The organism is Streptomyces sp. NPDC001532 (assembly GCF_040298625.1).
Lineage (GTDB): Bacteria > Actinomycetota > Actinomycetes > Streptomycetales > Streptomycetaceae > Streptomyces.
Genome location: NZ_JBEPAL010000027.1, coordinates 57,089 through 111,953 on the forward strand (window position 1 = coordinate 57,089; position 54,865 = coordinate 111,953).

The 54,865-nt window shown below is 73.2% G+C and carries 54 protein-coding genes and 1 pseudogene (2 of these 55 cut by a window edge); 29 read left to right on the forward strand and 26 right to left on the reverse strand.

What is annotated here, in order from left to right:
- From ABT232_RS23845 to ABT232_RS23855, 3 genes are all read left to right on the forward strand, one after another.
- On the forward strand, window positions 1-142 hold the final stretch of the coding sequence (locus tag ABT232_RS23845) for a sigma-70 family RNA polymerase sigma factor (protein ID WP_351843236.1). Its footprint begins 449 nt before the window's first position; 142 of the gene's 591 nt are visible here — the last part of the coding sequence; the start codon falls outside the window, past its left edge; its stop codon occupies window positions 140-142.
- Window positions 139-945: an anti-sigma factor gene (locus ABT232_RS23850; protein ID WP_351843127.1), complete on the forward strand. Its 807-nt coding sequence runs from the start codon at window positions 139-141 to the stop codon at window positions 943-945. The genes ABT232_RS23845 and ABT232_RS23850 overlap by 4 nt, the downstream gene beginning before the upstream one ends.
- Window positions 946-1,071: 126 nt before the next feature.
- A complete protein-coding gene (locus ABT232_RS23855) occupies window positions 1,072-1,341 on the forward strand; it encodes a hypothetical protein (protein WP_351843129.1) in 270 nt (89 codons plus the stop codon).
- A 41-nt stretch (window positions 1,342-1,382) separates the two neighbouring features.
- Here the strand turns inward: ABT232_RS23855 and ABT232_RS23860 are convergent, their stop codons facing one another.
- The 6 genes and pseudogenes from ABT232_RS23860 to hmgA all read right to left on the reverse strand — a co-directional run bounded on the left by ABT232_RS23860 (window position 1,383) and on the right by hmgA (window position 8,479).
- Entirely contained in the window at window positions 1,383-2,579 is a 1,197-nt protein-coding gene (locus ABT232_RS23860) for a CaiB/BaiF CoA transferase family protein (RefSeq protein WP_351843131.1), read from the reverse strand.
- A 33-nt stretch (window positions 2,580-2,612) separates the two neighbouring features.
- A pseudogene (locus tag ABT232_RS23865) lies at window positions 2,613-3,365 on the reverse strand (cellulose-binding protein); the annotation flags it as partial.
- Window positions 3,366-3,521: 156 nt separating this feature from the next.
- Entirely contained in the window at window positions 3,522-4,910 is a 1,389-nt protein-coding gene (locus ABT232_RS23870; protein WP_351843133.1) for a cellulase family glycosylhydrolase, read from the reverse strand.
- A 247-nt stretch (window positions 4,911-5,157) separates the two neighbouring features.
- Window positions 5,158-6,318 carry a type ISP restriction/modification enzyme gene (locus ABT232_RS23875; RefSeq protein ID WP_351843135.1) on the reverse strand — a complete coding sequence of 387 codons (1,161 nt, stop codon included), beginning with the start codon at window positions 6,316-6,318 and terminating at the stop codon, window positions 5,158-5,160.
- Between the two features lie 57 nt (window positions 6,319-6,375).
- Entirely contained in the window at window positions 6,376-7,125 is a 750-nt protein-coding gene (locus ABT232_RS23880; protein WP_351843137.1) for a GntR family transcriptional regulator, read from the reverse strand.
- 28 nt (window positions 7,126-7,153) lie between these two features.
- Window positions 7,154-8,479, reverse strand: a complete 1,326-nt coding sequence (gene hmgA, locus ABT232_RS23885) for a homogentisate 1,2-dioxygenase (RefSeq protein ID WP_351843139.1) — start codon at window positions 8,477-8,479, stop codon at window positions 7,154-7,156.
- 206 nt (window positions 8,480-8,685) lie between these two features.
- On the opposite strand from hmgA, the gene ABT232_RS23890 reads away from it, so the two are divergent.
- From ABT232_RS23890 to ABT232_RS23920, 7 genes are all read left to right on the forward strand, one after another.
- Window positions 8,686-9,237, forward strand: coding sequence for a hypothetical protein (locus tag ABT232_RS23890; RefSeq protein WP_351843141.1), 552 nt, complete (start codon window positions 8,686-8,688; stop codon window positions 9,235-9,237).
- 29 nt (window positions 9,238-9,266) lie between these two features.
- Window positions 9,267-9,884: a TetR/AcrR family transcriptional regulator gene (locus ABT232_RS23895; RefSeq protein WP_351843143.1), complete on the forward strand. Its 618-nt coding sequence runs from the start codon at window positions 9,267-9,269 to the stop codon at window positions 9,882-9,884.
- 106 nt (window positions 9,885-9,990) lie between these two features.
- A complete protein-coding gene (locus tag ABT232_RS23900; protein ID WP_351843145.1) occupies window positions 9,991-12,222 on the forward strand; it encodes a molybdopterin oxidoreductase family protein in 2,232 nt (743 codons plus the stop codon).
- Window positions 12,223-12,378: 156 nt separating this feature from the next.
- Window positions 12,379-13,794, forward strand: a complete 1,416-nt coding sequence (locus ABT232_RS23905) for a CitMHS family transporter (RefSeq protein ID WP_351843147.1) — start codon at window positions 12,379-12,381, stop codon at window positions 13,792-13,794.
- 82 nt (window positions 13,795-13,876) lie between these two features.
- The gene (locus tag ABT232_RS23910; RefSeq protein ID WP_351843149.1) at window positions 13,877-15,106 is read left to right on the forward strand and encodes an MFS transporter; all 1,230 of its coding nucleotides are present in this window, start codon (window positions 13,877-13,879) and stop codon (window positions 15,104-15,106) included.
- A gap of 202 nt (window positions 15,107-15,308) precedes the next feature.
- Window positions 15,309-16,697: an aldehyde dehydrogenase family protein gene (locus tag ABT232_RS23915; protein WP_351843151.1), complete on the forward strand. Its 1,389-nt coding sequence runs from the start codon at window positions 15,309-15,311 to the stop codon at window positions 16,695-16,697.
- A 14-nt stretch (window positions 16,698-16,711) separates the two neighbouring features.
- Window positions 16,712-17,797 carry a Zn-dependent alcohol dehydrogenase gene (locus tag ABT232_RS23920; RefSeq protein WP_351843153.1) on the forward strand — a complete coding sequence of 362 codons (1,086 nt, stop codon included), beginning with the start codon at window positions 16,712-16,714 and terminating at the stop codon, window positions 17,795-17,797.
- Between the two features lie 88 nt (window positions 17,798-17,885).
- On the opposite strand, the gene ABT232_RS23925 is transcribed toward ABT232_RS23920, so the two are convergent.
- The 3 genes from ABT232_RS23925 to ABT232_RS23935 form a co-directional block, all read right to left on the reverse strand.
- Entirely contained in the window at window positions 17,886-18,830 is a 945-nt protein-coding gene (locus ABT232_RS23925) for a DMT family transporter (protein WP_351843238.1), read from the reverse strand.
- 77 nt (window positions 18,831-18,907) lie between these two features.
- Complete coding sequence (locus tag ABT232_RS23930; protein WP_351843155.1) at window positions 18,908-19,618, reverse strand: ArsR/SmtB family transcription factor; 711 nt, start codon at window positions 19,616-19,618, stop codon at window positions 18,908-18,910.
- 19 nt (window positions 19,619-19,637) lie between these two features.
- Window positions 19,638-20,306 carry a TetR/AcrR family transcriptional regulator gene (locus ABT232_RS23935; RefSeq protein ID WP_351843157.1) on the reverse strand — a complete coding sequence of 223 codons (669 nt, stop codon included), beginning with the start codon at window positions 20,304-20,306 and terminating at the stop codon, window positions 19,638-19,640.
- A gap of 120 nt (window positions 20,307-20,426) precedes the next feature.
- Between ABT232_RS23935 and ABT232_RS23940 the strand changes: the two genes are divergently transcribed.
- The 3 genes from ABT232_RS23940 (at window position 20,427) to ABT232_RS23950 (ending at window position 22,572) form a co-directional block, all read left to right on the forward strand.
- Window positions 20,427-21,578, forward strand: a complete 1,152-nt coding sequence (locus tag ABT232_RS23940; RefSeq protein ID WP_351843159.1) for an acyl-CoA dehydrogenase family protein — start codon at window positions 20,427-20,429, stop codon at window positions 21,576-21,578.
- Window positions 21,579-21,651: 73 nt separating this feature from the next.
- Window positions 21,652-21,888 (forward strand): YiaA/YiaB family inner membrane protein, encoded by a 237-nt coding sequence (locus ABT232_RS23945; RefSeq protein WP_351843161.1) that lies wholly within the window; start codon window positions 21,652-21,654, stop codon window positions 21,886-21,888.
- A gap of 60 nt (window positions 21,889-21,948) precedes the next feature.
- Window positions 21,949-22,572 (forward strand): TetR-type transcription factor C-terminal domain-containing protein, encoded by a 624-nt coding sequence (locus ABT232_RS23950; RefSeq protein WP_351843163.1) that lies wholly within the window; start codon window positions 21,949-21,951, stop codon window positions 22,570-22,572.
- Between the two features lie 10 nt (window positions 22,573-22,582).
- On the opposite strand, the gene ABT232_RS23955 is transcribed toward ABT232_RS23950, so the two are convergent.
- Window positions 22,583-23,044 carry a MaoC family dehydratase gene (locus ABT232_RS23955; RefSeq protein ID WP_351843165.1) on the reverse strand — a complete coding sequence of 154 codons (462 nt, stop codon included), beginning with the start codon at window positions 23,042-23,044 and terminating at the stop codon, window positions 22,583-22,585.
- A gap of 130 nt (window positions 23,045-23,174) precedes the next feature.
- On the opposite strand from ABT232_RS23955, the gene soxR reads away from it, so the two are divergent.
- Entirely contained in the window at window positions 23,175-23,702 is a 528-nt protein-coding gene (soxR, locus tag ABT232_RS23960; protein WP_351843167.1) for a redox-sensitive transcriptional activator SoxR, read from the forward strand.
- Window positions 23,703-23,709: 7 nt separating this feature from the next.
- Here the strand turns inward: soxR and ABT232_RS23965 are convergent, their stop codons facing one another.
- Together ABT232_RS23965 and ABT232_RS23970 are read right to left on the reverse strand one after the other, a co-directional pair.
- Window positions 23,710-24,447: a 3-keto-5-aminohexanoate cleavage protein gene (locus ABT232_RS23965; protein ID WP_351843169.1), complete on the reverse strand. Its 738-nt coding sequence runs from the start codon at window positions 24,445-24,447 to the stop codon at window positions 23,710-23,712.
- Between the two features lie 137 nt (window positions 24,448-24,584).
- Window positions 24,585-25,187, reverse strand: a complete 603-nt coding sequence (locus ABT232_RS23970) for a hypothetical protein (RefSeq protein WP_351843171.1) — start codon at window positions 25,185-25,187, stop codon at window positions 24,585-24,587.
- 231 nt (window positions 25,188-25,418) lie between these two features.
- Here ABT232_RS23970 and ABT232_RS23975 point away from each other — a divergent pair, with 231 nt between their 5' ends.
- Window positions 25,419-28,214: a penicillin acylase family protein gene (locus tag ABT232_RS23975; protein WP_351843173.1), complete on the forward strand. Its 2,796-nt coding sequence runs from the start codon at window positions 25,419-25,421 to the stop codon at window positions 28,212-28,214.
- A gap of 20 nt (window positions 28,215-28,234) precedes the next feature.
- Here the strand turns inward: ABT232_RS23975 and ABT232_RS23980 are convergent, their stop codons facing one another.
- Together ABT232_RS23980 and ABT232_RS23985 are read right to left on the reverse strand one after the other, a co-directional pair.
- Entirely contained in the window at window positions 28,235-29,545 is a 1,311-nt protein-coding gene (locus ABT232_RS23980; RefSeq protein ID WP_351843175.1) for a serine-threonine protein kinase, read from the reverse strand.
- Between the two features lie 85 nt (window positions 29,546-29,630).
- Window positions 29,631-30,869: an exo-beta-N-acetylmuramidase NamZ family protein gene (locus tag ABT232_RS23985; RefSeq protein ID WP_351843177.1), complete on the reverse strand. Its 1,239-nt coding sequence runs from the start codon at window positions 30,867-30,869 to the stop codon at window positions 29,631-29,633.
- 132 nt (window positions 30,870-31,001) lie between these two features.
- Between ABT232_RS23985 and ABT232_RS23990 the strand changes: the two genes are divergently transcribed.
- The 3 genes from ABT232_RS23990 to ABT232_RS24000 are packed head-to-tail and all read left to right on the forward strand — an operon-like array spanning window position 31,002 to window position 34,050.
- The gene (locus ABT232_RS23990; protein ID WP_351843179.1) at window positions 31,002-31,766 is read left to right on the forward strand and encodes an SDR family oxidoreductase; all 765 of its coding nucleotides are present in this window, start codon (window positions 31,002-31,004) and stop codon (window positions 31,764-31,766) included.
- Entirely contained in the window at window positions 31,763-33,430 is a 1,668-nt protein-coding gene (locus tag ABT232_RS23995) for a class I adenylate-forming enzyme family protein (protein WP_351843181.1), read from the forward strand. Before ABT232_RS23990 ends, ABT232_RS23995 begins: the two co-directional genes overlap by 4 nt.
- A gap of 26 nt (window positions 33,431-33,456) precedes the next feature.
- Complete coding sequence (locus ABT232_RS24000) at window positions 33,457-34,050, forward strand: TetR/AcrR family transcriptional regulator (RefSeq protein WP_351843183.1); 594 nt, start codon at window positions 33,457-33,459, stop codon at window positions 34,048-34,050.
- A 60-nt stretch (window positions 34,051-34,110) separates the two neighbouring features.
- Here ABT232_RS24000 and ABT232_RS24005 read toward each other — a convergent pair whose 3' ends face one another.
- The 3 genes from ABT232_RS24005 to ABT232_RS24015 form a co-directional block, all read right to left on the reverse strand.
- Complete coding sequence (locus tag ABT232_RS24005; protein ID WP_351843185.1) at window positions 34,111-35,325, reverse strand: acyl-CoA dehydrogenase family protein; 1,215 nt, start codon at window positions 35,323-35,325, stop codon at window positions 34,111-34,113.
- Between the two features lie 6 nt (window positions 35,326-35,331).
- Window positions 35,332-36,354 (reverse strand): phosphotransferase family protein, encoded by a 1,023-nt coding sequence (locus tag ABT232_RS24010; protein WP_351843187.1) that lies wholly within the window; start codon window positions 36,352-36,354, stop codon window positions 35,332-35,334.
- Between the two features lie 160 nt (window positions 36,355-36,514).
- Window positions 36,515-36,811 (reverse strand): hypothetical protein, encoded by a 297-nt coding sequence (locus ABT232_RS24015; RefSeq protein WP_351843188.1) that lies wholly within the window; start codon window positions 36,809-36,811, stop codon window positions 36,515-36,517.
- A 146-nt stretch (window positions 36,812-36,957) separates the two neighbouring features.
- Here ABT232_RS24015 and ABT232_RS24020 point away from each other — a divergent pair, with 146 nt between their 5' ends.
- Both ABT232_RS24020 and ABT232_RS24025 read left to right on the forward strand, forming a co-directional pair.
- On the forward strand, window positions 36,958-37,884 hold the full coding sequence (locus ABT232_RS24020) for an NADP-dependent oxidoreductase (protein ID WP_351843190.1): 927 nt from the start codon (window positions 36,958-36,960) through the stop codon (window positions 37,882-37,884).
- Window positions 37,885-37,991: 107 nt separating this feature from the next.
- A complete protein-coding gene (locus ABT232_RS24025; protein ID WP_351843192.1) occupies window positions 37,992-38,360 on the forward strand; it encodes a VOC family protein in 369 nt (122 codons plus the stop codon).
- A 142-nt stretch (window positions 38,361-38,502) separates the two neighbouring features.
- On the opposite strand, the gene ABT232_RS24030 is transcribed toward ABT232_RS24025, so the two are convergent.
- From ABT232_RS24030 to ABT232_RS24045, 4 genes are read right to left on the reverse strand one after another with little or no spacing between them, the layout of a single operon-like run.
- Entirely contained in the window at window positions 38,503-38,826 is a 324-nt protein-coding gene (locus ABT232_RS24030) for a DUF202 domain-containing protein (protein WP_351843194.1), read from the reverse strand.
- The gene (locus tag ABT232_RS24035; protein ID WP_351843196.1) at window positions 38,823-39,215 is read right to left on the reverse strand and encodes a YidH family protein; all 393 of its coding nucleotides are present in this window, start codon (window positions 39,213-39,215) and stop codon (window positions 38,823-38,825) included. The genes ABT232_RS24030 and ABT232_RS24035 overlap by 4 nt, the downstream gene beginning before the upstream one ends.
- Window positions 39,216-39,252: 37 nt before the next feature.
- Entirely contained in the window at window positions 39,253-39,768 is a 516-nt protein-coding gene (locus tag ABT232_RS24040; protein WP_351843198.1) for an NUDIX hydrolase, read from the reverse strand.
- 26 nt (window positions 39,769-39,794) lie between these two features.
- Window positions 39,795-40,697 (reverse strand): DMT family transporter, encoded by a 903-nt coding sequence (locus ABT232_RS24045; RefSeq protein ID WP_351843200.1) that lies wholly within the window; start codon window positions 40,695-40,697, stop codon window positions 39,795-39,797.
- A 305-nt stretch (window positions 40,698-41,002) separates the two neighbouring features.
- Here ABT232_RS24045 and ABT232_RS24050 point away from each other — a divergent pair, with 305 nt between their 5' ends.
- The 4 genes from ABT232_RS24050 to ABT232_RS24065 all read left to right on the forward strand — a co-directional run bounded on the left by ABT232_RS24050 (window position 41,003) and on the right by ABT232_RS24065 (window position 45,610).
- Complete coding sequence (locus ABT232_RS24050; RefSeq protein WP_351843202.1) at window positions 41,003-41,953, forward strand: hypothetical protein; 951 nt, start codon at window positions 41,003-41,005, stop codon at window positions 41,951-41,953.
- Between the two features lie 108 nt (window positions 41,954-42,061).
- On the forward strand, window positions 42,062-43,615 hold the full coding sequence (locus tag ABT232_RS24055; RefSeq protein ID WP_351843204.1) for an APC family permease: 1,554 nt from the start codon (window positions 42,062-42,064) through the stop codon (window positions 43,613-43,615).
- Between the two features lie 665 nt (window positions 43,616-44,280).
- The gene (locus tag ABT232_RS24060; protein WP_351843206.1) at window positions 44,281-45,006 is read left to right on the forward strand and encodes a molybdopterin-dependent oxidoreductase; all 726 of its coding nucleotides are present in this window, start codon (window positions 44,281-44,283) and stop codon (window positions 45,004-45,006) included.
- Window positions 44,990-45,610, forward strand: coding sequence for a cytochrome b/b6 domain-containing protein (locus ABT232_RS24065; protein WP_351843208.1), 621 nt, complete (start codon window positions 44,990-44,992; stop codon window positions 45,608-45,610). Before ABT232_RS24060 ends, ABT232_RS24065 begins: the two co-directional genes overlap by 17 nt.
- Window positions 45,611-45,722: 112 nt before the next feature.
- Here the strand turns inward: ABT232_RS24065 and ABT232_RS24070 are convergent, their stop codons facing one another.
- The gene (locus tag ABT232_RS24070; protein ID WP_351843210.1) at window positions 45,723-47,120 is read right to left on the reverse strand and encodes a GntP family permease; all 1,398 of its coding nucleotides are present in this window, start codon (window positions 47,118-47,120) and stop codon (window positions 45,723-45,725) included.
- A 150-nt stretch (window positions 47,121-47,270) separates the two neighbouring features.
- Window positions 47,271-47,789 carry a gluconokinase gene (locus tag ABT232_RS24075; RefSeq protein WP_351843212.1) on the reverse strand — a complete coding sequence of 173 codons (519 nt, stop codon included), beginning with the start codon at window positions 47,787-47,789 and terminating at the stop codon, window positions 47,271-47,273.
- 130 nt (window positions 47,790-47,919) lie between these two features.
- Between ABT232_RS24075 and ABT232_RS24080 the strand changes: the two genes are divergently transcribed.
- Entirely contained in the window at window positions 47,920-48,621 is a 702-nt protein-coding gene (locus ABT232_RS24080; protein ID WP_351843214.1) for a FadR/GntR family transcriptional regulator, read from the forward strand.
- 21 nt (window positions 48,622-48,642) lie between these two features.
- Here the strand turns inward: ABT232_RS24080 and ABT232_RS24085 are convergent, their stop codons facing one another.
- Entirely contained in the window at window positions 48,643-49,071 is a 429-nt protein-coding gene (locus ABT232_RS24085) for a YchJ family protein (protein WP_351843216.1), read from the reverse strand.
- A gap of 220 nt (window positions 49,072-49,291) precedes the next feature.
- Here ABT232_RS24085 and ABT232_RS24090 point away from each other — a divergent pair, with 220 nt between their 5' ends.
- Window positions 49,292-50,173, forward strand: coding sequence for a peptidoglycan-binding protein (locus tag ABT232_RS24090; RefSeq protein ID WP_351843218.1), 882 nt, complete (start codon window positions 49,292-49,294; stop codon window positions 50,171-50,173).
- Between the two features lie 58 nt (window positions 50,174-50,231).
- Here the strand turns inward: ABT232_RS24090 and ABT232_RS24095 are convergent, their stop codons facing one another.
- Both ABT232_RS24095 and ABT232_RS24100 read right to left on the reverse strand, forming a co-directional pair.
- Window positions 50,232-51,782: an MFS transporter gene (locus ABT232_RS24095; protein WP_351843220.1), complete on the reverse strand. Its 1,551-nt coding sequence runs from the start codon at window positions 51,780-51,782 to the stop codon at window positions 50,232-50,234.
- Complete coding sequence (locus ABT232_RS24100; RefSeq protein WP_351843222.1) at window positions 51,779-52,186, reverse strand: DUF3291 domain-containing protein; 408 nt, start codon at window positions 52,184-52,186, stop codon at window positions 51,779-51,781. The genes ABT232_RS24095 and ABT232_RS24100 overlap by 4 nt, the downstream gene beginning before the upstream one ends.
- Window positions 52,187-52,734: 548 nt before the next feature.
- Between ABT232_RS24100 and ABT232_RS24105 the strand changes: the two genes are divergently transcribed.
- The 3 genes in view from ABT232_RS24105 to ABT232_RS24115 are tightly spaced (at most 16 nt apart) and all read left to right on the forward strand, a layout consistent with a single transcriptional unit that may run on beyond the window.
- Complete coding sequence (locus tag ABT232_RS24105; protein WP_351843224.1) at window positions 52,735-54,063, forward strand: NAD(P)/FAD-dependent oxidoreductase; 1,329 nt, start codon at window positions 52,735-52,737, stop codon at window positions 54,061-54,063.
- Window positions 54,064-54,079: 16 nt separating this feature from the next.
- On the forward strand, window positions 54,080-54,343 hold the full coding sequence (locus ABT232_RS24110; RefSeq protein ID WP_351843226.1) for an acyl carrier protein: 264 nt from the start codon (window positions 54,080-54,082) through the stop codon (window positions 54,341-54,343).
- On the forward strand, window positions 54,330-54,865 hold the 5' portion of the coding sequence (locus tag ABT232_RS24115; protein ID WP_351843228.1) for a thioesterase domain-containing protein. It continues 379 nt past the right edge of the window; 536 of the gene's 915 nt are visible here — the first part of the coding sequence; its start codon is at window positions 54,330-54,332; the stop codon falls past the right edge of the window. The genes ABT232_RS24110 and ABT232_RS24115 overlap by 14 nt, the downstream gene beginning before the upstream one ends.

The following is a 54,865-nucleotide window of genomic DNA, read 5'->3' on the forward strand; positions in this document are numbered from 1 at the left end:
CCAGTCCGTCACCCTCGCCTACTACGACGGCTACACCTACCGTGAGGTCGCCGAACGCCTGTCGCTGCCGCTCGGCACGGTGAAGACCCGGATGCGGGACGGGCTGACCCGGCTGCGCGACTGCCTGGGGGGTGCGGCATGACCGTCCTCGACCGACTCCTGCGCCGCACCGACCCGCACTCCCTGGCCGCCCCGTACGCGCTGGACGCCCTCGGGCCCGAGGAGCGGCGCCGGTTCGAGCGGCATCTGGCGGGCTGCGGGCGGTGCGACGCCGAGGTGCGGGCGCTGTCCGAGGACGCGGTGCGGCTGGCCTGGTCGGCGGCCGAACCGGCGCCGCCCGGGCTGCGCGAGCGGGTGCTGGCCGCCGTACGGACCACCCCGCAGGAGACCGCCGCGGGGCACACGCCGCGGCTGCCACCGCATGTCTGGGGCACGCGGCCGCCACCGTCCCGCACCCGTACGCCCCGCACGCGCCCCCTGCTGGTGCCGTTCGCGACCGCGACCGCCGCCGCGGCGCTCGTCGTCGCCGCGCTCTTCGCCGTCCAGGCCGACCGCACCCGTGGCGAACTCGCCGCGGAGCGCGACCGGTCACGTGAGATCGCCCACGTCCTGGCGGCCGAGGACGCCCGCGCCACGACCGGGCGGGACGCGCGGGGCCGGACGATCTCGGTGATCGCCTCCGTCTCCGAGGGGCGCGCGGTGGTCACATTGGGCGGGTACGGCGAACCGCCCGGCGAACGCGTGCACCAGCTGTGGCTCATGCGCCCCCATGCGCAACCGCGCTCCCTGGGCCTGTTCGACGGCGACACGCCCTTGGTCGCAGCGGGCCTGGAGAGCACCGCGACCTCACTCGCAGTGACCGTCGAGCCCGACGGCGGATCAGCCCAGCCCACGACCAGGCCAGTTGTCCAACTCGCCCTGGATTCGGTTGGATTCGGAGAGTAATCGAGAAAGGGTTGTCAACACCCTTGCAGGGAAGGTGAATCCTGTGACCTCGATACACGAGTGCCCCGAGGGGGCGATAGGGTTACCCTGCCCGGGCCGGGTGGACTCGTACGGGTGGGGAGTGACATGGAACAGATAACTGTGCGCAGCAGGGCGAGGGTCCCTGCGATCACCTGCGGTAGCAGCGCGACCAGTACGCGCCTCGACCGCCATCTCGCGGTACTGGCGGGTCCCGCCGTGCCGCAGCAGAAGACGGCCGAAGCGACCTCGCTGATGCGTGAGCTGACCGCGCGCGAACCCGCACACACCCCCAGCGCCACGAACGTCCGAGTGAGCCGCGTCTCGCTCTTCGCTCCGCTGCGCCGGCTCCGCCGCACCCTGTTCGGCGGTCGCTGACCGCACCGGCGTCGCCGGGGGGTTGCTCCCAGAACCCGCGCTCAGGCCACCACACCGTCCCGGCGCAAGGCTGCGATCTCGTCGTCCGTCATCCCCACGGCACGAAGCAGCGCCCCGGTGTGCTGGCCGAGCGCGGGTACGTCACCCATCCGAGCGGTCTCCCCACCCGGCATCGTGATCGGCGGCAGCAGCGCCCGCAACGGCCCCACCGGCGACCCCACCTCCCGCCACCGCTCCCGCGCCGCCAGCTGCGGATGCCCGGCCACCTCCCGTACGTCCCGCAGCCGGGCGCACGCGATCCCCGCCTCCTCCAGCCGCGCCAGCGCCTCGTCGGCCGGAAGCAGCCCCAGCGCCTTCGCCACCAGCTCGTCGGTGCGCTCCCGGTTCGCCACCCGTGCCGCGTTCGTGGCGTACGCCGGATCCGTCCCCAGCTCCGGGCGCTCGATGACCCGCTCGGCCAGCCGCCGCCACTCCCGGTCGTTCTGCACCGACAGCAGCACCCGCCCGCCGTCCGCCGTGCCGTAGGCGTCGTACGGCGCGATCACCGCGTGCGCCAGACCGGTGCGCGCCGGGGCGGTGCCGTCGTGCATCACGTGATGCAGCGGATGCCCCATCCACTCCGCCAGCGCCTCCAGCATCGAGACCTCCACCGGCCCGCCGCGCCCGGTCGTGCCCCGCCGCACCAGCGCCGCGAGCACCCCGGAGAAGGCGTACATGGCCGCCGCGATGTCCGCCGCCGGGATCCCGGCCTTCACCGGCTGCTCCGGCGTCCCGGTCACCGACACCAGTCCGGCCTCGCACTGCACCAGCATGTCGTAGGCCCGCTTGCCGGCGTACGGCCCCGTCGCGCCGTAGCCCGAGATGTCGACGGCGATCAGCCGCGGGTGCGCCGCGCACAGGGTCGCCGCGTCGAGTCCCAGCCGGGCCGCCGCCCCGTGCGCGAGGTTCTGCACGAACACGTCCGCGTCCGCGATCAGACGCCGTACGACATCGAGTCCGCGCGGGTCCTTCAGATCCAGCGCGAGGGACTCCTTGCCGCGGTTGCACCACACGAAGTGCGAGGCCAGACCGCGGGCGGCGGTGTCGTAGCCGCGGGCGAAGTCACCGCCGTCCACCCGCTCGACCTTGATCACCCGGGCGCCGAGGTCGGCGAGCTGGCGGGTGGCGAACGGGGCGGCGACGGCCTGTTCGACGGCCACGACGGTGATGCCCTCCAGGGGCAGGGGGAGACGGTCCATGGGGTGGATCATCACCCCTGCCCCGGGGCCTTGTCAGCAGCCGATGGGCGCGGAGCCGACGGCCACGTCGTCGAACCACAGCGTGTCGTCACCCGTGCCGTAGCTCTCCCAGCCCAGGCGCAGGGCGGTCGGGCGGGGCGGGGTGGTGCGGGCGAGCCACTGCTGGTCGACGTCCTGGGTGGGGACGCCGTCGGCGTGCAGGCCCGGGATCTGCTCGGCGCCGAGCCAGGTGTCCAGCTTCGGGGCGCTCGTGTCGATCGCGAACCGCAGGCACTGCCAGCTTCCGGTCGGCAGCGGCCGGCTCAGCGCCACCCCGGCCGGGCTCTGCGCGGGCAGGGTGGCGTCGTCGCTCTCCCGGTTCCACTGCAGGGCGCCGTTCTGGCCCCCGACGCGCAGCGCGCGCCCGCCCTGGGAGGTGTCGGCCAGGGCGACGAAGGTGACGTGGGCGGCGGGCAGCGCGGTGGTGTGGCGGACCCACAGGCGCACGTGCAGCACCGGGCCGACCGAGGACAGGTCGGCGGTGGCGGCGACGAAGGCGTGGTTGCAGTAGCCCGCCTTGCCGTCGATCCGCAGCGACGTGCCGCCGCTGTGCGCGACCGCGGTGTCGACGGCGGCCGTGCCGGTGCCCTGGCAGTCGGGCGCGGTGAACCGCCAGGCGCCGGACGGGGCGGGGCCGCTCTGGTCCTCGAAGTCGGAGCAGAGCACGGCGGTGCCGCAGTCGGCGCTCGGCGGCGGCGTGGTGGGCGGTGGCGTGGTCGGGGGCGGCGTGGTGCCGGTTCCGCCACAGGAGGCGGCGAGGACCACCGCCCAGGGGCGGCGGGGTAACCGCGGGGAAGGGAGGTGCATGGGGGGCCTCCGAGACGTGTCGGAAGGTGAGGGGAGGAGAGATTGGGAGCGCTCCCAAAGCCGGGAGCGCTCCCCGTGTGCCCAGGAGTGGGCGGATCAGCTGGTCGGGAAGGAGTCGGCGGTGCTGATACGGCTCTTCAGCAGCGCCCCCGACTCGGTCAGCACGCCGCTGCTGCTGTAGTCGGTGCCGTTGCAGGTGCCCGGCTTGAAGGCGGCGCTGCTCTCGTCGGCGTCGGAGTAGGTCCAGTTCGCGTAGCTGATCTTCAGCTGGTCGAGCAGGTCCAGCCAGGCCACGCTGCTCGCGCGGTCCATCGCCCCGCCGCCGGTGGCGCTCACCGTGCCGAACTCGGTGACGAAGAGCGGCAGCTTGGCGGCCGCGCTGCTCACCGTGGCGCGGTAGTTGTCCTTGTGGCTCGCGGCGTAGAAGTGGAAGGCGTACATGATGTTGGTCGCGTTGACCGGGTTGTTGACGACCTCTGTCTCGTTGGAGCCGTCCGAGACGCCCAGCGAGGACCAGCCGCGGGTGCCGACGATGACGACGGCGTCCGGGTCGGCGGCGCGGATCACCGGGATGACCTGCTCGGCGTAGTTCTTGATGGCCGTCCAGCTCACGCCGTTGGGCTCGTTGGCGATCTCGTAGATCACGTTCTTCTTGGCGGCGTTGCGGGCGGCGACGGAGGCGAAGAAGGTCTTCGCCCGGTCGAGGTTGAAGTTCGGGTCGCCCGGGGTCAGGGTGTGGAAGTCGATCAGCGCGTACATGCCGCGGGCCTCGGCCATGTCGACCAGGCTGTTCACCCGGCTGGTGAAGCCGGCCGGGTCGGTCTCGTAGCCGCTCTCCTGGACGTACATCGCGATGCGCAGCAGGTCCGACTTCCAGTCCTTCGCCAACGCGTCCACGGAGGCGCTGTTGTAGCACTTGGCGAACCACTGGATGCCGTGGGTGCTCATGCCGCGCAGCTGGATCGGGCGGTTGTACTGGTTGCACAGGTTGACGCCGCAGACGCGGAGCTGTCCGTTGACGTCGACCGGGGTGCCGGTACCGGGGCCCGGGTCCGGGTCGGGCGGCGGCTCCTCCCCGCCGACGGAGCCCGTGCAGGTCACGCCGTTGAGCGTGAAGGCCGTGGGCTTGGGGTTGGCGCCGGTGAAGGAGCCCGTGAAGCCCAGGTCGGTGGCGGCGCCGGTGGCCAGGGTGCGGTTCCAGTCGACGTTGGTGACGCTGACCGCGGAGCCGGACTGCGACCAGGTGGCGTTCCAGCCCTGGACGACCTTCTGGCCGGCGTCGGGCAGGGTGAACCTGAGCGTCCAGCCGCTGACGGGGTCACCCAGGTTGGTGATCCTCACCCCGGCCTGGAAGCCGCCCTGCCACTGGTTGGTGACCGTGTAGTCGACCTTGCAGCCGGTGGCGGCGGCCGCCGGGGGCCCGGCCAGCGCCGTGAGACCCAGGGCCGTCGCGCAGGTCGCCAGCAGGGCGAGAAAGCGTCTCACCACGTTCCTCCTCATCGTCGTCGTGCGAACTGTCGTCGTCGTGCGAACTGTCGTCGTCGTGCGAACTGTCGTCGTCGTGCGAACTGTCGTCGTCGTGCGAACCGTCGTAGCCGTGCGAACTGTCGTCGTCGTGCGAAGCGGAGCGGGAACATCTGAATGGGAGCGCTCCCAAAGTCCATCGGGCCGAGACCGTACACCGGTGCGTGGGCGGCGTACAGACATCCGACCGCGGAACTCGCGGCCGGCCCTAGAGAAGCGCGAACTGGCCCTCCGGGCCCTCCTCCTGGTGGTCCAGGACCGAGGCGGGGCGGCGGGCCGGCTCCGGGGCGGGGAGGATGCCCGCCTCGGTCAGCTCCGTCGCCGTGAGCGGGGCGGTGAGGGCCAGCTCCCGTCTGCGGGGGAGCAGTTCGGCGATCAGTGTCAGGACCGTGACGAGTTCCAGCAGTTCCGAGGTCCACCGCTGCGGCCAGCCGGCCGGGCGGATCGCGGCGAGGGTGCCCGGCTCGGGGGCGGCGGTGCGGGTGGCGAACCACTGCTCCAGGACGCGCGTCCCGCCCGTCTCGAAGTCCCACGCCTCGGGCGGCACCGGCGAGATGCGGCCCTCGTCCAGCAGGAGGGTCTCCTCCTCGCGGTCGTAGCGCAGGACCGTGGGGCGGGCGGGGAGCGGGGCGCGGACGTAGGGCCGGCGGCCGCCGGGCAGCTTGGGGCGCTCGCCGTCGCGGCGCAGCAGCCACAGCAGCCGGCGGCCCAGCGCGACGCCCGTGGACCAGAGGTCTGTGTCGGTGGTGAGGGGGACGGCGTGGTCGGGGCGGGCCGTCGCCAGGGTCCAGGCGAGGACGTCCACCGGGGTGACCGGCCGGCCGCCGAGCCGGTCGGCCAGGTGCTCCAGCAGACCGGGGGCCAGGTTGGGTTCGGTGCCGCCGGGACGGCGGTACAGCGGACGGACCGGGCCGGGGCGCAGCAGGGGCAGCAGGGAGGTCGCGAGCAGCGGCAGCGCCGGCTCCTCCGGCACCTCCACGGCGAAGACCTGGTGTGCGTCGGCGACCCGCCACAGTTCCGGGCGGGCGGTGTCGATGAGGCGGTGGTCGGGGATGAGCCACTGCTCGTCGAAGGGCGCGGCCAGCACGCGGACGGGCTCCGGGCAGGGGCCGGTGGCGCGCAGCAGCCGCTGGGTGCCGGTGGACTGGCCGGGCAGCTGGCCGACCGCGCTGCGCAGGGTGCGGGCCCGGGTCGGTTCGAACAGGGCCTCCCGGTCCGGGCCGTCCGCCGTGACCAGGGCGTTCCAACGGGCTTTCAGGGACGCGGGGTCGGGGGCCGCCGGCCAGCCGCGGCCGAGCCGCGGTGGTGCGACGGACCACGGCATGAGGTCCGCCAGCAGCGGAGCGTCGTCGAACGTCACGCCCGGCATCGTACGACGGGCCGGTGCCGGCCCTGGGCGGCGTCGGGACTCGGGTGGCGTCGGGTCTCAGGTGGCGTCGAGGGTGACCGTGAAGGAGAAGCGGTCGCCGCGGTAGTGGATGACGGCCACGTCCAGCGCCCGGCCGTCCGCGTCGTAGGTGACGCCGGTGTAGTGCAGGATCGGGCTGAGCAGCGGGACCTGGAGCAGCCGGGCCGTCTCCGGGTCGGCGAGGCGGGCCTCGACGGTGTCCGTGATCCGGCTGATGTCCGCCCCGAGGACATCGCGCAGCACCTTCGTCATCGGCCAGCGGACCAGGTCGTCGAGGTCGATGCGGTCGGCGAGTTCGGGCCGGACCCAGTTGCGGGCGTGGTTGGTCGGCTCGCCGGTCTTGGCGTCGCTGCGCAGCCGGTGGTAGGCCCCGGCCTCGGCGAGGTCCGGGAAGTGCTCGGCGACCTCGGCCGGCGGGGCGGCGCGGCCGTGGTCCAGCAGTTCGGTCGTCATGCCGGACTGCTGGGCCACGATCGCGTCCACCGAGCCGAGCAGCCGCACCGGCGCGCCCCGGCGGGCGTGCGGCTCGATGAACGTGCCGCGCCGCCGGTGGCGGGTGATCAGCCCCTCGTCCTCCAGCTCCTTCAGCGCCTGCCGCATGGTCAGCACGCTCACGCCGTAGTGCCCGGCCAGCTGCTCCTCGGTGGGCAGGCGCAGCGGGTCCCGGGGCGAGCGGCCGAGTATCGAGGCGCGCAGCGACTGGGACACCTGGTACCAGAGCGGCAGCTTGCGGTTCAGGACGATGGAGTCCGGGGCGAAGGAGGTCACGGGGCCATCCGTACCGGTTGCGGATTCGTCAGTGCAAGGGGCGGAAGTGCCGCTCCAGGCCCTGCCAGACGTCGTCGTACCCCTGCTGGAGGTGGTCCGCGCGGGCCGCCTGCGGCGTGAGGGTCAGCGGCCAGCGGGTCTCGAACATGAACGCCAGCCCGTCGTCGATCTTCTGCGGGCGCAGCTCGGCCGCGCTCGCCCGGTCGAAGGTCTCCCGGTCCGGGCCGTGCGCCGACATCATGTTGTGCAGCGAGCCGCCGCCCGGCACGAAACCGCCCTCTCCGGCCGTCTTGGCGTCGTAGGCGCCCTCGATCAGGCCCATGTACTCGCTCATCACGTTCCGGTGGAAGTACGGCGGCCGGAAGGTGTCCTCGCCGACCAGCCAGCGCGGCGCGAAGACCACGAAGTCGACGCCGGCCAGCCCCGGGGTGTCCGAGGGCGAGGTCAGCACGGTGAAGATCGACGGGTCCGGGTGGTCGTAGGAGATGGTGCCGATGACGTTGAAGCGGTGCAGGTCGTAGACGTACGGCACGTAGTTGCCGTGCCAGGCGACCACGTCGAGCGGCGAGTGGTCGTAGGTGGCAGTCCAGAGGTTGCCGCAGAACTTGTTCACCACCTCCACCGGCCCCTCCACGTCCTCGTACGCGGCGACCGGCGCGCGGAAGTCGCGGGCGTTGGCCAGGCCGTTGGCGCCGATCGGGCCGAGGTCGGGGAGGCGGAACGGGGCGCCGTAGTTCTCGCAGACGTAGCCGCGGGCGGTGGCGTCCAGCAGCTCCACCCGGAAGCGGACCCCGCGCGGGATCAGCGCCACATGGCCCGGCTCCGCGTGCAGCAGCCCGAACTCGGTGCGCAGCAGCAGTCCGCCGCGCTCCGGGACGATCAGCAGCTCGCCGTCGGCGTCGCTGAAGACGCGGTCCATGGAGGTGTCCGCGTGGTACAGGTGCACGGCCATGCCGGTGCGCTGGGTGACGTCGCCGTTGCCGCCGAGGGTCCACAGGCCGGCCAGGAAGTCGGTCCCGGCGGCCGGGTCGGGCAGCGGGTCCCAGCGCAGCCGGTTGGGGTCCGGGACGGTCTGGGTGAAGGGCGCGGTGCGCAGGGCGCCGTTGCCGGCCCGGGTGAACGCCGGGTGGGCGGCCGAGGGGCGGATCCGGTACAGCCAGGAGCGGCGGTTGTGCGCCCTGGGCTCGGTGAACGCCGTACCGCTCAACTGCTCCGCGTACAGCCCCAGCGGGGCCCGCTGGGGCGAGTTGCGGCCCTCCGGCAGGGCGCCCGGCACCGCCTCCGAGCTGTGCTCGTTGCCGAATCCGGAGAGATACGTCAGCCCCTCGGCGGTCTTTCGCGCGTCCCCGCTCATTGATCACTGCTCCCTGTGCCGTCGATCTGTGGACCGCTCATTCCTATGCATCACCGTAGGATTGCGGTTTCGTGTGCGCAAGAGGCCCGCGCACAGTCCCGGTGAGTTCGTTCTCCCCTCCTCCTCTCGGGGGACTACCACGGGACCACCGGAACCAGACTCCAGGGGGATTCGAGGTGTCGTACCGGTGTTCTAGGCTCGCCGGCATGTCGTGGACGCGCGGATCAGTCGCCGCGCTCGCGGTCTGTGTCCTTCTGCTGGCCGGATCCGCGGGCTGCGGCACCAGTGGCACCGGTGAGGCGGGCGATGTGACGCCCGCGCCGGTGGGCAAGGTGCTCGAGGACAGGGACGAGGAGGGCCGGTCCTACCGGCAGGTCGACGAGGAGGACGCCCCCGAGGTCGGCATCGAGGTGCAGCCCGACCCGGCCGCGACCAGCTGGCGGGTGCGGCTGACCCTGGACGGCTTCCGCTTCTCGGTGCGAGGGGCGCCCGAGGAGCCGGTGGCCGGGCGCGGCACCGCCCGGCTCTTCGTGGACGGCCGGTTCGTCGCCGAGCTGCGCGGCCCCGAGTACCGGCTGCCCGGCCGTCTCGTCCCGCGCGGCACCCACCACGTCACCGCCCGGCTCTACGCCGACGACGGCACGGTCTGGGCGGTGGACGGCGAGCCGGTCGAGAGCACCGCCGACATCACCGCCTCGGACCCCGGACCGACCGCCGCGATGAGTGCCGAGGCCACCGGTACGCGTACTGGGGGGTGAGGTTCACCGGACCGCTCCGGAAAGGCATCATGAAGCCCGTGCCCCACGCGACCACGCTCCGCCGCGCGCCCGTCCAGCGCCGCAGTGCCGAACGGCTGACCAGGATCCTCGACGCCTGTGCCGACCTGCTCGACGAGGCTGGGTACGACGCGCTGAGCACCCGCGCCGTCGCCGAGCGGGCCGGCGTCCCGATCGGCTCGGTCTACCGCTTCTTCGGCAACAAGCGGCAGATGGCGGACGCGCTCGCCCAGCGCAACCTGGAGCGGTACGCCGAGCGGATCGCCGGCCGGCTGGGCGGCGCGCGACCCGGCGACTGGCGGGCGGCCATGGACGCCGTGATCGACGAGTACCTGGCGATGAAGCGCACCGCGCCCGGCTTCTCCCTGGTGGACTTCGGCAACCAGATCCCCGTCGGCGCCCGCCAGGCGGAGCCCAACCACCGGGTCGCCGACCGGCTGACCGAGCTGCTCGCCGGTCATCTCGATCGCACCCCCGACAGCGATCTGCGCCGGATGTTCCTGATCGCCGTGGAGACCGCCGACACACTGGTCCAGCTGGCCTTCCGGATGGATCCGCAGGGCGACGAGCGGATCATCGCGGAGATGCGGGAGCTGCTGCGGTCGTATCTGGCGCGGGCGCTGGACTGAACCGGAGCCTTTGGGGAGAGGCGCGCAGACCCTCCCCAACATGCCTACCGGTCGGTATGCTCGGCGGCGTCCGCGCGTCATCGCCGTCGCCTGCCCGGGAGGACCCGTGTCCCGCACCGCCCTGCGTATCTGCCCCCTGTGCGAGGCCACCTGCGGGCTGACCCTCACCATCGAGGGCACCACCGTCACCGGCGCCCGCGGCGACCGCGACGATGTCTTCAGCCAGGGCTTCATCTGCCCCAAGGGCGCCTCCTTCGGCGCCGTGGACGGCGACCCCGACCGGCTGCGCACCCCGCTGGTGCGCCGGGACGGCGAACTGTGCGAGGCCACCTGGGCGGAGGCCTTCGACGCGGTCGCCGCCGGACTGCGCCCGGTCGTCGAACGGCACGGACCGAACGCCGTCGGCGTCGTCCTCGGCAACCCCAACGTGCACACCATGGCCGGCGCGCTCTACCCGCCGCTGCTCATCGGCGCGCTCGGCACCCGCAGCCTGTTCACCGCCTCCACGGTCGACCAGATGCCCAAGCACGTCTCCAGCGGCCTGCTCTACGGAGACGCCAACGCCATCCCGGTGCCCGACCTCGACCGCACCGACCACCTGCTGCTGATCGGCGCCAACCCGCTGGAGTCCAACGGCAGCCTGTGCACGGCCCCCGACTTCCCGGGCCGCCTCAAGGCGCTCAAGGCCCGCGGCGGCACCCTCACCGTCATCGACCCGCGCCGCACCCGCACCGCCCGGCTCGCCGACCGGCACATCGCGATCCGCCCCGGCACGGACGCGCTCCTCCTCGCGGCGATGGCGCACGTGCTGTTCGAGGAGGACCTGGTCGACGTCGGCGAGCTGGCCCCGCACCTCGAAGGCCTCGACGAACTGCGCGAAGCCGTACGCGACTTCACCCCCGAGGCCGCCGCCGCGGCCTGTGACGTCGACGCCGATGTGCCGCGCACCCTCGCCCGCGAACTGGCCGCCGCCCCCACCGCCGCCGTCTACGGCCGCATCGGCAGCTGCACCGTCCCGCACGGCACGCTCGCCAGCTGGCTCGTCGACGTGCTCGCCGTCCTCACCGGCAACCTGGACCGGCCCGGCGGCTCCCTCTTCCCGCAGGCCGCCACCGACCGGACACCGCGCCCCGCCGGCCCCGGCAAGGGCTTCGCGCTCGGCCGCTGGCACTCCCGGGTGAGCCGGCACCCCGAGGCCAAGGGCGAACTGCCCATCTCCGCGCTCGCCGAGGAGATCGACACCGCCACCGAGGACGGCGAGCCGATCTGCGCGCTGGTCTCCATCGCCGCCAACCCGGTGCTCTCCACACCCGACGGCGACCGTCTCGACAAGGCCCTCGGCTCACTCGACTTCATGGTCAGCGTCGACCCCTACCTCAACGAGACCTCCCGGCACGCCGACGTCGTACTGCCGCCGCCCCCGCCCGCGCAGAGCCCGCACCACGACTTCGCCTTCAACACCCTCGCCGTGCGCAACCAGGTCCGCTACACCCGCCCCGCGATCCCGCTGGAGCCCGGCCGGATGGCCGAGACGGAGATCCTGGCGCGGCTGGTGCTCGCCGCGAGCGGCATGCACGGAGCCGACCCCGCCGCCGTCGACACGATGGTGATCGACCAGACCCTCGGCAAGGCCGTCAAGGACCCGCACTCCCCGGTGCACGGCCGCGACCCGCGTGAACTCGCCGCACTGCTGACCGGCGAGACCGGTCCCGAGCGACGGCTCGACATGATGCTGCGCCTCGGCCCCTACGGCGACGGCTTCGGCGCCCACGAGGACGGGCTGAGCCTGCGGAAACTGCTCGCCCACCCGCACGGCATCGACCTCGGCCCGCTCCGCCCGCGGCTGCCGCGGCCGCTGCGCACCCGCAGCGGAAAGGTGGAGCTGCTGCCCGCCCCGATCGCCGCCGACCTGCCCCGGCTGCGGCAGGCCCTGGCCGAGCGCCCCGCCGGACTGCTCCTCGTCGGCCGCCGCCATCTGCGCTCCAACAACAGCTGGATGCACAACATCCCGGCCCTCACCGGCGGCACCAACCGCTGCACCCTGCACCTGCACCCCGAGGACGCCGAACGCCTCGGCGTGCGCGACGGGGCGCCGGTGCGGGTCAAGGGCGCCGGGGGAGAGGTGACCGTCCCCGTGGAGGTCACCGACGGGGTGCGGCGGGGCGTGGTCAGCCTGCCGCACGGCTGGGGCCACGACCGGCCGGGCACTCGCATGAGCCATGCCGCCGCGGACCCCGGCGTCAACGTCAACCAGCTCCTCGACGGCAGCCTGCTCGACCCGCTGTCCGGCAACGCGGTCCTCAACGGCGTCCCCGTCGAACTCGTCCCGGTGGCCTGAAATGTCATGGACGCTGACCTGAGCAAAGCTGTGACCAGCAGTTTTGCGCTTATTGCTCGCATGTCAACGTCTTGTTAACGCTGCTTGGCGGGACCTAACGTCCATCGCACCGCCGACCCAGGTGGGAGTTCAAGGGCGAACGTTAGGTATCCACTCATGCTGACCATCCTCGGCTTCGCCATGATCGCGACCTTCCTGGTCCTGATCATGATGAAGAAGATGTCGCCGATCGCGGCGCTCGTGCTCATCCCGGCACTCTTCTGCGTCTTCGTCGGCAAGGGCGCCCACCTGGGCGACTACGTCATCGACGGCGTCACCAGCCTGGCCCCGACCGCGGCGATGCTGATGTTCGCCATCGTCTACTTCGGGGTCATGATCGACGTCGGCCTCTTCGACCCGATCGTCAAAGGCATCCTCAAGTTCTGCAAGGCCGACCCGATGCGCATCGTCGTCGGGACGGCCCTGCTCGCCGCGATCGTGTCGCTGGACGGCGACGGCTCGACCACCTTCATGATCACGGTCTCCGCGCTCTACCCGCTCTACAAGCGGCTGAAGATGAGCCTGGTCGTCCTCACCGGTGTCGCCGCCATGGCCAACGGCGTGATGAACACGCTGCCCTGGGGCGGCCCCACCGCCCGCGCGGCCACCGCGCTGAAGCTGGACGCCAGCGACATCTTCGTCCCGATGATCCCGGCCCTCGCCGTCGGCCTGCTCTTCGTGATCGGCCTCTCCTACGTCCTCGGTCTGCGCGAGCGCAAGCGGCTCGGCACGCTGACGCTGGACGAGGTGCTGGTGGAGGAGAAGGAGACGGTCCTGGTCGGCACGGGCACGGGCACGGGCTCCGGGGACCGGGGGACGGTCAAGGCCGCCGGCGGCTCGGGCTCCGGCACGGACGCCGACGCCGACGCCGCCGCGGACGAGGACGACGGCTTCCAGGGCCTCGACCCGCACCGCGACACCCTGCGCCCCAGGCTCTACTGGTTCAACGCGCTGCTCACCATCGCCCTGCTCACCGCCATGATCATGGAGCTGCTGCCGATCCCGGTGCTGTTCCTGCTCGGCGCCGCGCTCGCGCTCTCCGTGAACTTCCCGCGCATCCCCGACCAGAAGGCTCGCCTGGCCGCCCACGCCGACAACGTCCTCAACGTCTCCGGCATGGTCTTCGCCGCCGCCGTCTTCACCGGCGTCCTCCAGGGCACCGGCATGGTCGACAGCATGGCCAAGTGGATGGTCGACGTCATCCCCGCCGGCATGGGCCCGCACATGGCCCTCGTCACCGGCGTCCTGAGCCTGCCGCTCACCTACTTCATGTCGAACGACGGCTTCTACTTCGGCGTCCTGCCGGTGCTCGCCGAGGCCGGTGCCGCGCACGGTGTCTCGCCGCTGGAGATGGCCCGCGCCTCGCTCGTCGGCCAGCCGCTGCACATGTCCAGCCCGCTCGTCCCGGCCGTCTACGTCCTGGTCGGCATGGCCAAGGTCGAGTTCGGCGACCACACCCGGTTCGTGGTCAAGTGGGCCGCCCTCACCTGTCTGGTCATCCTCGCGGCGGGCATCCTGTTCGGCATCATCTGACGGCGCCGGCCACGCGCCCACGGCCCGCGCGTCCACGGCCCGCGAATCCAGAGCCCTCGAACTCTTCCCGGAGGTAAGAACCATGAGGCCCGGTGGGAACCGCGGCTGGCTGCTCCGCCTCGTCATCGCCTTCAGCTTCGCGCAGGGGGCGGTGTCGATGGCCCGGCCCGCCGTCTCCTACCGGGCCCTCGCGCTGGGCGCCGACGAGCGGGCGGTCGGGGTGATCGCGGGGGTCTACGCCCTCCTCCCGCTGTTCGCGGCCGTCCCGCTGGGCCGCCGTACCGACCACGGCCGCTGCGCGCCCCTGCTGCCCGCCGGAGTGGTGCTGATATCCGGCGGCTGTGTGCTCAGCGGCCAGGCGGGCTCGCTGGGGGCGATGGCGGTCTGGAGCGGGGTCATGGGCCTCGGCCACCTCGCCTTCGTCATCGGCGCCCAGTCGCTGGTGGCCCGCCAGTCCGCCCCGCACGAACAGGACCGCAACTTCGGCCACTTCACCATCGGCGCCTCCCTCGGCCAGCTGATCGGCCCGATCGCGGCCGGCGCGCTGATCGGCGGCCCCGACATGGCGGGCACCAGCGCGCTCGCCCTGCTGGTCGCGGGCGCGGGCGCCGCCGTCGCGTTCACCTCGCTGTGGCGCATAGAGCACCGCCGTACGACGCCGGCTTCCCGTCCGGCGGCGGGCGCCCGGGTGCCGGTGAGCGGCATCCTGCGCGCCCGGGGCGTGCCCGCCGGCATCCTGATCAGCCTCTCCGTGCTCTCCGCGACCGACATCCTGACCGCCTATCTGCCGGTGCTCGGCGAGCACCGGGGCATCGCCCCGTCCGTGATCGGCCTGCTGCTCAGCCTGCGGGCGGCGGCCACCATCGCCTGCCGGCTGGTGCTCACCCCGCTGCTGCGGCTGCTCGGCCGCACCGCACTGCTCACCGTGACCTGTCTGCTGGCCGCCGTGCTCTGCGCGGGCGTCGCGGTGCCGGTGCCGGTGTGGGCGCTGGCCGTGATGCTGGCGGCGCTCGGGTTCTGCCTCGGCGTCGGCCAGCCGCTGTCCATGACGACGGTCGTGCAGGCCGCTCCCGAGGGCGCCCGTTCCACCGCCCTCGCCCTGCGGCTGACCGGCAACCGCCTCGGCCAGGTCGCCGCGCCCGCCACGGCGGGCCTGGTCGCCGGAGTGGTCGGGGTGGCCGCGCCGTTCGTGATGCTCGGGGTGCTGCTCCTGCTCTCCTCGGGTGTGGCGCTGCGCTCGCCCGTGCGGCCCGCCGCCGAGGAGCGCCCGCGGGCGCGCGCCTCCCGCGTCCGCCGCGGCAGCGACGCCTGAGCGAGCGGCACCCGCAACTGCGCGGCACCCGTGTGCGACCGGGATCTCGCCGCGTCGGTGACACGGTCCACAGCCGGGCGAGGGTCGACTTCCGACCCGCCGCCGGGCAGGGTGAGCCGTGCCATGCGGGACGCCCCTGGTGCCGTAAAACTAACGGCGCTAGTTTGGGGGCTCGAGGACGAGGCCCGCCGGAAGGAACGCGATGAAGGCACATGACGGCATGTACATCGACGGCGCCTGGCGCCCGGCCGCGGGACAGGACGTCATCGACGTCGTGAACCCGGCCGACGAGCAGGTCATCGGTCAGGTGCCGGCCGGTAGCGCCCTGGACGTCGACAACGCCGTCCGGGCCGCCCGCGCCGCCCTCGCGGGCTGGGCCGCGACCCCGCCCGCGGAGCGCGCCGCCCGCCTGACCGCGCTGCGCGACATCCTGGTCGCGCGCGCCGAGGAGATCGCCGAGACGGTCACCGCCGAACTCGGCTCCCCGCTGAAGTTCTCGCAGACCGTGCACGTGGGCGCCCCCATCGCGGTCGCGGGCTCGTACGCGAAGCTCGCGGCCGAGTACGCCTTCGAGGAGAAGGTCGGCAACTCCGTGGTCTACCAGGAGCCGATCGGCGTGGTCGCCGCCATCACGCCCTGGAACTACCCCCTGCACCAGATCGTCGCCAAGGTCGCCCCGGCGCTCGCCGCGGGCTGCACGGTCGTGCTGAAGCCCGCCGAGGACACCCCGCTCACCGCCCAGCTGTTCGCCGAGGCGGTGCACGAGGCCGGCGTTCCCGCGGGTGTGTTCAACCTGGTCACCGGGCTCGGCCCGGTCGCCGGCCAGGCGCTCGCCGAGCACCCGGACGTCGACCTGGTCTCCTTCACCGGCTCCACCGCCGTGGGCCGGCGCATCGGCGCGCTCGCCGGCTCCGGCATCAAGAAGGTCGCCCTGGAACTCGGCGGCAAGTCCGCCAACGTGATCCTGCCCGGCGCCGACCTGGCCAAGGCGGTCAACGTGGGCGTGGCCAACGTGATGTCCAACTCCGGGCAGACGTGCAGCGCCTGGACCCGGATGCTGGTCCACCGCGACCGCTACGAGGAGGCGGTCGAGCTGGCCGGCGCCGCCGCCGCCAAGTACGGCGAGCGCATCGGCCCGGTGGTCAACGCCAAGCAGCAGGAGCGGGTGCGCGGTTACATCGAGAAGGGCGTCGCCGAGGGCGCCCGGCTGGTCGCCGGCGGCCCCGAGGCCCCGCGCGAGCGCGGCTGGTTCGTCAGCCCCACCGTCTTCGCCGACGTCACCCCCGAGATGACCATCGCGCAGGAGGAGATCTTCGGCCCGGTCCTGGTGATCCTGCCCTACGACGACGAGGACGACGCCCTGCGCATCGCCAACGGCACGGTGTACGGCCTGGCCGGCGCGGTCTGGGCGGCCGACGAGGCGGAGGCGGTCGCCTTCGCGCGCCGCATGGAGACCGGGCAGGTCGACATCAACGGCGGGCGCTTCAACCCGCTGGCGCCGTTCGGCGGTTACAAGCAGTCGGGCGTGGGCCGGGAACTCGGCAGCCACGGCCTGGCCGAGTACCTCCAGACCAAGTCCCTCCAGTTCTAAGGGAGTCATCTGTCATGGCCGTCCGTGCCGCCGTCGTGCCCGCCATCGGCGCCCCGCTGGAGATCACCGGCATCGAGCTGCCCGACCCCGGACCCGGCCAGGTCCGGGTCAGGCTCACCGCAGCCGGTGTCTGCCACTCCGACCTGTCCCTGTCCAACGGCACCATGAAGGTGCCGCTCCCGGCCGTGCTCGGCCACGAGGGCGCGGGCACCGTGCTCGCCGTCGGCGAGGGCGTCACCCAGGTCGCCGTCGGCGACGACGTCGTCCTCAACTGGGCGCCCTCCTGCGGCGACTGCCCCGCCTGCGCGCTCGGCGAGGTGTGGCTGTGCGCCAACGCCCTCGGCGGCATCGGCGCCGTCCACGCCCGCCGGGCCGACGACGGCACCGAGCTGCACCCCGGCCTGAACGTCGCCGCGTTCGCCGAGGAGACCGTGGTGCCGGTGAACTGCGTGCTGCCCGCCCCCGACGGCGTGCCGCTCGCGGACGCCGCCCTGCTCGGCTGCGCCGTGCTCACCGGCTACGGCGCGGTCCACCACTCGGCGAAGGTCCGCGAGGGCGAGACGGTCGCCGTGTTCGGCGTCGGCGGGGTCGGCCTCGCCGCCCTCCAGGCCGCCCGGATCGCGGGCGCGTCGAAGATCGTCGCCGTGGACGTCTCCCCGGAGAAGGAGGAGCTGGCGCGGACGGCGGGCGCCACCGACTACGTCGTCGCCTCCGACAACACCCCGCGCGAGATCCGCGCCCTCACCGGCAGGCAGGGCGTCGACGTGGCCGTCGAGTGCGTGGGCCGGGCGGTGACCATCCGCGCGGCCTGGGAGTCCACCCGGCGCGGCGGCCGCACCACGGTCGTCGGCATCGGCGGCAAGGACCAGCAGGTCACCTTCAACGCCCTGGAGATCTTCCACTGGGGCCGCACCCTGTCCGGCTGCGTCTACGGCAACAGCGACCCCGCGCGGGACCTTCCGGTGCTCGCCGGGCACGTCCGCGAGGGGCGCCTGGACCTGGGCGCGCTGGTGACGGAGCGGATCGCGCTGGACGGCATCCCGGCGGCGTTCGAGAACATGCTGGCAGGCAAGGGCGGGCGGGCCCTGGTCGTCTTCTGACCGGTGCCGCTGATCCATCCGGTACGTGGGACCCGGGGGCGCTCGCCCCCGGGTCCTTTCCGTGCCGGCGGACCGGGCACGGTCGCGGTCACGGTGACTCGTGCGGCTCGCGGGCCGGCTCGGCGCGCGCGGACAGCGCGACCACCCGGCTCCCGCGGCCCCGCGAGCGGGACACCGCCACGCCCGCCAGGCACAGCGCGCCGCCGGCCAGCGTGAAGGGCCCCGGAACCTCGCCGAGGGCCAGCCAGGACATCAGGACGACCAGGGCGGGAACCGCGTAGGTGGTCGCGCCCATCCGGCCGGCGGTCGTGCGGGCGAGGGCGTAGGCCCAGGTCGTGAAGGCCAGGGCGGTCGGGAAGACGCCCAGGTAGAGCATGTTGAGGGTGGCCGCCGCCGGCGCGTCGGCGGCCTCGCTCACCAGCTGCCCGGCGAACGGCAGACAGAGCACCGTGCCGACCAGGCACCCGAACGTCGTCACCTGAAGGGCGCTCGCCCGCCCCAGCGCGGGCTTCTGCGCCACCACACCGCCCGCGTACGCGACCGCCGCCAGCAGACACAGCACCACCCCGAGCACCGAGGAGCCGCCGCCGCCCGACATCGACAGACCCACGGTCACCGCACCCGCGAACGACACCGCCATCCCCGCCAGCAGCCGCGGCGGCGTCGGATCGCCGAGCAGCCGGGCGCCGAGCAGCGCGATCAGGATCGGGCCGATGTTCACCACCAGGGCCGCCGTACCCGCGTCCACCTGCTGCTCGCCCCAGTTGAGCACCACCATGTAGACGCCGAACCACAGCACCCCGGACACCGCGATCCCGGGCCACGCGGCCCGCGCCGGCCACCCCTCCCGCCGTACGGCGCACAGCAGCCCGAGCACCAGAGCCCCCGCCGCCAGCCGTCCCAGCGCCAGCGCTCCCGGCGAGTAGGCCTCGCCCGCGCTGCGGATCGACACGAAGGCGGACGCCCACAGCACGACGGTCACCGCGGCCGCACCGGCGGCCGCGAGGGCGGATCGGGAGGGGGAGGAGGTCATCATGGCTCCAGAGGGTAGGCGGGCGGGGCGCGCCGGGACCGGCGGATTACGGACGCCCGGCTCGGGCGCGGTAGGGCTCAGCGCAGCGTCCCGGCCGGGATGCCGAGGAGTGCGGAGAGCGCGTGCTCGCCCTCGGGTGTCACCTTCACCGCGCGTTCGGAGCCGATGCGGACGCACCAGCCGCTGGTGAGGGCGTGCTCGCACAGGGCGGCGCCGGCGGTGCCGGCGAGGTGCGGGCGGCGTTCGGTCCAGTCGAGGCAGGCCCGGGCGAGCGGGCGGCGGCCGGTGCGGTCGAGGCGGATGCCGGCGCCGGCGAACCAGGTCAGGCCGGCGTCGGTGAGCGCGAACCCGGTGTCCCGGCGCAGCAGGCCGAGCGCGCCGAGGGCGTCGGTGACGGCGATGCCGAGGCGTCCGGCGAGATGGTCGTAGCAGGTGCGGCCGCGGGCCATGGCCGATCCGGCGCCGGCCTCCCGCAGGGTCCGCGGGCGGGCGGACGGGTCCGGCGCGACCTGTGCGGCCAGGTCCTCCAGCAGCTGGGCGACCCGGGCGTCGGCGAGGCGGACGTACCGGTGCCGCCCTTGCCGTTCCTCGGTGAGCAGCCCGCCCGCGACGAGCTTGCCGAGGTGCTCGCTGAGCGTGGAGGGGGCCACGCCGGCGTGCCGCGCCAGCTCGCCCGCGGTCCAGGCCCGCCCGTCGAGCAGCGCCAGCAGGCACGCGGCGCGGGTGGTGTCGGCGACGAGGCCGGCGAAGGCGGCGAGACCGGCCGCCCGGGTGTCCCTGGTGGTCATGGGTCCCAGCTTGCGGCAGCTACGCTTCGGTGTCCGCCGAAGGGTCCTGAACGGGCCGTCCGACCTGCGCGTACTGCTGCGCCAGCCCGTCCAGCAGGGCGCTGAGCCCGGTCTCGAAGGCCCGCTCGTCGATCTTCTCCTGCTGTTCGGCGAGCCGGTGCGCCTGTCCGAGATGCGGGTAGTCGGCGGGGTCGTAGGCGCTCGCGTCGTCGACGAAGCCGCCGGCGAACGAGCCGAGCGCGGAGCCCATGATGAAGTACCGCATCAGCGCGCCGATGGAGGTGGCCTGGGCGGGCGGCCAGCCGGCGTCGACCATCGCGCCGTACACCGCGTCGGCGAGCCGCAGCGCGGCCGGGCGGCGGCCGGGGCCGCGGGCGAGGACGGGGACGATGTTCGGGTGGTCGCGCAGGGCGGCGCGGTAGGAGACCGCCCAGTCGTGCAGCGCGGTACGCCACTCCCGGCCGTCCTCGAACATCGACAGGTCGACCTGGGCGCTGACCGAGTCGGCGACCGCCTCCAGGATCTCGTCCTTGGTGCGGAAGTGGTTGTAGAGGGAGGGCCCGCTCACCCCGAGTTCAGCGGCGAGCCGGCGGGTGGAGACAGCCGCCAGGCCCTCGGCGTCCACGAGTTCCCGGGCCGTGTCGACGATCCGGTCGGTGCTGAGGAGGGGCTTGCGCGGTCGGGCCATGGCGCACATAGTAGGGCTGCACCTGGAAACTAGCAGTGCTAATTTAAATGTGCGACTTTCAATCGACCTTGGACCGGCCGGCCGCCGGCCCTCCGTCTTCGAACCGTGGGGTGACGCGCCATGAACCTGGAGCTCAGCGAGGAGCAGACCGCCGTACGGCAGCTCGCCCGGGACTTCGTGGAGCGTGAGATCGCCCCCAACGTCGTCGCCTGGGACCGCGCCGAGGAGGTCGACCGGGGCATCGTGAAGAAGCTCGGCGACCTGGGCTTCCTCGGGCTGACCGTCGACGAGGAGTACGGCGGCTCCGGCGGCGACCACCTGGCGTACTGCCTGGTGACGGAGGAGCTGGGCCGCGGTGACTCCTCGGTGCGCGGCATCGTGTCCGTCTCCCTCGGCCTGGTCGCCAAGACGATCGCGGCCTGGGGGAGCGAGGAGCAGAAGCGGCAGTGGCTGCCGGGCCTGACCTCCGGCGCGTACGTCGGCTGCTTCGGCCTGACCGAGCCCGGCACCGGCTCGGACGCGGGCAGCCTCGCCACCCGCGCGGTGCGCGACGGCGACGACTACGTCATCAACGGCACCAAGATGTTCATCACCAACGGCACCTGGGCCGACGTCGTGCTGCTCTTCGCCCGCTCCACGGACGCGCCCGGCCACAAGGGCGTGAGCGCCTTCCTGGTGCCCGCCGACACCCCCGGCCTCACCCGCCGCACCATCCACGGCAAGCTGGGCCTGCGCGGGCAGGCGACCGCGGAACTGGTCCTGGAGGACGTCCGCGTGCCCGCCGCCGCGATGCTCGGCGAGGAGGGCAAGGGCTTCTCCGTCGCCATGTCGGCCCTGGCCAAGGGGCGGATGTCGGTCGCGGCCGGCTGCGTCGGCATCGCGCAGGCCGCCCTCGACGTGGCGGTGCGCTACGCGGGCGAGCGCGAGCAGTTCGGCAAGTCCATCGCCCACCACCAGCTGGTCCAGGAACTGATCAGCGACATCGCGGTCGACGTGGACGCGGCCCGGCTGCTGACCTGGCGGGTCGCCGACCTGATCGACCGGGGCCTGCCGTTCACCACCGAGGCCTCCAAGGCCAAGCTCTTCGCCTCGGAGGCCGCCGTCCGCGCCGCCAACAACGCCCTCCAGGTCTTCGGCGGCTACGGCTACATCGACGAGTACCCGGCGGGCAAGCTGCTGCGCGACGCCCGCGTGATGACCCTCTACGAGGGCACCAGCCAGATCCAGAAGCTCGTCATCGGGCGGGCGCTCACGGGGGTCTCGGCGTTCTGAGGGCCCGCCGGCTGAGTACCTTCTGAGTACGACGGCGGATGTGGCGCGGGCCACGTCCGCCGACGCTTGTCCCATGACCGACAAGCAGCAGAACACCGCCGCCTTCTACGGCCAGGCCGTCGCCTCCTTCGCCATCGCCATGGCCGCCACCGCCATCGGCATCTACCAGCTGAACGCCGACGCCTGGGTGCGCGCCTTCCTCGGCATCGCCGTCCTGTATCTGGTCACCTCCGCCTTCACCCTCGCCAAGGTCATCCGCGACCGGCAGGAGACCGGCCGGTATGTGACCCGCTCCGAGCGGGGCATCTAAGCGGGCGCTCAGGTTCGGCGGTATGGTGGTGCCCCTGTCGGCGAGAGGGGCGAACGAGCGATGAGTACGGCGGAGGAGACGGCCGGCGGCGAGAAGCAGCCGTGGGCCGAGGTCACCCCTGACGCGGCCCGGCGGCTGCTGATCGCCGCCGTGGAGGCCTTCGCCGAGCGCGGCTACCACGCCACCACGACCCGCGACATCGCGGGCCGCGCCGGGATGAGCCCGGCCGCGCTCTACATCCACTACAAGACCAAGGAAGAGCTGCTGCACCGCATCAGCAGGATCGGCCACGAGAAGGCGCTGGAGATCCTGCGGACCGCGGCCCACCGCGAGGGCAGCCCGCGCGAGCGCCTCGCCGACGCGGTCGGCTCCTTCGTCCGCTGGCACGCCGGCGGCCGCACCACCGCCCGGGTCGTCCAGTACGAACTGGACTCCCTCGGCCCGGACGCGCGCGCCGAGATCCTGGCCCTGCGCCGCCAGTGCGACGCCGAGGTGCGCCGGATCATCGAGGACGGCGTGGCCACCGGTGACTTCGACGTGCTGGACGTCAAGGGCACCACCCTCGCCGTGCTCTCCCTCTGCATCGACGTGGCCCGCTGGTTCAGCGTCGACGGCCCCTGGACGCCCGACGAGGTCGGCGCGCTCTACGCCGACCTCGTGCTGCGGATGGTCGGGGCCAAGTAGCCCGGCGGCCCTACAGGTAGTAGCGCGAGACGGACTCGGCGACGCACACCGGCTTGTCGCCGCCCTCGCGCTCCACCGTGAAGGCGATCGTGACCTGCACACCGCCGGTCACGTCCTCCACCCCGGTGATGGCGGCGGTGGCGCGCAGCCGCGAGCCGACCGGCACCGGGGAGGGGAAACGCACCTTGTTGGTGCCGTAGTTGACGCCCATCCTGACGCCCTCGACGGTGATCAGCTGCGGGCCGAAGAGGGGCAGCAGCGACAGGGTGAGGTAGCCGTGCGCGATGGTGGTCCCGAACGGGCCCGCGGCGGCCTTCTCCGGGTCCACGTGGATCCACTGGTGGTCGCCGGTGGCCTCCGCGAACAGGTCGATCCGCTTCTGGTCGACCTCCAGCCAGTCGGTGTACCCCAGCTGCTCGCCCACCGCAGCCTTCAGCTCGTCGACGGACGTGAAGATCCTCGGCTCTGCCATGTCCCGGCCTCTCGCTCGCACCACTCGGTCACATGCGTCCTCGCATGCCTAAGCAACTGCTTAGCATGGTCGGGTCCGGTGGCCCCTGTCAACGGACCGGCCGTGTGACGCGGTCGGTAGGCTTCGAGGGGTGCCCCAGATCCCAGAGAAGATCCACGAGCTCACCGTCGGCCAGCTCTCCGCCCGCAGCGGCGCCGCCGTCTCCGCCCTGCACTTCTACGAGTCCAAGGGCCTGATCAGCAGCCGCCGCACCGCCGGGAACCAGCGCCGCTACAGCCGTGACACCCTGCGCCGGGTCGCCTTCGTCCGGGCCGCCCAGCGGGTCGGCATCCCGCTCGCCACCATCCGCGAGGCGCTGTCCGAACTCCCCGAGGAGCGCACCCCCACCCACGAGGACTGGGCCCGGCTGTCGCAGGCCTGGCGCTCCGAACTGGACGAGCGCATCAAGCAGCTGAACCGGCTGCGCGACCACCTCACCGACTGCATCGGCTGCGGCTGCCTGTCGCTGGACACCTGTGTGCTGTCCAACCCCGACGACGTCTTCGGCGACCGCCACACCGGCTCCCGCCTGCTCCCGGAACGCCCGGGCGCCGAGCGGCACCGCCGCACGCGGGCCTCGGAGGCCACCGCGGAGACGGACACGGCGAAGTGCTGTTAGACACCCTCTAGGCGGGCGCCCGGGGGCCGTCCGCCGGGCCTCGTCCGGTCAGCGCCGCCGTCACCAACTGCGCGTTGGACTCGGCGGGTCGGCCGTCCGGGAGGGTGAGGGTGTCCTCCAGGCCGATACGGGTGGCGAGACCGAGGCGGCCCGCCAGGCGCAGTACCGGCCAGGCGCCGGCGTCCTCGCCGTGCAGCAGCACCGGGCGGCCGTGCGCCGCACCGAGCTCGGACAGCAGGACGTACGCCGAGCGCTCGGCCGTGGCCGGGTCCGGGTCCGTCACCTCCGCGAGGACCCGCAGCACCCTGGGCCCCAGCGGTGAGGCCGCGAACCGGGCCGCCCCGTCCGTCCCCGACCAGATGCCCGCCTCGACGCCCACCCCGAGACCGATCAGCGCGGCGGCCAGCTCCTCCGCGCCCGGTTCATGCCAGTTGACCGAGGCGTGATCGGGCAGCACGGTCCAGTCGCGCACCCGCGCGAGCCGCACGCCGGCGTCCGGCTCGGCCCAGGCCCCGGTGGTCACCCCGACCGGCACCGGCACCCGCGCCCGGACCGCCTCCAGGGTCGCGGCGACCACCCGCGGCGAGAGCGTGTCCTGCCCGCAGGGCGTCTTGGGGTGGATGTGGAGGTCGGTGGCACCGGCCGCGACGGCTCGCGCCGCGTCCTCGGCCATCGCCCTCGGGGTGAGCGGAATCCGCGCGCCGTCGGCCGCCGTTCGCGCCCCGTTGAGACACACCTGCACCATGCCTCCAGCGTGCCAGGCGCCAAGGACGGCGCCCCGTCACCGCGTTGCCCGCGGCCCGTCGCTCATGACCCCGTCGCCGGAACGGTCCTCGACGAACGGGGGTGCGGCATCCCCCTGCGCACCCCCTGATTACTCCCTCACGCCGAGATCAGCATCCGGCCGCGCCGCGCGTACGCCAGCGCCCCCGGGGTGAGCACGGGCCGCGGCACGAGGATCCCGCAGTCCGCGCAGACCGGCCCGGACGAGGGGTCGTGGTCCAGGTCGTGCTTCCAGTACAGCCGCTCCCCGCCGCACACCGGGCACCCCGAGCCCGGTTCGCGCTCCAGCGCGGCGATCAGCTTCCGCAGGACGTCGGCCAGCGGCTCGTCGGGGTGGACCCGGGGGTCGTCGCACCAGGCGACACCGAAGCCGCCCCAGGTCATCCGGTGCCAGTCGTCCACACTGCCCGGGCGGCGCAGCCCGTCGTGCTTCTCCTTCCTGCGGCGGTCGGCGAACTCCACCTCGTAGGCGAGCCACACCGCGCGCGCCTCCTCCAGCTCCTCCAGCGCGGCCACGAGCCGTGCCGGATCGGGGGACCGGTCCTCCGGTCCGAATCCCGCCCGGGAGCACAAGTGGTCCCAGGTCGCCCGGTGCCCGTAAGGGGCGAACCGTTCAAGGCACTTGCGCAGTGAGTAGCGTCGTAGCGCGAGATCGCACCGGGGGTCGCGTACCTGTCTCGCCAGACTCCGGAAACCGGCCATCGCCCTGCACCTCCGTCACACCTGCACCTGTACTTCGGTCACTTCGGCGTCGTCGTACGGACGTCGCCGAATAGACGTATCGACACCCGATTCGGCTCCCTCCGGGGCCATCCGATGTCCGGTGGCCGCCATAAGCGGGTTCCGCGACACCCGAAGGTGACGCATGTTCATCTTCGAACTCGGGGATACCGGCGGTAACGACCGGCCCACCCCCCGTCGGGAGGAGCTGCCATGCCACGGCGTACCCCACGCACTGTGCTCGACAGACTGAGAACTCCCCACAGATTCCCCGGGTTCCTGAAGTCCGCATCCGTATGCGTCCTCGTTGCCGGCCTTTTGTCTCCGCTTTCCCGGGCGACGGCCGCCGACGCCGCGCCGGCCGCGCCGGCAGCCGTCGCCGACCACTGCGGCGGCCAGTGCTCGGACATCCTGCCGCCCGGCCAGAACGGCAACGCCACCCTCGCCCAGATCCTCCTCCACCAGGCCTTCGGCACCCGGCCCGCGCACACCGACGACCAACTCGGCCCGTACGCCGACCTCGCCACCGGCTACCCGAACCTCACCGGCGCCACCCTCGACGACTTCTTCGACGACGCCTCGTTCGGAGTCCCGGCCGACCAGGTCGCCTCCACCGTCAGGCCCGCCGGGCGCACCGACGTGACGATCGTCCGCGACAAGCGGACGGGCGTCCCGCACATCACCGGTACCACCCGTTACGGCACGGAGTTCGGCGCCGGCTACGCGGCCGCCCAGGACCGGCTGTGGCTGATGGACGTCTTCCGGCACGTCGGCCGCGGGCAGCTGACCTCGTTCGCGGGCGGCGCGGCCGCCAACCAGGGTCTGGAACAGGAGTTCTGGCGCAACGCGCCCTACACCGAGGCCGACCTCCAGGCACAGATCGAGGGCGCCGCGGCCCGGCACGGCGAGCGCGGCCGGCAGGCCCTGGCCGACGTGCACGCCTACGTCGACGGCGTCAACGCCTACATCGACGCCTCCGACGGCGGCCGCTACTTCCCCGGCGAGTACGTCCTGACCGGTCACAAGGACTCCCTCACCAACGCCGGCACCATCGAGCACTTCAAGCCCGCCGACCTCGTCGCCCTCGCCTCGGTCATCGGCGCGCTGTTCGGCTCCGGGGGCGGCGGCGAGGTGACCAACGCGCTGTCGCTGCTGGCCGCCCAGTCCCGGTACGGCGTCGCCGAGGGCACCCGGGTGTGGGAGTCCTTCCGGATGCGGAACGACCCCGAGGCCACCCTCACCGTCCACGACGGCAGCTTCCCCTACGCGGTCAGGCCCGCCGACCCCCAGGGCCTCGCCCTGCCCGACGCCGGCTCGGTGACCCGCGAACCGCTGGTGCACGACCGCACGGGCAGCGCCTCGGCCGCCCTCGCCGCCGAGACCTCGGCCGACGCCGCCGCGAACGCCGTCTCCTCCGCCCGGCGCGGCATGTCCAACGCCTTGGTGGTCAGCGGCGAGCACACCGCGAGCGGCCACCCGATCGCGGTCTTCGGCCCGCAGACCGGCTACTTCGCGCCGCAGCTGCTGATGCTCCAGGAGCTCCAGGGCCCCGGCATCAGCGCCCGCGGCGCCTCCTTCGCGGGCCTGAGCTTCTACGTCGAGCTGGGCCGCGGCCAGGACTACGCGTGGAGCGCGACCACCTCCGGCCAGGACATCATCGACACCTACGCCGTCGAGCTGTGCCAGGACGACCACCACTACCTGCTGCGCGGCGTGTGCACCCCGATGGAGAAGGTGGAGCGCAAGAACGCCTGGAAGCCCACCATCGCCGACGGCACCGCGGCCGGCTCGTACACCATGCGGGTCTGGCGCACCGAGTACGGTCCCGTCACCCATCGCGCGACCGTCGGCGGCAAGAAGGTCGCCTACACCACCCTGCGCTCTTCCTTCCTGCACGAGGCCGACTCCATCATCGGCTTCCAGATGCTGAACGACCCCGGACACGTCAAGGGCCCGGAGAGCTTCCAGAGCGCGGTGCAGCACATCAACTACACCTTCAACTGGTTCTACGCCGACTCCTCGCACACCGCGTACTACAACAGCGGCGACAACCCGGTGCGGGCGAGCGGCGTCGACGCCGACTTCCCGGTGTGGGCGCGGCCGGCGTACGAGTGGCGCGGCTGGGACCCGGCGGCCAACACCGCCGACTACACCCCGCCCGCCCAGCACCCGAACTCCATCGGCCAGGACTACTACATCTCCTGGAACAACAAGCCCGCCAGGGACTACGCCTCCGCGCCCTGGGGCAACGGCGCCGTGCACCGCGGCGATCTGCTGGAGGACCGGGTGCGCGAGCTGGTCGACGCGGGCGGGGTGACCCGGGTGTCACTGGTGAAGGCGATGGCCGACGCCGGTCTCGCCGATCTGCGTGCCGAGGACGTGCTGCCGAACCTGCTGAAAGTGATCGACAGCGCACCGCTCACCGACCCGGCCGCCGCCTCGGCGGTTAACAAGCTGCGGGCATGGCTGTCGGCCGGGAGCAAACGGGCCCAGACGTCGGCCGGTTCGAAGGCGTACGCGCACGCGGAGGCGATCCGGATCATGGACGCCTGGTGGCCGCTGCTGGTGAAGGCCGAGTTCGAGCCGGGTCTCGGCAGCGGCCTGTACACCGCGTTCACCGCGGGCCTGCCCGTCGACGAGTCCCCGTCGGCCGCCCACGGCCCGACCGGCGCGCACGCCGGCAGCGCCTTCCAGTACGGCTGGTGGAGCTATGTCGACAAGGATCTGCGCGCGGTCCTCGGAGAGCGGGTCCAGGGGCCGCTGGCCGACGAGTACTGCGGAGGCGGCGGCCTCACCGCCTGCCGCGACGCCCTGATCACCACCCTCAAGGAGGCGGCCGGAAAGACCGCCGCCCAGGTCTACCCCGGCGACGAGCACTGCGCGGCGGGCGACCAGTGGTGTGCCGACGCGATCGTCCACCGGGCCCTGGGCGGCATCGGCCACCGCACCGTCGGCTGGCAGAACCGGCCGACGTACCAGCAGGTCGTGGAGTTCACCTCGCACCGGTGAGGTGACGTGAGGGCGGCGGGTCAGCGGACGCGGCCCGCCGCCAGCACCAGCCGGGCCAGTTCGTCGTGCAGGATGTCGCCGTGCGCGCCCGCCGGCGGCTCGCCGCGCCGCACCACCGCCGAGGCGTCCACGTTGACGCACCCGGACCGGGGCAGCGGCGCGGCGAGCGCGTCGGCCAGGGTGAGCGCGCGGGTGCCCGGCACCGCCCGCACCCCGTCGTACCCCAGCGCACCCCACCGGGCGCCCAGCGCGCGGTCCACCACGGGCCCGGCGACGCCCCGGTCGTCGCCCGCCATCCGCGAGGCCAGCGGGTAGAAGGTGCCGAGCGCGCTGTCGTGCCGGGAGTGACAGCACACCAGCGGGCCGTCGATCCGGTTCTGCTGCCCGTGCAGCATCCCTCCGGCACGGGCGTCGTGGGGGAGCCGGGCGGCGAACGCGTAGTGCGAGAAGGCGCCCTGGAGCAGGGTCACGGACTTCACGGTGCGCACCCCCTCCGGCAGCCCGCGCAGCGCGAACGACACCAGCCGCGCCCCGAAGCTGTGCCCGACCAGATGCACCCGCACCTCGGGCGCCGCCGCCGCGAGCTGCCCGACGACCGGCCCGAGACCGCGCTCGCCGACGGTTCCCGCGCGGCGCTTCATCGCGTAGTACGTCGCCTGCCGCAGCAGTTCCTGGGCGCCCTCCCAGGGGTTGGGCAGCGCGAGTCCCGGCGCCGCCGTGCCGGGGTCGGCCAGGGCGCGGGCGAACTCCTCGCAGACGGCGGCGACCGGGGCGGAGAACATCAGCGGCTCGTCCTGCGGCACCCCTTCGGCGAGCGTGTCCGCCGCGAACAGCGCCTGCGGTCCGGGCGGCACCACCTCCACCAGCAGCCGGACCAGCCGCCCGAACTCCTCCAGCGCGGCCTCCTCGCGCGGCTGCTGGTCCAGCAGCCGCACCAGCCGGTCGATCACCGTCGCCCGGCCGGGGAAGGTGTCCACGAGCGCCTGCCGGGTGTCCTTGTCGACGGCCGGGCGGGGCGGCCGCTCGGCCGCCACCGCTCGTGGGAAGTCCGGGATCGGCTCGTCCGCGAACCGCATCGACGGCCACACCACCCCCGCGAAGCCGATCCGCGCCCGTGGCGCCAGCCGCGGGAACGGGGCGAAGAAGGCGCTGTAGAGACGGGTCGCGGCCGGGCGGTCGCTGTTCCAGCCGTGCGCGAGGACCACCAGGTCGCGGACACCGCGGTCCACGACCTGGTCGATGAGCCGGTCCCGCCGGCGCTCGTCGGCGTCACCGTCCGCGTCGAAGGTCAGCTCCCCGTACGGAGTCACACTCATCGCCGGATCCGCCATCGCCAGCCCCTTCGTCCCCCACGCGGGTGCGCCCCTCGGCGCATCGTCCTGCCAACGGGGGACCTTGGCCATACGTCACGGCCCGTCAGTACAGCAGGTACTCCTCGCGGACCTGCCGGAACGCGGCCAGCTCGGCCTGCCAGTCGGCGACCACGTCGTCGGTGTCCGCCCCGGCGTCGATCAGGGTGCGGACCCGGGTGGAGCCGGTGAGCTTGTCGATCCAGTTGTCCGGCCGCCAGGCGAAGCCCGGCCAGGTCCGCTTCGCGGTCACCAGCAGGGCGATCCCGGTGCGGACGGGATCGTAGGCGGCCCGGTCGTGGACGTGGAGCTGCACGCCGCCGACCGTCCTCCCCTGGAACTTGGAGAAGGTGGGCGCGAAGTACGCCTCCCTGAAGTGCACGCCCGGCAGCCCCAGTTCGTTCGCCGCGGCGGCCCAGCGGCCGTCGACGCCCTCCGCGCCCAGCAGCTCGAAGGGGCGGGTGGTGCCGCGGCCCTCGGAGAGGTTGGTGCCCTCGAAGAGACACGTCCCCGAGTACACCAGCGCGGTGTCCGGCGTCGGCATGTTGGGGCTCGGCGGCACCCACGGCAGTCCGGACGCGTCCTGGAACTCCGACCGCTTCCAGCCGGTCAGCCGCACCACGTCCAGCGGCACGGGCGTCTGGAGGAACTCCCCGTTGAACAGCCGGGCCAGCTCGCCGACCGTCATCCCGTGCGCCTGGGAGATCGGCTCCCGGCCGACGAAGGTGGCGAACTCCCGGTGCAGCACGGGCCCGAGCGCGGCGCGGCCGGTGACCGGGTTCGGCCGGTCGAGGACGACGAACCGCTTGCCGGCGAGCCGGGCCGCCGCCATGCAGTCGTAGAGGGTCCAGATGTACGTGTAGAAGCGGGCGCCGACGTCCTGGATGTCGAAGACGACGGTGTCCGCGCCCGAGGCGGTGAACACGTCGGCGAGGGGCTGACCGCTCTTGAGGTAGGTGTCGTACACCGGCAGGCCGGTGGCGGGGTCGTCGTGGCGGCCTTCGGAGCCGCCGGCCTGGGCGGTGCCGCGGAAGCCGTGCTCGGGGCCGAAGACGGCGGTGAGGTTCACCCGGTCGTCGGCGTGCATGACGTCGACGATGTGGCGGGCGTCGCGGGTGATGCCGGTGGGGTTGGTGACGATGCCGACCCGCTCGCCGCGCAGGCTCTCGTACCCGTCCTGGGCGAGGCGTTCGAAACCGGCGCGGAGTCTGCGGCCCCGCGGGGCCGCGTGCGCCGTCCCGCTCGACGTCGTGGCGGCGGTGAGCGCTGCGGTGCCTGCCAGCAGGGTGCGTCTGGACAGCTTCATGCGGTGACCTCCCTGGTGAGTGGAGTGCCCCCCGAGGTTCGTCCACCGACCCTTCCCTTGTCACATACCGACTGGTTAGTCTGACGTCTCGCGGGGGCGCAGAGCCGTGTCGCGTCGTGTCGAAGGAGACCGATGGTGGAAGCCGTGCAGGGTGCGGGAGTGGTGGTCACCGGAGCCGGTGGCGGGATCGGGGCCGCGCTGGCCCGGCGGTTCGCCGCCGCGGGCGCGCGGGTCGTCGTCAACGACCTGGACGCCGTGAAGGCCAAGGCCGTCGCCGAGGAGATCGGCGGGACCGCCGTGCCCGGGGACGCCTCCGCGATCGTCGCCGAGGCGTGCGACGCGCTGGGCGGCACGGTCGACGTCTACTGCGCCAACGCCGGGATCGCCTCCGGCGGTTCGGAGGCGGCCGGCGAGGACGTCTGGGGCCTCGCCTGGGACGTGAACGTCATGGCCCACGTACGGGCGGCGCACGCGCTGCTGCCGCAGTGGCTGGAGCGCGGCGGCGGACGGTTCGTGTCCACCGTCTCGGCCGCCGGGCTGCTCACCATGATCGGGGCCGCGCCCTACAGCGTCACCAAGCACGGCGCGTACGCCTTCGCCGAGTGGCTGTCGCTCACCTACCGGCACCGGGGCGTGAAGGTGCACGCCATCTGCCCGCAGGGCGTGCGCACCGACATGCTCACCGCCAGCGGCAGCGCCGGCGACCTGGTGCTCGCGCCGACCGCGATCGAGCCGGACGCCGTCGCCGACGCGCTGTTCCGCGGCATCGAGGAGGACCGGTTCCTGATCCTGCCGCACGCCGAGGTGGCCGGCTACTACCAGGCGCGGGCCGCCGACCCCGACCGCTGGCTGGGCAACATGAACCACCTCCAGCAGAAGTGGGAGGCCGCACGGTGACCGGCTCCCGGTACGCGGCCAAGCCCTGGCTGGACCTGCTCACCGAGGCCCAGAAGGCACCCGTCGACCCGGCGGACTCCCTGGTGCACGCCCTGCGCCGGTCGGCCGCCGAAGCCCCGGACCGGACCTTCCTCGCCTACTTCGACGGGCGGCTGAGCCACCAGGAGACCGACCGGCTCAGCGACTCGGTCGCCGGACACCTCGCCGCCCGCGGCCTGGAACGCGGCGACCGGGTCGCCGTACTCCTCCAGAACTCCCCGCACTTCGTGCTCGCCGTGCTGGGCGCCTGGAAGGCCGGCGCGGTCGTGGTGCCGGTCAACCCGATGTACAAGTCGGGCGAGGTCGGCCATGTGCTGCGGGACGCCGAGGTCGCGGCGCTGATCTGTTCCGACCGGGCCTGGGAGGGCTATCTGCGCGACACGGCGAAGGACTCGCCGGTGCGGATCGTGCTCACCGGCTGCGAGCTGGACTTCCAGACCCGCGGCGACACCCGCGTACTGGGCTTCGACCGGCTTCCGCAGGCCGCCGACGCCGACGACCTGACCGCCGTGGCCCGCGCCGGACACGCCGCGCCCGAAGGACGCGACCCGAAGCCGGACGACCTCGCGTTGATCAGCTACACCTCCGGCACCAGCGGCACCCCCAAGGGCGCCACCAACACCCACCGCAACATCATGCACAACGCCGAACGGCAGCGGACCGGGCTCCCGCTGCCCGAGGCACCGGTCTACTTCGCCCTCGCGCCGCTGTTCCACATCACCGGCATGGTCTGCCAGTTCGGCGCCGCGCTGAACAGCGCCGGCACACTGGTCCTGGCGTACCGCTTCGAGGCCGGGGTCGTGCTCGACACCTTCGCCGAGCACCGGCCGCACTACACCGTCGGCCCGTCCACCGCGTTCATGGCGCTGGCCGCGCACCCGTCGGTCACCCCGGACCACTTCTCCTCCTTCCGGGTGATCTCCTCCGGCGGCGCCCCGCTGCCGCCCGCGCTGGTGGAGAAGTTCCGGGCCGGATTCGGGCCGTACATCCGCAACGGCTACGGACTCACCGAGTGCACCGCGCCCTGCGCCTCCGTGCCGCCGCACCTGGAGGCGCCCGTCGACCCGGCCTCCGGGACCCTCGCGGTGGGCGTGCCAGGGCCCGACACGGTCGTCCGGATCGTCGACGAGCAGGGCGCCGAGGTGCCGTTCGGCGAGCAGGGCGAGATCGTGGTGCGCGGCCCGCAGGTCGTACCCGGCTACTGGCGGCGGCCCGACGCCACCGCCGAGACCTTCCCCGACGGCGAGCTGCGCACCGGCGACATCGGCTTCATGGACGCCCAGGGCTGGCTCTACGTCGTCGACCGCAAGAAGGACATGATCAACGCCTCCGGCTTCAAGGTCTGGCCGCGCGAGGTCGAGGACGTGCTCTACACGCATCCGGCGGTGCGCGAGGCGGCGGTCGTCGGGGTGCCCGACGGGTATCGCGGGGAGACCGTCAAGGCGTACATCAGCCTCCGTCCGGACGCCGACACGGACCCGGACGAACTCGCGGCCTGGTGCAAGGAGAGACTGGCCGCCTACAAGTACCCGCGGCAGGTCGAGATCCTGCCCGACTTGCCGAAGACGGCGAGTGGGAAGATCCTCCGTCGGGAACTGCGTTCCCGCACGCAGGACAATCGGTAAGGCAACAGGAAAGGCAGGTGGCGGCAGTGCCCAGGACGACGGACGGTGACGGGGCCCCGGTACCGCAGCGGCTGCTGGCCGCCGCCACCCGGCTCTTCGCCGAGCGGGGCTACGACCGCACCTCGGTGCAGGAGATCGTCGAGGCGGCCGGCGTCACCAAGGGCGCGCTGTACCACTACTTCGGCTCCAAGGACGATCTGCTGCACGAGGTGTACGCCCGGGTGCTGCGCCTCCAGCAGGAGCGCCTGGACACCTTCGCGGGCGCCGACGAGCCGGTCGAGAAGCGGGTGCGGGACGCGGCGGCGGACGTCGTGGTCACCACCATCGACAACCTGGACGACGCGTCCATCTTCTTCCGCTCCATGCACCATCTGAGCCCGGAGAAGAACAAGCAGGTGCGCGCGGAGCGGCGGCGCTACCACGAGCGCTTCCGCGCGCTGATCGAGGAGGGCCAGGAGGCGGGCGTGTTCTCCAAGGAGACCCCCGCCGACCTGGTGGTGGACTACCACTTCGGCTCGGTCCACCACCTGTCCACCTGGTACCGCCCCGACGGCTCGCTCACCCCGCAGCAGGTCGCCGACCACCTGGCCGACCTGCTGCTGCGGGCGCTGCGGCCGTAGGCCACGGCTCCGGGCGCGGGTGAGGGGCGGCTGCCGCGGCGGCCGCCCCTCACGCGTGTCTCACACGTACTTCTTCAGCTCCCGCCGGGCCAGCGAGCGCTGGTGCACCTCGTCCGGGCCGTCCGCGATCATCAGCGTCCGCGCCCCGGCGTACAGCTCGGCCAGCGGGAAGTCCTGGCTGACGCCGCCCGCACCGTGCAGCTGGATCGCCCTGTCGATGATGTCGACGACCGCGCGGGGTGTGGCGATCTTGATGGCCTGGATCTCCGCGTGGGCGCCGCGGTTGCCGACGGTGTCCATCAGCCAGGCCGTCTTCAGCACCAGCAGCCGCAGCTGCTCGACCGTCACCCGCGCGTCCGCGATCCAGTTGTGCACCACGCCCTGCTGGGCCAGCGGCTTGCCGAAGGCCTCGCGGGAGACGGCCCGCCGGCACATCAGCTCGATGGCCCGCTCGGCCATGCCGATCAGCCGCATGCAGTGGTGGATCCGGCCCGGACCGAGCCGGGCCTGCGCGATGGCGAAGCCGCCGCCCTCCTCGCCGATCAGGTTGGACACCGGCACCCGCGCCCGGTCGAAGACCACCTCGGCGTGGCCGCCGTGCCAGTGGTCCTCGTAACCGAAGACCTGCATGGCCCGCTGGACGGTGACGCCCGGGGTGTCGCGGGGGACCAGCACCATGGACTGCTGGCGGCGGATGTCCGCGCCGTCGGGATCGGTCTTGCCCATCACGATGAAGATCTTGCAGTCCGGGTTCATCGCCCCGGAGATGTACCACTTGCGGCCGGTGATGACGTACTCGTCGCCGTCGCGCTCGATGTGCGTGGTGATGTTGGTGGCGTCCGAGGAGGCCACCTCCGGCTCCGTCATCGCGAACGCCGAGCGGATCTCGCCGGCGAGCAGCGGCTCCAGCCACTGCTTGCGCTGCGCCTCGTCACCGAACTGCGCCAGCACCTCCATGTTCCCGGTGTCCGGGGCGGCGCAGTTGGTGGCGGTCGGCGCCAGCTGCGGGCTGCGGCCGGTGATCTCGGCGAGCGGCGCGTACTGGAGGTTGGTGAGGCCGGCGCCGTACTCGGCGTCCGGCAGGAAGAGGTTCCACAGGCCCTGCCGCTTCGCCTCCGCCTTCAGGTCCTCGACGACCGCCGGGGTCTCCCACGGCGAGCCGAGCCGGGCCCGCTGCTCGTGGGCGAGAGCCTCGGCCGGATGGACGTGCTCGTCCATGAAGGCGAGCAGCTTGGCACGCAGCTCCTCGGTGCGCGCGTCGAACGCGAAGTCCATGTCCCGTCAGCCTTCCTGGAGGGTCGTCAGACCGTGCTGGATGAAGACCGGCACCAGATCGCCGATGCGGTCGAAGCCGCGGCCGACGGTCTGGCCCAGCGTGTAGCGGTAGTGGATGCCCTCCAGGATCACGGCGAGCTTGAACCAGGCGAACGCCGTGTACCAGGAGACCTGGGAGACGTCGCGCCCGGAGCGCGCGGCGTACCGCTCGATCAGTTCGGAGGGGGCCGGGTGGCCGGGGGCCTCGGCGGTGGTGGAGACCGGCGAGTCGGGCATGCCCAGCGGCATGCTGTACATCACCAGCAGCCCGAGGTCGGTCAGCGGGTCGCCGAGCGTGGACATCTCCCAGTCGAGGATCGCCTTGATCCGGTCGTCGTCGCCGATCAGGACGTTGTCCAGGCGGTAGTCGCCGTGCACCACGGCCGGGGCGGGGGAGCGGGGCAGGTCGCGGCCGAGCGCGGCGTGCAGCTCGTCGATGCCGGCCAGGTCGCGGTTGCGGGAGGCGTCCAGCTGCTTGCCCCAGCGGCGCAGCTGGCGGTCGAGGAAGCCCTCGGGGCGGCCGAAGTCGGCGAGGCCCACCTCGGCGGGGTCCACCGCGTGCAGCTCGACGAGGGTGTCCACCAGGCCGAGCGCGACCTCGCGGGTGCGCTCGGGGCCGAGCGGGGCGAGCTGGTCGGCGGTGCGGTACGGGGTGCCCTCGACGAACTCCATGACGTAGAACGGCGCCCCCAGCACCTCCTCGTCCTCGCACAGCAGCAGCGGCCGCGGCACCGGTACGTTCGTCGGGTGCAGGGCGCTGATGACCCGGTGCTCGCGCCTCATGTCGTGCGCGGTGGCCAGCACATGGCCGAGCGGGGGGCGCCGTACCACCCAGGTGGAGGTGCCGTCGGTGACCCGGTAGGTCAGGTTCGACCGACCGCCCTCGATCAGCCGGCCGGTGAGGGGGCCGTGCACGAGACCGGGGTGCTCACGGTCGAGCAGGGCGCGCAGCCGGTCGGGATCGAGACCTGGCGGGTGGTCGGCACTCATCGTCGCTCCTACGGACGCGGGAACAGGGCAGGACCCGACTCATGATGCCGACCGGTCGGTATGCCGTCCAGTAGGAGGACCGAACGTGATCAGGGCCACCTCGGCCGGACGGCTCCCCGCGAGGGTGCGGGGAGCCGTCGGAAGCCGCCCGGCGGACGGCTCAGTGGTCGTCCCAGTGGCCCTCGTGGGCGGCGTGGCGATGGCCGTCGTGGAGGTAGTCGATGTGGTCGCCGTGCAGCACCGTGGAGTGGCCGCAGCCGTCGCCGTGCCGGTGCTCGTGGCTCTGATGGGTGGTGTGCGCGGCGGGCTCGCACTCGTCCCAGTGGCCGCCGTGCTCGCGGTGCAGATGGCCGTTGTGGGCGTAGTCGACGTGGTCGCCGTGCGGGACCTCGGTGTGTCCGCAGGCGGGGCCGTGGGCGTGGGTGTGGGCACTGTGTTCCTGGTGGGCGGTGGTCATGGGGGCTCACTTCCATGGCTGGGGCCGAGCGTGCGGCGGTGTCGGTCGCGGTGTGGGTCGCGGTGTCGGCCGCGGTGTCGTTCAAAAGGGGCATATGCCGACATTCAAGGTTGCATGGTTTCCCAGTACCCCGCAGTCTCGGCGGCATGAAAGCGATCAGTTACCGCCGCTACGGCGGAGCCGACGTCCTGGAGTACGGCGAGCTGCCCGACCCCAAGGTCGGGCCCGACTCCGTGCTGGTGAAGGTACGGGCGGCGGCCGTCAACCCCGTCGACCACAAGTGCCGCGAGGGCCGGCTGGACGGCATCCTCGACGCCGTCTTCCCCGTGGTCCCCGGCTGGGACGTCTCGGGGGTCGTCGTACGGCTCGGCGCCGCCGTCACCGAGTTCGCGCCCGGCGACGAGGTCGTCGGATACGTACGCGAGGACTTCCTCTCCCGCGGCACCTTCGCCGAGTACGTCGCGGCACCGCTGCGCACACTGGCCCGCAAGCCGCGCGCCCTCTCCTTCGCGGCGGCGGCCGGGCTGCCGCTGACCGGGCTCACCGCGCACCAGACGCTGGTGAAGGTGCTCGAGGTGAAGCCCGCCGAGACGGTCCTGGTGCACGCCGCCGCGGGCGGGGTCGGCTCGATGGCCGTGCAGCTGGCCCGCCATCTGGGCGCCCGGGTCATCGGTACGGCGAGCGAGCGCAACCACGACTACGTCCGCTCCCTGGGCGGCGAGCCCGTGACCTACGGCGACGGCCTGACCGGGCGGGTGCGGGCGCTGGCGCCCGGCGGAGTGGACGCGGTCCTCGACACCGTCGGCGGCGACGCGCTCAAGGCCTCGGCGAACGTACTGGCCCCGGAGGGCCGGATGGTCTCCATCGCCGACGGCGACGTCGTCGGCTACGGCGGCCGCTACCACTTCGTCCGCCCCGACGCCGCCGACCTGGCCCACCTCTGCGACATGGCCGACCGCGGAGTGCTCTGCGTGCACGTCTCGGAGACCTTCCCGCTGGACCGCGCGGCGGACGCCCACCGGCGCAGCGAGGAGGGGCGGACCCGGGGGAAGATCGTGGTGACGGTGGACTGAGACGCGAGGCGGTCCGTGGCGCGGAGCGTCCGGCGGGGGTTCCGCCGATGAGTTCACCGGCCTCGGACGGTCTACCCGGCGACACGACCGTTCGCGACAGGAGTGCCATGTCCACCATCCAGCCGGTGATCGTGACCGCCGCCCACGACGTCCTGCTCGGCTTCTACACGGAACTCTTCGGCGCCGAGGAGATCTTCCGGGTCCCGGCGGACGGCCCCGTCTTCTACCTCGGCCTGCGGATCGGCGACACCGACATCGGGCTGGTGGCCAGGGCGGACGCGGGGGCCGGGGCGGCGTCACGGATCCTGCTCAGCATCGGTGTCGACGACGTCGACGAGACGCTCGGCCGGGTCGAGGCGCTCGGCGGCTCGGTCCGCGGCGGCCCGAACGACATGCCATGGGGACAGCGCGTCGCCCACATCCAGGACCCCGACGGCAACCCGGTGAACCTCACCCAGCCGATCCCGGCCCGGTGACGCCGTCCCCCGGGATGCTCGCCGACAGGACATCCGCCAGGGCCTGTCTGACAATTCCCGCCTGCTCCGCGGTGCCTGGCCAGGCCCTAGGGGGCGTCTCGCCGATCATGCCGGGCTCCCGGCGTGATCGACGAGACACCCCCTAGAGCAGCAGGGCCGTCGCGCACACCGCCAGGGCCACCGTGCACAGCGTGGTGGCCGTGGCGCGGCGGGGGGAGAGGGGCGGCGGGTGCGGGGTGGCCGTGAGGGTGCGGATGCGGCGGTGGGCCAGGGCCAGGAACGCCAGCCAGAGGACACAGCACAGGGCGCAGACGGTGACCCCCGCCGGGGACGGGCCGTCGCGCAGCGCCGTCCGTATCGCGAGTACGGCGGCGACCGTGCCGGAGAGCGTCGTCCGCCGCCAGGCCAGCCGGGTCCGCTCGGGTTGCAGCCCCGGGTCCCGCTCCGCCGCCCGGGCCTCGCTCATCCGTCCCACCCGACGAGGACGACGACGACCATCGCGACCGCCACCACCGCGACGACCAGGCTCAGCACCGCCGGGAACCGGGACACCGGCAGGTCCTCGCCGCGGCGCATGGCCCGCTCGCAGCGGATCCAGTGGTTGACCGCGCGCAGGGAGCACAGCACGCCGGCCGCCAGCAGCGCCAGCGCCAGGCCGACCCGCCAGCCCCAGCGCAGGTCCGGGAGGAACTGGTCCACCGCGAAGCCGCCACCGATCAGCGCGAGGGCGGTGCGCAGCCAGGCCAGGAAGGTGCGCTCGTTCGCCAGCGAGAAGCGGTAGTCCGGGGTACCGCCTTCGTCCCGGATCCGCGCGGGCGCGAACCACAGCCGGACGTTACGCAGGAGTTCGATCACGCGTACGACAGTACCCGGCGCCGTACGAAGGGGCAGGTCAGCCCGTGGCCCGGTGGGCGAGGAGGCGCTCGTAGGCCGCCAGCCCGTCCGGCACCCACTCCCACCGCGGAAGGCGCTCCGCCAGCTCATCCTCGGGCAGGAAGGCGTGCCAGGCGACCTCCTCGGCCTGAGGGCGCACCGGAAGGTCGCAGCGCACCTCGTAGACCGCCGACCACCAGGCGTGGCCGGCGCCGTTGTCGTAGAGGAACTTGAAGAGGAACCGGGGCCGGGGCAGTCCGCTGACGCCCAGCTCCTCCTCGGCCTCGCGCAGCGCCGCGTCGTCGTACGCCTCGCCCGCGCCGACCACACCGCCGACGAACATGTCGTACAGCGACGGGAAGACCAGCTTGGTCGGGGTGCGCCGGTGGACGAAGATCCGGCCCTGCGCGTCGCGCGCCTGGATGAACACGCACCGGTGCTTCAGGCCCCGCGCGTACACCTCGCCGCGCGGGCGCTGCCCGATCACGCGGTCGTGCTCGTCGACGACGTCCAGGATCTCGTCCGCGGCGCTCATGGCTTCATCCAAGCAGGTCCGGCCGCTCAGCCGGGCTGGAGGGCCCGGACGCGCGCCGGTGCGGCGGCGACGGCGCCCTGCGGCATCGCGGGATGCCGGCCCAGCAGCACGATGCCGCCCACCACGGCCGCGAGCCCCGCGGCCTCCCAGGCCAGCGCGCCCGCGTCGGTGTGCAGCCGGTCGCCGAGGAAGCCGACGCCGCAGAGGATGCCGGCCAGCGGCTGGGCGGCGGTGAGCGCGGGCAGCGAGGTGCGCAGCGGCGCGGCCTCGAAGGCGCTCTGCACCAGCAGCAGCCCCGTCACCCCGAGCAGCAGCACGGCGTACGGCTGCCAGGTGGTCAGCAGCTCGGCCGCGCCGCCGGCGGCGAACCGCTGGCCGCTCACCCGCGTCAGCGCGTCCTGCACGCCGTACAGCAGCCCCGCCGCCAGTGCCAGCAGCACCGGTGCCGAGCCGCCGAGGCGGGCGCGGCGGGCGCAGGCGGTCAGCAGCAGCGCCGTCCCGACCATCGCGCCGATGATCAGCCAGTGCCGCAGCGGTTCGGTGACCGCGCTGCCGCCGCGCGGCTCACCGGCCACCAGGAACGCGGTCACCCCGCCCGCCAGCAGGAGGAGCCCGGCCCAGCCCCGGCGGCCGAGCGGCTGCCGGGTGCGGTGCCGGGACAGGGCGAGGGCGAAGAGCAGATTGGTCGCGAGCAGGGGCTCCACCACGGAGATCTCGCCCTGGCCGAGCGCGACCGCGCCGAGCGCCATGCCGACGACCATCAGACCGATGCCGCCGAGCCAGCTGGGCACCTTCATCAGGTCCAGCAGCAGGCGCGGCGAGAGGAAGTCACCGAGAGGTGCGCGCTGGGCCGCGTTCTGCTGGAGCACGAAGCCGAAGCCGAGGCAGCAGGCGGCGCTCAGGGCGAGCACCAGAACCGAGATGGACAAGCTGCTCCCTGGGTGATCATTCGGCGGTGCCGGGACAAAAGGGGTGCGTCGGCCATGCTGCGCGGCCCGGCGGGCCCGCGCTATGACGTACGTCACCCCCGATGGCCGTCCGGAGGCGGAGTCGATCTCGGCGTCGAGGCAAGTCCCTTTTCCCGCAGGTTCGTTGACGCGTGTCATGTGCCGCCGGAGCTTGACGGAAACCGTTGACTGAGGGTTTGCTGTGCGTGATCACCCGATGGCACAGACCAATCCGAGTCACAGGCCAATCCGAGTCAGCCCAGCGAAATCCCCGAGGAAGTCCAGAGGTGTCCCCGCCCCCGCCTCCCTTCGGTCGCGGCCGCAAGAGAGCGGACGGGGCCTACGACTCGGCACTCGACGACACCGAGCTGGCTGACGCCCGCGCCGCCCTCGCCCAGGGCCGCTGGCAGGCGGCCCGCTCCCTGCTCGCCCGCACCGGCGACGACTGGGACCGGCGCGGACACCGCGCCACCGTCCTCGCCGGCGAGTCCTACAGCGCCGCCTGGGCCCGCGAGTGGCTGCTCGCCGAACCCGACTCCGCCGACGCCGCCGTCCTGCTCGCCCTCGCCCTGGTCCGGCGGGCCGTCCGCGGCAAGGAGAAGCCCGACCGGGCCCGCGAGGCCTGCCGCGACGCCGCCGAACGCGTCCCCGCCGACCCCACGCCCTGGCTCGGCCTGCTCCTGCTGGAGCGCCACCTCGGCGGCGAGGCGGACGTCGTACGGACCTTCGAGCATGTGCGGGCGCGGTACGCCGACCACCACCACGCGCACCATCTGATGGTCGCCCGGCTCGCCGAGCGGCGCGCCGAGGCCGGCTCCGACCCGCTGCACGAGGTGTACGACTTCGCCGCCTGGGCCGCCGAGCAGGCCCCCGCGGACTCGCCGCTGGCGATCCTGCCGGTGGTGGCGCACGCCGAGCGCTACCGGGTGCTGGCCGGCGCCGGCTTCGAGCCCGCCGACCCGGCCGCCTCCGGGCACTGGACCGGCCGCCGGGCCCGGCAGGTGATGAAGGCCGCGTTCGACTGGTGGCTGGAGTGGGAGCACGAGGGCCATCCGCGCCGCCTGGTCGATCTGAACTTCCTCGCCCACGCCAAGTACTGCGAGGGCCGGGGCGCCGAGGCCGCCGCGCTGTTCCACCGCATCGGCGAACACGCCACCCCCGAGCCGTGGTCCTACCCGGACCGCGACCCGCTCGCCGCCTTCCGTGCCGCCCGCGACAACGCGCTCGGCACGGTGTGAACCACCCCCCATGTGACACCCCGCACGGCCGGCCTCCACCCCGGTCAGCCCTCACCCCGGTCAGCCCTCACCCCGACAGCCCTCACCCCGACAGAAGGACGGTCTTCGATGACGACGGGCAGTTCGAGCACGAGAAAGAGCGACAACCCGGCGGACGCCGGCGGCATCAGCACCTTCAAGGGCCAGGAGCGGGCGCTGCGCGCCGACCGCCTCGGTACGGGCGGCCTGCTGCTCTCCGTCCTCGCGGCGACCGCTCCCCTCATGGTGGTCGCGGGTGTCATGCCCACCACATTCGCGGTGATGGGGATCGTCGGCCAGCCGCTGCTCTTCGTCATCCTGGGCGTGGTGCTCGTCCTGTTCGGCATCGGCTACGCCGAGATGAGCCGGCACGTCCACAACGCGGGCGCCTTCTACGCCTACATCTCCCGCGGCCTCGGCGGCACCGCCGGCGCCAGCGCCTCCTTCGTCGCCCTGGCCGCCTACAGCGTCCTCCAGGTCGGCATCTACGGGATCTTCGGCTTCGAGGTCGCCGGGCTCTTCGCCACCTACGCCGAGACAGAGATCGCCTGGTGGATACCGGCGCTGATCGCGGTGGTTGTGGTCGGCGCGCTCGGCTGGCTGAAGATCGACGTCAACGCGCGCGTGCTCGGCGTCCTCCTGCTGATCGAGCTGGTCCTGGTGGTCGTCTTCGACGTCGCCGCCGTCGCCGACCCCGGCCCGCAGGGCCTGTCGCTGGCCGCGTTCGACCCCGGCACGCTCACCGGCGCGGGCGTCGGCACCGCCCTGTGCTTCTGCATCGCCGCCTTCACCGGCTTCGAACAGGCCCCCGTGTACGCCGAGGAGACCAGCCGCCCGCACATCCTGGTGCCGCGCGTGATGTTCCTCGCCGTCGGCTTCGTCGCCGTCTTCTTCGCCCTCAGCTCCTGGGCGCTCACCGTGGCCACCGGGCCCGACAAGATCGTCGGCACCGCGCGGGAGCAGAGCGCCGGACTGCTGTTCTTCCTCACCGAGTCCCGTCTCGGCGGCGCCTTCACCGACGTCCTGCACGTCCTCTTCGTGACCGGCATGTTCGCGGCACTGCTCAGCTTCCACAACGTCGTCGCCCGCTACGCCTTCGCCATGGGCCGCGAGGGCCTGCTGCCGCGCACCTTCGGCCGGACCACCGGCGCCGGCGGCGCGCCCGGCATCGGCTCGCTGCTCCAGACCGTGATCTCCGCGGTGATCGTCATCGCCTTCGCCCTCGCCGACGACAAGCCGGCCGGCGACCCGACCGAGCCCGTGCTGCACCTGTTCACCTGGGGCGGCAACGTCGGCGCGCTGGGCGTCATCCTGCTGATGGCGACCGCCTCCCTGTCCGTGGTGGTCTTCTTCGCCCGCCGGGGCGCCGCGGGCGCGCAGGCCTGGCGGCTGGTCACCTCCGCGCTCGCCGGGATCTCCCTGCTGGTGATCGCCGGGTACACGGTGAAGGACTTCGACGTGCTGGTCGGGTCCGGCCCGGAGTCGGCGCTCAGCTGGATACTGCCCGGCATCATCGCGGTCGCCGCGGTCGCCGGAGCCGTCCTCGGCCTGATCCTCCGCTCCCGCGCCCCCGAGGTCCACGCCCGCATCGGCCTCGGCAACGAGGCGTTCCAACTGGACAGGGAGGCGGACGGGCAGGCGTGAGGCCCCGATCCGGGGGCCGCGGGCCGCGGGGCCGTGGAGGCGTGGCTCGGTCGGTCGTGGCGCGGCGGTCCGCTCGGCGGTGACGCTGTCGTCCGTCCGGCCATGAGGCTGTTCGCGTGGCCGTGGCTCGCTCGCCGTGCGGGGTCGTCCGCGCGGCCGTGGCGGCGCCGGCGTCCGTCCGGCTGTGAGGCAGTGGTCCGCGCGCGGCCGTGGCGCGTCGCCCGCGCGGCCGTGGCGCTGAGTCCGTCCGCCGGCGCGTTGGTGCGCGGCCGTGACGCCGTGGTGCGTCCGCGGTGGCGGGGCGCCCGTCCGGCCGTGAGGCCATGGTCAGCCCGGCCGTGGCACCGCTGTCCGCTCGGCCGTGGCGCCGTCGTCCGCCTGGCCGTGACGCGGCCCGTGCCGTGTCCATGCCGTCCGCACGGCGTCCACGCCGTCCCTGCGAGCCACCACGCCGTCCCTGCGGACCACCACGCCGTCCGTACGTAGGCCTCGCCGTCAAAGCGACGCCTCCGCCGTCCGAGCGTGCCCTCGCCGGCCACGTGACGCCTCCGCCGTCCGAACGGTGCCCTCGCCACCCGCCCGAGGGCACCCGCCTTGCTTACGGAACCCTGACGCGTGTCCGTGGCCCCTGGTCCCCTCCAGGGTGTGGGTGCTCGAATGGCAGGGTGAGCATCGGACAATCCGAGGAGGAGGGCCGCCCGGTCGGGCGGCGGGTCTTCCTCGGCACCCTCGGCCTGGGCGCCCTCGGCGTGGTCGCCGCGCCCACCCTCCAGCGCGGACTGGAGTCCTTCCTCGGCGGCGCCGCCGACAAGGACCCCACCGGTCTGACCGGTCTGCTGCCGAACGGCGGCGGCTTCCGCTACTACTCGGTCGCCTCCTCCGTACCGCGCAAGGACGCCACCGACTACCGCCTGACCGTCGACGGACTGGTCGACCGCCCCGCCGTCCACACCCTCGCCGACCTCCGGAGCATGCCGCGGACCCGGCTGGTGCGGGACGTGCAGTGCGTGACCGGCTGGCGGGTGCCGGACACCCCGTTCGAAGGGGTGCGGCTGTCCCGGCTGCTGGACGCCGCGGGCGTCCGGCCCACCGCCCGCGCGGTCCGCTTCACCTGCTTCGACGGCACGTACACCGAGAGCCTGACCCTCGACCAGGCCCGCCGCCCGGACGTGCTGGTCGCGCTGCGGATGCGGGACGAGGACCTGAGCCACGCCCACGGCGGCCCCGTCCGCCTCTACGTGGCGCCCATGTACTTCTACAAGTCCGCCAAGTGGCTCTCCGGCATCACCGTCACCGAGGACGTCGAGCCCGGCTACTGGGAGAAGCGCGGCTACGACGTCGACGCCTGGGTCGGCCGGTCGAACGGACGGGACGATGACCCCACGAGCTGACGCCCCGCCCACCGCCCGGATCCCGCGCTTCAGCGCCGCCGAGCGCTGGACCCACCGGGTCACGGCCGCGCTCATGGGCGTCTGCGTGCTGACCGCGGCCTGCCTGTACATCCCGGAACTCGCCCAGCTCGTCGGCCGCCGGGCCCTCGTCGTCACCGTCCACGAGTGGGCCGGGCTCGCCCTGCCCGTACCGGTGCTGGCGGCCCTCGCCTCCCGGGCCTTCCGCGCCGACCTGCGCCTGCTCAACCGCTTCGGCCCGCACGACCGCCGCTGGCTGCGCGCCGTCGTACGCCGCGACAAGCGGCCCGGGGCCCGCCCGGCGGGAAAGTTCAACGCCGGTCAGAAGGTATACGCGGCCTGGATCGCGGGAGCCACGCTGGTGATGCTCGGCACCGGGCTGCTGATGTGGTTCACCCACCTCACCCCGCTCAGATGGCGCACCAGCGCCACCTTCGTCCACGACTGGCTCGCCCTCACCATCGGCATCGTCCTCGCCGGCCACATCGGCATGGCTCTCGCCGACCCGGAGTCCCGTCGCGGCATGCGGACCGGAGCGGTGGGCCGGGAGTGGGCGGAACGCGAGCATCCGCTGTGGCGGCCGTGAGGAGGACACAGCGGCGAACGGCCCGCTCCCTGCCGTGAGCGGGGAGCGGGCCGTTCGTTCGCGGTGCGCCGCGGGTGAGCGCGGGGTACCGCCGGATGATCAGCGGCAGCAGCTAGATGATCAGGGACAGCAGCAGCACCAGCGCGCCCGCGACCACCGAGATGATCGTCTCCATCACCGACCAGGTCTTGACCGTCTGGCCGACGGACAGACCGAAGTACTCCTTCACCAGCCAGAAACCGGCGTCGTTGACATGGCTGAAGAAGAGCGAGCCGGCGCCGATGGCGAGGACCAGCAGGGCGGCGTGGGTCGTCGACATGTCGGCGGCCAGCGGGGCGACGAGACCCGCCGCGGAGACGGTGGCCACCGTCGCCGAACCGGTCGCCAGCCGGATCGCCACGGCGATCAGCCAGGCCAGCAGCAGGGCCGGGATCGACCAGTCCTCGGATATGTCCAGGACCATCTGGCCGACGCCCGAGTCGATCAGCGTCTGCTTGAAGCCGCCGCCCGCGCCGACGATCAGCAGGATGCCGGCGATCGGCGCGAGGCCCTTCTCGACCATCCCGGAGACGCGCTCCTTGGAGAACCCGGCGGGACGGGCCAGCGTGAAGATGCCGACCAGCACGGCGGCCAGCAGGGCGATCAGCGGGGAGCCGATCACGTCGAAGACGCGCTGGACGGTGTTCTCGGGGTCGTCGACGACGATGTCCACGAGCGCCTTGGCGAGCATCAGCACGACCGGCAGCAGGATGGTCGCCAGCGTCGCGCCGAAGCTCGGCCGCTTCTCCAGGTCGTCCGAGGCGCGCTGCGGGATCATCCGGTCCGGGGCCGGGACGTCGACCCAGCGGGCGGCGAACCGGGCGAAGACCGGACCGGCGATGATCACCGTCGGGATGGCGACCAGCACGCCGAGCGCCAGCGTCACACCGAGGTTGGCCTGGACGGCGTCGATCGCGACCAGCGGGCCGGGGTGCGGCGGCACCAGTCCGTGCATCACCGAGAGACCGGCCAGCGCGGGGATGCCGATGCGCATCAGGGAGTAGTTGCCGCGCTTGGCGACCATCAGCACCACCGGGATCAGCAGGACGACGCCGACCTCGAAGAACAGCGGCAGACCGATCACCGAGGCGATCAGCACCATCGCCCACGGCATGGAGCGGCCGCTCGCCCTGGCGAGGATGGTGTCGACGATCTCGTCGGCGCCACCGGAGTCGGCGAGCATCTTGCCGAGGATCGCGCCGAGCGCGATCAGCACGCCGACGCCGGCCACGGTGGTGCCCAGTCCGGTGGTGAAGCTGGCGATCGCCTTGTCGAGCGGCGCCCCGGCGAAGGCGCCGAGCGCCAGTGAACCGATGGTCAGCGCCAGGAAGGCGTGGAGCTTGAATTTCGTGATGAGCAGGACGATGAGGGCGATGCCCGCCAGCACGGCGATGCCCAGCTGCGCATGACCGGCCGAGGTGATGGGCTCGACGGTGTCCGCTGCCAGCATCTCGACGCTGAGTCTGGTCACGGGTGTTCCCTTGCAGGTACGGGGATGGGGGAGAGGGTGCCCGGGGGCCGGGCGAGGGGGGTGGAACCGGGGCGACGGGGCCCGCCGGTAGGTCTGACGGCCGGGTATACCGGGCCGGGGCGACCTGGCCGGGGTCCACCGGGCCGGGTGCTACCGGGCCGGGTCGGGGAGCTCGTCCAGCGCCAGCACGGCCCGCTGGGTGATCTCCTCGGGGCCGCCGGCGACGTCGACGCGGACGCCCGCCTCGTCGGCCTGGAGCGGCTCCAGCGTGGCGAACTGGGAGTCGAGCAGCGCGGTCGGCATGAAGTGGCCCTGCCGGTGCGACATCCGGTCCTCGATGAGGGCGCGGTCCCCGGCGAGGTGCACGAAGACCAGTCCGGGCGCGGCGGCCCGCAGCCGGTCCCGGTACGACCGCTTCAGCGCGGAGCAGCTGACCACCCCACCGAGTCCGGCCCGGCCGTCCGCCCAGCCACCGATGGCGTCCAGCCAGGGGAGGCGGTCCTCGTCGGTGAGCGGGGTGCCGGCCGACATCTTGGCGATGTTGGCCGGGGGGTGGAAGTCGTCGCCCTCGGCATAGGGGACGCCGAGCCGGGCGGCGAGCAGAGGACCAATGGTGGTCTTGCCGGTGCCCGCGACGCCCATGACCACGACGACGTGGGGGGTCTTCATCGCTGCCTCGCTGTCTTCGTCGACACGGTGATGTCGAGCTACTGAAACCTATTAGGTACGACTAATTCAAGAGCCTGTGATGAATAAGTCTGACTTTTTGATCGCGTGACCCGCCCCGTACGCTGAGTGCATGAGCACAGCGGGCCGAGGGCTGCACGGCCGAGTACTGGACACCCTTGGTCCCGAGATCACCGCGGGCGAGTACCCGCCGGGCAGCGTGCTGCGCACCGACGAACTGGCGCAGCGCTTCGACGTCTCACGGTCCGTGATGCGCGAGGCGGTGCGGGTGCTGGAGTCGATGCACCTGGTCGAGTCCCGGCGCCGGGTGGGCGTCACGGTCCGGCCCAAGGCCGAGTGGAACGTCTACGACCCGCAGGTCATCCGCTGGCGGCTGGCCGGCGCCGACCGGCCGCACCAGCTGCGCTCGCTCACCGTGCTGCGCTCCTCGATCGAGCCGGTGGCCGCGCGCCTGGCCGCCCAGCACGCCACCGCCGAACAGTGCGCGGAGCTGACCGAGTGCGCGCTGGGCATGGTCGCCAACTCGCGCGGACACCAGCTGGAGGGATATCTCCTCCACGACGTCGCCTTCCACCGGGTGATCCTCACCGCCTCCGGCAACGAGATGTTCGCCCGGCTCGGTGATGTGGTCGCCGAGGTGCTCACCGGCCGTACCCAGCACGACGTGATGTTCGAGGACCCCGACCCGGCCGCCGTCACCCTGCACGTCCGCGTCGCGGAGGCGGTGCGCGCCCGGGACGCGGAGCGCGCCGAGGCGCTGACCCGGGAGATCACCGTCGGCGCGCTCCAGGAGCTGGACATCCTGGCGCCCTGAGAGAGCCACGAGAGACGTCCCTCAGTCGTCGAGGAAGTCCCCGTCGACGTACGTCCACGCCCCGTCGACCCGCTCGAACCGGCTGCGCTCGTGCAGCGCGCCGCCCCGGAACGAGGCGCGGAACGTCACCGTGCCGGTGCTGTGGAAGGCCGTTCCGTCGCCGGTGTCCAGGATCTCCAGGCCCGTCCAGCGCATCCCCGGGTCGAAGTCGACCCGCGGCGGGCGCGTGCGGGGATGCCAGGTGCGCAGCAGATAGGCCTCGTCCCGCCGCACGAACGCGCTGTAGCGCGAGCGCATCAGCCGCTCGGCGGTCGGCGCCGTGCCCTCACCCCGGTGGAACCGGCCACAGCACTCCTCGTACGTCTGCGCGAGACCGCACGGACACGCGGGGTCCGGGACGGGGGCGGTGGCGGCGGTGCGGCGCCGGGGCTGCGAGCTGCGACGGGACATGCGCCCCATTGTGCTGCACCGCCGGCCGCGCGTGCCGCGCCGAGCCCGCCGCGAGGACGGGCCGGGAAACCGGCGTCCACCAGGGCGCTCGCGCAACCGGCGTTACCAGCCGTCGCCTCCGGGTACCAACTGGTCGGCACGACAACGCGGTTGGCCCTGACTCGGCCGCGAGGAGCCGCGACGAGCCGCGACGAGCCGCGACGACGGAAGGAGACCGGAGATGGCCAAGCCGCTGAGCGCGTCCAAGATGGTGGAGATCCTGCGGGCAGAGGGCCTGACGGTCCACGAGGTCCGCGACTGGCGCACCCACAACCGCAACCACAAGGGCCCCTGGGGACCGGTCAACGGGGTGATGATCCACCACACCGTCACCTCCGGCACCGCCGCCTCCGTCGACATCTGCTACGACGGCTACGCCGGGCTGCCCGGCCCGCTCTGCCACGGCGTCATCGACAAGAAGGGCCATGTCCACCTCGTCGGCAACGGCCGCGCCAACCACGCGGGCCTCGGCGACGGCGACGTCCTGCGCGCCGTGATCGACGAGAGCCCGCTGCCGCCGGACAACGAGGCCGACACCGACGGCAACCAGCACTTCTACGGCTTCGAGTGCATCAACCTCGGCGACGGCGAGGACCCGTGGCCCGAGGCGCAGAAGGAGGCCATCGAGAAGGCCGCCGCCGCGATCTGCCGCCACCACGGCTGGAGCGAGAAGTCCGTCATCGGCCACCTGGAGTGGCAGCCCGGCAAGATCGACCCGCGCGGCTTCACGATGAGCGGCATGCGCCGGCGTATCGGCGACCGGCTGCGGACCGGCGGAGGCGGCACCACACCGACCCCGCCCGCACCCGCCTACGAGCCCTTCCCCGGCGCCGACTTCTTCCGCGCCGGCCGCACCTCACCGGTCATCACCGCGATGGGCCGAAGACTGGTCGCCGAAGGCTGCGGCCGCTACGAGCAGGGCCCCGGCCCCGAGTGGACCGAGGCCGACCGCCTCTCCTACGCCGCCTGGCAGCGCAAACTCGGCTACAGCGGCACCGACGCCGACGGCATCCCCGGCCGCGCCAGCTGGGACCGGCTGAAGGTGCCGAACGTACCCAACTGACCGGCGGCGGGCGGACGGCGGTACCGGGCGGGCGGGCCGAGTCCGTCCGCCCGGTGCCTCACGGCCGGCGCGGACCGCGGGCCAGCAGCAGTCCGGCGAGCGCGGACGCGGTGAGCGCGACGGCCGCCACCACCCACAGGGCGCTGTGCACACCGGCGGTGAAGGCGTCGGTGACCGCGGAGGTCACCTCGGCGGGGGAGCGGCCGGTCGCGCCGCCACCGGCGCGGGCCACCTCCATGACCCGGTCGGCGGTGGGCCCGGCCACGCCGCGCTCGGCCAGCCGCTCGGGCAGCGTGCCGAGGAACCGCAGGGCGAGCACCGCGCCCAGCACCGATGTCGCCAGCACCGAGCCGACCTGCCGGAACGCCGTCACCGCCGAGGACGCCGCGCCCATCTGCGCCCCCTCCACCACCTCGAAGGCGGCGGCCGTCGACGGGGCCACGACCAGCCCGCTGCCCAGCCCGACCAGCACCAGTCCGGCCGCGGTGACCGCGTAGCCGCCGTCCGGCCGCTGGAGCAGCAGCACCAGCGCGGCGACCGCGGCGACCAGCGATCCGCCCGCCAGCAGCAGCCCCGCCCGCACCCGGCCCGCCAGCCGCTGTGCCGCGAAGGTGGCCGCGACGAAGGCCAGCATCGCGGGCAGCAGCCGCACCCCGGTGCCCAACGGCCCCAGGCCACGCACCCGTTGCAGGAACAGCACCTCGACGAAGACCACGCCGACGAACACGAACAAGGACGCCGCGGCGACACACAGCGCGGCCGTGTAGCGGGCGTTGCCCATCATCCGCACGTCCAGCATTGGCATCGGCGACCGGCGCTCGGTCAGCACCAGCGCGGTGAGCGCCCCGGCGGCCACCGCCAGGGCGGCGAGGACGCGCGGGTCGTCGTACCCCCACCGGCCGCCCACCGCGATGCCGTAGATCAGCGTGGACAGGCCCAGCACCGCCCACAGCTGCCCGGCCAGGTCCAGCGGCCGGTCCGGCACCCGGGACTCGGCGACCGCGCGCAGCGTGACCAGCACGGTGACGACCGCGAGCGGAGTGTTCACCAGGTACACCGCCCGCCAGCCCGACGCCTCCAGCAGCAGCCCGCCGACCAGCGGGCCCACGGCCAGGCCGATACCGGAGACCGACACCCACACCGCGATGTACCGCAGCATGCGCGGCAGGTCCACGAAGAACGTCGTGGTGATCAGCGCCAGTGAGGTGGGCAGCACCAGCGCCCCGCCGAGACCGCTGACGGCCCGGCCCAGCAGCACCCAGCCGTACCCGGCGGCGGCCGCCACCACCAGCGAACCGGCGGCCAGCAGGACGACCCCGGTCAGGAAGACCCGGCGCCGCCCGAACCGTTCGCCCAGCGCCCCGCCGGAGAGCACACAGGCCGCGACCACCAGCGTGTACGTGCTCGACACCCAGCTCAGGTCGGCGGGCGCCACGCCCATGTCGACCTGGAGCGCCCGCAGCGTCGAGATCGCCGCGGTGACCTCGACGAACGACATGAACAACCCGAGGCAGGCGGCGAGCAGCACCAGCCTGCCGTGCGGGACGACCGGCGGCGCGGGCGGGGCGACGGGCTCGGTGCCCTCGGACTCGGCGGAGGCCGTACTCATGCCGACGGGGCCTCCTTCGTCGCCTGGTCGGCGAGGCGGCGCCGCGCCTCGTCCCAGTCGACCGGCAGCTGGTCGGCCTCCGCGTTCCAGAAGACGAAGACCGAACCCTTCATCGCGGGGCGCAGCCCGCGCACGCTCTTCGCGTGCGGATCCGTCCGGTTGAAGGCCTCCAGCGCGGCCTGGTCCCGCCACGCCGACAGCGTCCAGAACGTCCGCTTCAGCGGCTCCGCCCGCAGCGAGGCCCCGATCAGGCCGGGCGACCTGCGGACCTGCCGGAACACCACCAGCGACAGCAGGAAGAACCGGGGCACGCTCAGCAGGGACTTCAACTCCAGCCGGGACGCCATGACCACCGGCCGGCCCGCCTCGGCGGCTTTGGCGGTGTCCTGGGCGGTGCCAGGCATCCAGGGAATCGTGGGCATGCGGCTGCTCCCCTCCGTACCGACGACGGCGCATCGCCGCCACCCGTACAGAGTCCGCTCAGCCCCGATTCCGGTCACCCCCACAAGAACGAATTCCAGCCGAACCCGGACCACGGCCGCGCCCGCCACCTGCACCCCACCCGCGACCCTGCACCCGCCCGCGACCCCGCACCCCGCCCGCGACCCCGCACCCCGCCCGCCGCACCGCCCCCTCACCTCGCGCCGCCCCGCCCCGCACCGCGCCGCCCCGCACCGCGCCGCAAGCCGTCCCCCGGAGTCGGCATGGCCGGTGGTTCGGACAGGTCCGTGCCGGGCGATCGAAGGGTTCGATCGGGTGTGCGAGGTTCCCGATGGGGCGATTGACGCTGTTTTCGGGCCGCGCCTACGGTTCTTCTGCGCCAACCGCCGAGCGTTCGAACAGCAGCGCGGGGCGCCCCCTTCAGAGGTATCAGCCCTCTGCGCACCGGCCGTCGCGTCACCGTGCCCGTTCCCGTCGTCGAGAACCGTTCGAGCCGAGGTGCAGCCCTGCCATGACCACCCGCGTCGCAGTCGTCGGAGCCGGTATCGCCGGACTCTCCGCCGCCCATCATCTGCCGGACGACGTCGAAGTCACCGTGTACGAGAGCCAGGACCGCCCCGGCGGTCACGCCCACACCGTGGAGGTCGACGAGGACGGCCGGACGATCGGCGTCGACACGGCCTTCGTGGTCTTCAACGCCCGCACCTACCCCGACCTCACCGCGTTCTTCGAGAAGCTCGGCGTGACCGCACTCGACCACACCGGCGGCTTCGACTTCTTCGACCTCGACCGCGGACTCGACTACGGCACCGCCGAGTTCGAGCTCGACGAGAGCGAGATCGCCGCCCGCTACCCGGCGGACTTCCTGCCGCTGTGGCGGGACGCCGAACGCTTCCACCGCGAGGCCCCCCGCGACTTCCTGCGCGGACGCACCGACCTCTCGCTCGGCGACTACCTCGACCGCGGCGGCTACAGCGACGCCTTCAAGTACGGCTACGTCGTGCTGCTCGCCACCGCCGTCTGGTCCGTGCCCGCCGAACTGATCTGGGAGATGCCCGCCACCACGGTGATCGCCTTCTTCATGTCCCACGACCCGGGCGGCCTCGGCGGCCGCTCCGTCGCCTGGAAGACGGTGGCCGGCGGCAGCATCGAGTACGTCCGGCGGATCGTCGCGGGCCTGCGCGGCACCGTCCGCACCGGCTCCCCGGTCACCCGGGTCCGCGAGGAGGACGGCGCGGTCGTCGTCGGCACCGCCGCCGGCGAGGAGCGCTACGACTACGCCGTCCTCGCCGCGCACGCCGACCAGACCCTCGCCCTGCTCGAACGCCCCACACCGCGCCAGGCGGAGATCCTCGGCAGGGTCCGCTACAGCTCCACCAGCGCCGTGCTGCACACCGACCCCGCCTGCATGCCGCCCCGCCGGGAGCGCTGGCAGAGCTGGAACTACGGCCTGAAGACGGTGGACGGCCGGCCCCGCACCTGGGTCGCCTACTACATGAACGCCCTCCAGGGCTTCACCGCCCGCCACGACTACTTCGTCACCCTCGACTCGCCGATCACCCCGCGCGACGAACTCGTGGTGCGCGAACTGCCGTTCACCCACCCCGTCATCGACCTCGACGTCCGGGCCATGCAGCGCACGATCTACGACGTCAACGCACCCGGCGGCCGGATCAAACTCGCCGGCTCCTACTTCCACGCACCGCGCATCGGCGTCGACCTCATCGGCTCCCACGAGGCCGGGTTCGTCTCCGGCCGCATGGCGGCCGAGGCCGTCAACCGCGAGCTGCGGGCCGCACCCGCCGCGCAGGCGCCCACCGAACCGAACGCACGGAACTGACCTGAGGGGAATCGACATGCAGCGTGTCACCGCCGAAGAGGCCCAGGCCTGGCTGGTCGAGAAGCTCGCCGTCCGGCTCGCAGTGGAGCCGGCGCAGATCGACCCCGAGCGCTACTTCGACGAGTTCGACCTCGACTCCACCGAGGCGCTGATCCTCGCGGGCGAGCTGGAGAAGTGGCTCGGCTTCGAACTGGAGGCCACCGCGCTCTGGTACCACCCGACCATCGCCGCCCTGTCCGAGCACATCGCCGAGGAGAGCGACCGGCATGTCGCTGCCTGAACCCGCCCCCGCCGGCCGGCCGGCCCGCCGGCAGCCGCCGCCCCGGCCGCTGCTGACGCCGCTGCGCCCGGCGGACCCGGCGGCCCGGCCGGTCGTCGCCGTCCACCCCGGCGCCCTCCCGGCCACGGCGTGGGCGGACCTCGCGGACCGGCTGCCCGAGGACACCGCGCCGTACCTGCTCGACCTCGGGGCCGTCCCCGAGTACGTCACGGCCGCCCTGGACCCGGCCGCGCCCGTGGTCGGCGTGCGCGCCCTCGCCGCCCGCTGCCACACCGCGCTGACCGCCGGGGGCCTCACCGAACGGCCCCTCACCCTGATCGGCTGGTCCTTCGGCGGGGTCGTCGGCTACGAGATCGCCGCCCGGCTCGACGCCGAGGGACACGGCGGCAGCCTCCAGGAGCTGGTCGTTCTCGACTCCATCGCGCCCGTCGCCGCCTTCCAGCGGCCCGACGACGCGCTCGAACCGGCGCTGCTGCTCGACTGGTTCGCGATGTACCTCGGCGCCCGGCGCGGCCGCCGCCT

Coding starts and splice junctions, on each gene's coding strand:
- ABT232_RS23850 (WP_351843127.1), top strand. CDS start 139: ATGACCGTCCTCGACCGACTCCTGCGCCGCACCGACCCGCACTCCCTG.
- ABT232_RS23855 (WP_351843129.1), top strand. CDS start 1,072: ATGGAACAGATAACTGTGCGCAGCAGGGCGAGGGTCCCTGCGATCACC.
- ABT232_RS23860 (WP_351843131.1), bottom strand. CDS start 2,579: ATGGACCGTCTCCCCCTGCCCCTGGAGGGCATCACCGTCGTGGCCGTC.
- ABT232_RS23875 (WP_351843135.1), bottom strand. CDS start 6,318: ATGCCGGGCGTGACGTTCGACGACGCTCCGCTGCTGGCGGACCTCATG.
- hmgA (WP_351843139.1), bottom strand. CDS start 8,479: ATGAGCGGGGACGCGCGAAAGACCGCCGAGGGGCTGACGTATCTCTCC.
- ABT232_RS23890 (WP_351843141.1), top strand. CDS start 8,686: ATGTCGTGGACGCGCGGATCAGTCGCCGCGCTCGCGGTCTGTGTCCTT.
- ABT232_RS23895 (WP_351843143.1), top strand. CDS start 9,267: ATGAAGCCCGTGCCCCACGCGACCACGCTCCGCCGCGCGCCCGTCCAG.
- ABT232_RS23905 (WP_351843147.1), top strand. CDS start 12,379: ATGCTGACCATCCTCGGCTTCGCCATGATCGCGACCTTCCTGGTCCTG.
- ABT232_RS23910 (WP_351843149.1), top strand. CDS start 13,877: ATGAGGCCCGGTGGGAACCGCGGCTGGCTGCTCCGCCTCGTCATCGCC.
- ABT232_RS23915 (WP_351843151.1), top strand. CDS start 15,309: ATGAAGGCACATGACGGCATGTACATCGACGGCGCCTGGCGCCCGGCC.
- ABT232_RS23920 (WP_351843153.1), top strand. CDS start 16,712: ATGGCCGTCCGTGCCGCCGTCGTGCCCGCCATCGGCGCCCCGCTGGAG.
- ABT232_RS23925 (WP_351843238.1), bottom strand. CDS start 18,830: ATGACCTCCTCCCCCTCCCGATCCGCCCTCGCGGCCGCCGGTGCGGCC.
- ABT232_RS23930 (WP_351843155.1), bottom strand. CDS start 19,618: ATGACCACCAGGGACACCCGGGCGGCCGGTCTCGCCGCCTTCGCCGGC.
- ABT232_RS23935 (WP_351843157.1), bottom strand. CDS start 20,306: ATGGCCCGACCGCGCAAGCCCCTCCTCAGCACCGACCGGATCGTCGAC.
- ABT232_RS23940 (WP_351843159.1), top strand. CDS start 20,427: ATGAACCTGGAGCTCAGCGAGGAGCAGACCGCCGTACGGCAGCTCGCC.
- ABT232_RS23945 (WP_351843161.1), top strand. CDS start 21,652: ATGACCGACAAGCAGCAGAACACCGCCGCCTTCTACGGCCAGGCCGTC.
- ABT232_RS23950 (WP_351843163.1), top strand. CDS start 21,949: ATGAGTACGGCGGAGGAGACGGCCGGCGGCGAGAAGCAGCCGTGGGCC.
- ABT232_RS23955 (WP_351843165.1), bottom strand. CDS start 23,044: ATGGCAGAGCCGAGGATCTTCACGTCCGTCGACGAGCTGAAGGCTGCG.
- ABT232_RS23965 (WP_351843169.1), bottom strand. CDS start 24,447: ATGGTGCAGGTGTGTCTCAACGGGGCGCGAACGGCGGCCGACGGCGCG.
- ABT232_RS23970 (WP_351843171.1), bottom strand. CDS start 25,187: ATGGCCGGTTTCCGGAGTCTGGCGAGACAGGTACGCGACCCCCGGTGC.
- ABT232_RS23975 (WP_351843173.1), top strand. CDS start 25,419: ATGCCACGGCGTACCCCACGCACTGTGCTCGACAGACTGAGAACTCCC.
- ABT232_RS23980 (WP_351843175.1), bottom strand. CDS start 29,545: ATGGCGGATCCGGCGATGAGTGTGACTCCGTACGGGGAGCTGACCTTC.
- ABT232_RS23985 (WP_351843177.1), bottom strand. CDS start 30,869: ATGAAGCTGTCCAGACGCACCCTGCTGGCAGGCACCGCAGCGCTCACC.
- ABT232_RS23990 (WP_351843179.1), top strand. CDS start 31,002: ATGGTGGAAGCCGTGCAGGGTGCGGGAGTGGTGGTCACCGGAGCCGGT.
- ABT232_RS24005 (WP_351843185.1), bottom strand. CDS start 35,325: ATGGACTTCGCGTTCGACGCGCGCACCGAGGAGCTGCGTGCCAAGCTG.
- ABT232_RS24010 (WP_351843187.1), bottom strand. CDS start 36,354: ATGAGTGCCGACCACCCGCCAGGTCTCGATCCCGACCGGCTGCGCGCC.
- ABT232_RS24015 (WP_351843188.1), bottom strand. CDS start 36,811: ATGACCACCGCCCACCAGGAACACAGTGCCCACACCCACGCCCACGGC.
- ABT232_RS24020 (WP_351843190.1), top strand. CDS start 36,958: ATGAAAGCGATCAGTTACCGCCGCTACGGCGGAGCCGACGTCCTGGAG.
- ABT232_RS24025 (WP_351843192.1), top strand. CDS start 37,992: ATGTCCACCATCCAGCCGGTGATCGTGACCGCCGCCCACGACGTCCTG.
- ABT232_RS24030 (WP_351843194.1), bottom strand. CDS start 38,826: ATGAGCGAGGCCCGGGCGGCGGAGCGGGACCCGGGGCTGCAACCCGAG.
- ABT232_RS24040 (WP_351843198.1), bottom strand. CDS start 39,768: ATGAGCGCCGCGGACGAGATCCTGGACGTCGTCGACGAGCACGACCGC.
- ABT232_RS24055 (WP_351843204.1), top strand. CDS start 42,062: ATGACGACGGGCAGTTCGAGCACGAGAAAGAGCGACAACCCGGCGGAC.
- ABT232_RS24065 (WP_351843208.1), top strand. CDS start 44,990: ATGACCCCACGAGCTGACGCCCCGCCCACCGCCCGGATCCCGCGCTTC.
- ABT232_RS24075 (WP_351843212.1), bottom strand. CDS start 47,789: ATGAAGACCCCCCACGTCGTCGTGGTCATGGGCGTCGCGGGCACCGGC.
- ABT232_RS24080 (WP_351843214.1), top strand. CDS start 47,920: ATGAGCACAGCGGGCCGAGGGCTGCACGGCCGAGTACTGGACACCCTT.
- ABT232_RS24085 (WP_351843216.1), bottom strand. CDS start 49,071: ATGTCCCGTCGCAGCTCGCAGCCCCGGCGCCGCACCGCCGCCACCGCC.
- ABT232_RS24090 (WP_351843218.1), top strand. CDS start 49,292: ATGGCCAAGCCGCTGAGCGCGTCCAAGATGGTGGAGATCCTGCGGGCA.
- ABT232_RS24095 (WP_351843220.1), bottom strand. CDS start 51,782: ATGAGTACGGCCTCCGCCGAGTCCGAGGGCACCGAGCCCGTCGCCCCG.
- ABT232_RS24100 (WP_351843222.1), bottom strand. CDS start 52,186: ATGCCTGGCACCGCCCAGGACACCGCCAAAGCCGCCGAGGCGGGCCGG.
- ABT232_RS24105 (WP_351843224.1), top strand. CDS start 52,735: ATGACCACCCGCGTCGCAGTCGTCGGAGCCGGTATCGCCGGACTCTCC.
- ABT232_RS24110 (WP_351843226.1), top strand. CDS start 54,080: ATGCAGCGTGTCACCGCCGAAGAGGCCCAGGCCTGGCTGGTCGAGAAG.